Origin of the sequence: Kitasatospora sp. NPDC001539, from assembly GCF_040298565.1 — a bacterium.
GTDB lineage: Bacteria > Actinomycetota > Actinomycetes > Streptomycetales > Streptomycetaceae > Kitasatospora.
This window is the reverse complement of sequence record NZ_JBEPAK010000025.1, coordinates 1-41,849: the sequence shown is the minus strand read 5'-3', so window position 1 is coordinate 41,849 and position 41,849 is coordinate 1. Positions and strand designations below refer to the sequence as shown.

At 73.4% G+C, this 41,849-nt stretch carries 33 protein-coding genes and 2 tRNA genes; 26 read left to right on the top strand and 9 right to left on the bottom strand.

Annotation, left to right across the window (positions count from 1 at the left end):
• Positions 1–33: 33 nt before the first annotated feature.
• Both ABT247_RS07285 and ABT247_RS07280 read right to left on the bottom strand, forming a co-directional pair.
• Positions 34–897, bottom strand: coding sequence for a peptidase (locus tag ABT247_RS07285; RefSeq protein ID WP_350739311.1), 864 nt, complete (start codon positions 895–897; stop codon positions 34–36).
• 2 nt (positions 898–899) lie between these two features.
• Positions 900–2,231, bottom strand: a complete 1,332-nt coding sequence (locus ABT247_RS07280; protein ID WP_350739308.1) for a VWA domain-containing protein — start codon at positions 2,229–2,231, stop codon at positions 900–902.
• 175 nt (positions 2,232–2,406) lie between these two features.
• Here ABT247_RS07280 and ABT247_RS07275 point away from each other — a divergent pair, with 175 nt between their 5' ends.
• The 6 genes from ABT247_RS07275 to ABT247_RS07250 all read left to right on the top strand — a co-directional run bounded on the left by ABT247_RS07275 (position 2,407) and on the right by ABT247_RS07250 (position 10,219).
• Complete coding sequence (locus ABT247_RS07275) at positions 2,407–3,258, top strand: ABC transporter ATP-binding protein (RefSeq protein ID WP_350739306.1); 852 nt, start codon at positions 2,407–2,409, stop codon at positions 3,256–3,258.
• The gene (locus ABT247_RS07270; protein WP_350739303.1) at positions 3,255–3,938 is read left to right on the top strand and encodes an ABC transporter; all 684 of its coding nucleotides are present in this window, start codon (positions 3,255–3,257) and stop codon (positions 3,936–3,938) included. The genes ABT247_RS07275 and ABT247_RS07270 overlap by 4 nt, the downstream gene beginning before the upstream one ends.
• A 169-nt stretch (positions 3,939–4,107) precedes the next feature.
• Positions 4,108–5,433: an FtsW/RodA/SpoVE family cell cycle protein gene (locus ABT247_RS07265; RefSeq protein WP_350739300.1), complete on the top strand. Its 1,326-nt coding sequence runs from the start codon at positions 4,108–4,110 to the stop codon at positions 5,431–5,433.
• Entirely contained in the window at positions 5,433–6,941 is a 1,509-nt protein-coding gene (locus ABT247_RS07260; RefSeq protein ID WP_350739296.1) for a penicillin-binding transpeptidase domain-containing protein, read from the top strand. The genes ABT247_RS07265 and ABT247_RS07260 overlap by 1 nt, the downstream gene beginning before the upstream one ends.
• A 183-nt stretch (positions 6,942–7,124) precedes the next feature.
• The gene (locus ABT247_RS07255; RefSeq protein ID WP_502892399.1) at positions 7,125–8,684 is read left to right on the top strand and encodes an amino acid permease; all 1,560 of its coding nucleotides are present in this window, start codon (positions 7,125–7,127) and stop codon (positions 8,682–8,684) included.
• Positions 8,685–8,812: 128 nt separating this feature from the next.
• On the top strand, positions 8,813–10,219 hold the full coding sequence (locus ABT247_RS07250; protein WP_350739290.1) for a glycosyltransferase 87 family protein: 1,407 nt from the start codon (positions 8,813–8,815) through the stop codon (positions 10,217–10,219).
• A gap of 103 nt (positions 10,220–10,322) precedes the next feature.
• On the opposite strand, the gene ABT247_RS07245 is transcribed toward ABT247_RS07250, so the two are convergent.
• Both ABT247_RS07245 and ABT247_RS07240 read right to left on the bottom strand, forming a co-directional pair.
• The gene (locus tag ABT247_RS07245; protein ID WP_350739287.1) at positions 10,323–12,086 is read right to left on the bottom strand and encodes a penicillin-binding transpeptidase domain-containing protein; all 1,764 of its coding nucleotides are present in this window, start codon (positions 12,084–12,086) and stop codon (positions 10,323–10,325) included.
• Between the two features lie 231 nt (positions 12,087–12,317).
• Positions 12,318–14,129 (bottom strand): dolichyl-phosphate-mannose--protein mannosyltransferase, encoded by a 1,812-nt coding sequence (locus tag ABT247_RS07240; RefSeq protein WP_350739284.1) that lies wholly within the window; start codon positions 14,127–14,129, stop codon positions 12,318–12,320.
• Between the two features lie 105 nt (positions 14,130–14,234).
• Here ABT247_RS07240 and rsmI point away from each other — a divergent pair, with 105 nt between their 5' ends.
• The 7 genes from rsmI to ABT247_RS07205 all read left to right on the top strand — a co-directional run bounded on the left by rsmI (position 14,235) and on the right by ABT247_RS07205 (position 22,409).
• The gene (rsmI, locus tag ABT247_RS07235) at positions 14,235–15,104 is read left to right on the top strand and encodes a 16S rRNA (cytidine(1402)-2'-O)-methyltransferase (protein WP_350739281.1); all 870 of its coding nucleotides are present in this window, start codon (positions 14,235–14,237) and stop codon (positions 15,102–15,104) included.
• 234 nt (positions 15,105–15,338) lie between these two features.
• Entirely contained in the window at positions 15,339–15,770 is a 432-nt protein-coding gene (locus ABT247_RS07230; RefSeq protein WP_350739278.1) for a hypothetical protein, read from the top strand.
• A 156-nt stretch (positions 15,771–15,926) separates the two neighbouring features.
• Positions 15,927–17,546: a methionine--tRNA ligase gene (metG, locus tag ABT247_RS07225; protein WP_350739275.1), complete on the top strand. Its 1,620-nt coding sequence runs from the start codon at positions 15,927–15,929 to the stop codon at positions 17,544–17,546.
• On the top strand, positions 17,546–18,424 hold the full coding sequence (locus ABT247_RS07220) for a TatD family hydrolase (protein ID WP_350739272.1): 879 nt from the start codon (positions 17,546–17,548) through the stop codon (positions 18,422–18,424). The genes metG and ABT247_RS07220 overlap by 1 nt, the downstream gene beginning before the upstream one ends.
• A 139-nt stretch (positions 18,425–18,563) precedes the next feature.
• Positions 18,564–19,469: a 16S rRNA (adenine(1518)-N(6)/adenine(1519)-N(6))-dimethyltransferase RsmA gene (gene rsmA / locus ABT247_RS07215; RefSeq protein WP_350739268.1), complete on the top strand. Its 906-nt coding sequence runs from the start codon at positions 18,564–18,566 to the stop codon at positions 19,467–19,469.
• Complete coding sequence (locus tag ABT247_RS07210; RefSeq protein WP_350739265.1) at positions 19,466–20,383, top strand: 4-(cytidine 5'-diphospho)-2-C-methyl-D-erythritol kinase; 918 nt, start codon at positions 19,466–19,468, stop codon at positions 20,381–20,383. The genes rsmA and ABT247_RS07210 overlap by 4 nt, the downstream gene beginning before the upstream one ends.
• 202 nt (positions 20,384–20,585) lie before the next feature.
• On the top strand, positions 20,586–22,409 hold the full coding sequence (locus ABT247_RS07205) for an ABC-F family ATP-binding cassette domain-containing protein (RefSeq protein WP_350739262.1): 1,824 nt from the start codon (positions 20,586–20,588) through the stop codon (positions 22,407–22,409).
• A 32-nt stretch (positions 22,410–22,441) separates the two neighbouring features.
• Here the strand turns inward: ABT247_RS07205 and ABT247_RS07200 are convergent, their stop codons facing one another.
• Complete coding sequence (locus tag ABT247_RS07200) at positions 22,442–24,316, bottom strand: FUSC family protein (RefSeq protein WP_350739260.1); 1,875 nt, start codon at positions 24,314–24,316, stop codon at positions 22,442–22,444.
• A gap of 316 nt (positions 24,317–24,632) precedes the next feature.
• Here ABT247_RS07200 and ABT247_RS07195 point away from each other — a divergent pair, with 316 nt between their 5' ends.
• The 4 genes from ABT247_RS07195 to ABT247_RS07180 all read left to right on the top strand — a co-directional run bounded on the left by ABT247_RS07195 (position 24,633) and on the right by ABT247_RS07180 (position 29,876).
• The gene (locus ABT247_RS07195; RefSeq protein ID WP_350739257.1) at positions 24,633–25,202 is read left to right on the top strand and encodes a DUF2563 family protein; all 570 of its coding nucleotides are present in this window, start codon (positions 24,633–24,635) and stop codon (positions 25,200–25,202) included.
• Between the two features lie 43 nt (positions 25,203–25,245).
• A complete protein-coding gene (locus ABT247_RS07190; RefSeq protein ID WP_350739254.1) occupies positions 25,246–26,880 on the top strand; it encodes a WXG100 family type VII secretion target in 1,635 nt (544 codons plus the stop codon).
• A gap of 250 nt (positions 26,881–27,130) precedes the next feature.
• A complete protein-coding gene (locus tag ABT247_RS07185) occupies positions 27,131–28,357 on the top strand; it encodes a S8 family serine peptidase (protein WP_350739251.1) in 1,227 nt (408 codons plus the stop codon).
• 184 nt (positions 28,358–28,541) lie between these two features.
• Positions 28,542–29,876, top strand: coding sequence for an MFS transporter (locus ABT247_RS07180; RefSeq protein ID WP_350739249.1), 1,335 nt, complete (start codon positions 28,542–28,544; stop codon positions 29,874–29,876).
• 106 nt (positions 29,877–29,982) lie between these two features.
• On the opposite strand, the gene ABT247_RS07175 is transcribed toward ABT247_RS07180, so the two are convergent.
• Positions 29,983–30,579, bottom strand: coding sequence for a flavodoxin family protein (locus tag ABT247_RS07175; RefSeq protein ID WP_350739246.1), 597 nt, complete (start codon positions 30,577–30,579; stop codon positions 29,983–29,985).
• Between the two features lie 167 nt (positions 30,580–30,746).
• Here ABT247_RS07175 and ABT247_RS07170 point away from each other — a divergent pair, with 167 nt between their 5' ends.
• The 5 genes from ABT247_RS07170 to ABT247_RS07150 all read left to right on the top strand — a co-directional run bounded on the left by ABT247_RS07170 (position 30,747) and on the right by ABT247_RS07150 (position 35,092).
• Complete coding sequence (locus ABT247_RS07170; protein ID WP_350739243.1) at positions 30,747–31,283, top strand: winged helix-turn-helix transcriptional regulator; 537 nt, start codon at positions 30,747–30,749, stop codon at positions 31,281–31,283.
• Positions 31,284–31,455: 172 nt separating this feature from the next.
• Positions 31,456–31,531: transfer RNA gene (locus ABT247_RS07165), tRNA-Thr, on the top strand.
• Positions 31,532–31,757: 226 nt separating this feature from the next.
• On the top strand, positions 31,758–32,426 hold the full coding sequence (locus ABT247_RS07160) for a response regulator transcription factor (protein WP_350739241.1): 669 nt from the start codon (positions 31,758–31,760) through the stop codon (positions 32,424–32,426).
• A gap of 320 nt (positions 32,427–32,746) precedes the next feature.
• The gene (galE, locus tag ABT247_RS07155; RefSeq protein WP_350739238.1) at positions 32,747–33,709 is read left to right on the top strand and encodes a UDP-glucose 4-epimerase GalE; all 963 of its coding nucleotides are present in this window, start codon (positions 32,747–32,749) and stop codon (positions 33,707–33,709) included.
• A gap of 333 nt (positions 33,710–34,042) precedes the next feature.
• Positions 34,043–35,092 (top strand): LuxR C-terminal-related transcriptional regulator, encoded by a 1,050-nt coding sequence (locus tag ABT247_RS07150; RefSeq protein WP_350739235.1) that lies wholly within the window; start codon positions 34,043–34,045, stop codon positions 35,090–35,092.
• 65 nt (positions 35,093–35,157) lie between these two features.
• Here ABT247_RS07150 and ABT247_RS07145 read toward each other — a convergent pair whose 3' ends face one another.
• On the bottom strand, positions 35,158–35,655 hold the full coding sequence (locus ABT247_RS07145; protein WP_350739233.1) for a MarR family winged helix-turn-helix transcriptional regulator: 498 nt from the start codon (positions 35,653–35,655) through the stop codon (positions 35,158–35,160).
• Positions 35,656–35,766: 111 nt separating this feature from the next.
• Here ABT247_RS07145 and ABT247_RS07140 point away from each other — a divergent pair, with 111 nt between their 5' ends.
• Positions 35,767–36,615, top strand: coding sequence for a methyltransferase domain-containing protein (locus ABT247_RS07140; protein WP_350739231.1), 849 nt, complete (start codon positions 35,767–35,769; stop codon positions 36,613–36,615).
• Between the two features lie 80 nt (positions 36,616–36,695).
• On the opposite strand, the gene ABT247_RS07135 is transcribed toward ABT247_RS07140, so the two are convergent.
• Positions 36,696–37,298, bottom strand: coding sequence for a TetR/AcrR family transcriptional regulator (locus tag ABT247_RS07135; protein ID WP_350739313.1), 603 nt, complete (start codon positions 37,296–37,298; stop codon positions 36,696–36,698).
• Between the two features lie 191 nt (positions 37,299–37,489).
• Complete coding sequence (locus ABT247_RS07130) at positions 37,490–38,590, bottom strand: fatty acid desaturase (protein ID WP_350739228.1); 1,101 nt, start codon at positions 38,588–38,590, stop codon at positions 37,490–37,492.
• A gap of 248 nt (positions 38,591–38,838) precedes the next feature.
• Here ABT247_RS07130 and ABT247_RS07125 point away from each other — a divergent pair.
• The 3 genes from ABT247_RS07125 (at position 38,839) to ABT247_RS07115 (ending at position 41,683) form a co-directional block, all read left to right on the top strand.
• Positions 38,839–38,909: transfer RNA gene (locus tag ABT247_RS07125), tRNA-Gln, on the top strand.
• A gap of 141 nt (positions 38,910–39,050) precedes the next feature.
• Positions 39,051–40,505: a bifunctional UDP-N-acetylglucosamine diphosphorylase/glucosamine-1-phosphate N-acetyltransferase GlmU gene (gene glmU / locus ABT247_RS07120; protein ID WP_350739224.1), complete on the top strand. Its 1,455-nt coding sequence runs from the start codon at positions 39,051–39,053 to the stop codon at positions 40,503–40,505.
• Positions 40,506–40,705: 200 nt separating this feature from the next.
• The gene (locus tag ABT247_RS07115; protein ID WP_350739221.1) at positions 40,706–41,683 is read left to right on the top strand and encodes a ribose-phosphate diphosphokinase; all 978 of its coding nucleotides are present in this window, start codon (positions 40,706–40,708) and stop codon (positions 41,681–41,683) included.
• The last annotated feature ends 166 nt before the right edge of the window (positions 41,684–41,849 follow it).

Genomic DNA, 41,849 nt, shown 5'->3' with positions numbered 1-41,849 from the left:
GGCCGGGCGTCCGGCCGGCCCTGCCGCGGGCGGTTACGGGCGGTCGGCGTAGGAGCCGTGCTGGTGCGAGCCCTGGGGCGGGACGCCGCCGTAGCGGCCGGGGCGCTGCCCGTGCGGGTGCCGGGTCAGGTTGTAGCCGAGGACGCCGGCCAGCGCGGCCAGGAAGCCGCCGCCGATGGTCCAGTACCAGCGGCTGTTCCAGCCGGAGAACCAGCCGGTGTACCAGTGCTCCTCCTCGGCCACCGGGGCGGCCGGCTTGGCGGTGCCGGCGCCGCCGCCGACCGGCGGGACCAGCGGGGCCTTCAGTTCGCCGCCCTCGGGCTGGGCGTTGTCGGCGCCGCCCTTGGAGCTGACGTGCAGGCGGGCGCCGGCGGCCAGGCCGAGGTCGGGCTGCGGGGCGTCGCTGACCGAGAGCCGGACGTAGTAGGTGCCGGGCAGCGGGTCGCCGGACCACGGCTCGGCCCAGGTGCGGACCTCGCGCAGGGTGCAGTCCAGCGCCACGGTGGCGGTGCTCTGGTCGGCGGTGGCGTTCTGGGTGCCGGCGGTGCAGGCCTGGCGGCGGCGCAGCCCGTCGAAGACCTCGACGGTCCAGGTCTGCGGGCCGTGGCGGTCGGCCGAGGGGGCCAGGGTGACGTTCAGGCGGACCGTCGGCGTCTGGCCCTCGGAGGCTCCGAACGCCCAGTACAGGTAGTCGCCGGTGGAGATGGAGACGTCGGCGTCCTGGCCGGGGGAGAGGTTGACCGCGGTCAGGAAGGAGGTGCCGGCCTTGGTGGCCGGGGCCGGGGTGCCGCTCGCGCTCGCCGAGGGCGACGGCGCGGCGGAGGCGGCGGGGGCGCCCAGCGCGAGGGCGGGGAGCAGGGCGAGGGCGGCGAGGGCGCCGCGGATCGTCGTACGCATGGTCAGTTCTCCCGCCAGACGGCGATGCGCCAGCGTGCGATCCAGCCGAAGAGCAGGCCGAAGGCCAGGCCGGCCAGGGTGAGGGTGAGCAGCAGGATCCAGCCGCGGCCGAGGCCCATCGCGGCGCCCTCGGGGGCGGGCGAGGAGGAGGCCAGGTCGACGGTCAGTTCCAGCGGCATGCCGGGGTCGGTCTGGACGCCGGGCTGCGGGGCCAGCGAGTTGCTGACGACCAGGCAGACGGTGGTGTCGGGCTTGTCCTTGGCCGAGGAGGACGCGGAGGACGGGCTCGCCGTGACGTAGCCCTTGGAGTCGGCGGTGGACCAGCGCAGGCCGGTGGAGATCACGTCGGCGCGGGTGCTGCCGGCGTCGGTGCCGCGGACGAGCTCCTGGCCGGTGGCGCTGGTCGCCTGGAGCAGGACGCCGTAGTCGCGGTTGACCGCGCGGTCGAGCGAGACGCTGACGGAGGCGCGCAGCTCCTGGCCGGACTTGACCGGGACCTTGTAGACGCGGTGCTCGGAGAACTTCTCGCGGTCGCTGTAGACGCCGGGGGCAAGCACGGGTGCGCTCTCGCACTTGTCGGTGCCGGCGGTCTTGGTCGGGGCCACCGCGTAGGTGTCGTTGGTGCGGTCGACCAGCTGCTTGACCTTGTCGGTGAGCTGCTGGGGGGTGCGGACGTCGGTGTAGGTGCCGCCGGTGGCGTTGGCGATGCAGAGCAGCTGCTGGCGGGTCTTGTCGTCGTGCGCCAGGCCGAGGGTGTCGACCACCAGGTGGATGCCCTGGGCGGCGAGTTCGCGGGCGACGTCGCAGGGGTCGGGCGGGGTGCAGGTGTCCTCGCCGTCGGTGATGAGCACCACCCGGCGGGTGGTCTCGCCCTTGCCGAGGTCCTGCGCGGCGCCGCGCAGGGCCAGGCCGATCGGGGTCCAGCCGGTGGGCCGCAGGGTGGCGACCGCGGTCTTGGCCTCGACCTTGTCGGTCTTGCCGACCGGGAAGAGCTGCTTGGTGTCCTGGCAGCCGAGGTTCCTGTCGTTGCCGGGGTAGGTCGCGCCGAGGGTGCGGATGCCGAAGTCGGTTTCCGGCGGGAGGGCGTCGATCACCTCGTTCAGCGACTGCTGGGCCACCGAGATGCGGCTCTTGCCCTGGATGTCGGTGGCGGTCATGGAACCGCTGACGTCCAGGATCAGGTCGACCTTGGGGTTCTCCTTGGGCGCTGCTGAGGCGCCGGCTGTTGGTTCGCTGGCATGGGCGGGCAGGCCGAGGAGCAGCGAGGCGCCCGTTATCGCCAGGGCGGTCAGCAGGCTGCCGAGCCTGGTCGTCGGTCGTCGTCCGGTAGTCACGCGCCAGATCCTAGGGATCATCAGTTCGCCAAGGCCAAACGGGACCGGACGGTGCAGCCGCCCGCCGGTCCGTGAACTCCGCGAAGCGGGCGGGACCTTGTGGCTCCCGGGCATCACGCCGCTCCTACCCGCGCCCGGATAGCCTTCGACGGGACGTGGACACGGGGGCGGGGCGATGGAGCTGACTGCGGTCGGCAAGCGGTACGGGCGGCGCGGACGGTGGATCCTGCGGGACGTCGACCTGGCCGCCGGGCCGGGGGAACTGGTGCGGATCACCGGGGCGAACGGGAGCGGCAAGTCGACGCTGCTGCGACTGGCGGCCGGGATCGAGCGGCCGAGCACCGGCCGGGTGGTGCGGCCCGGTGCCACCGCGTACGTGCCGGAGCGGTTTCCGCCGGCCCTTCCGTTCGACGCCGTCTCCTACCTGGCGCGGGTGGGCCGGGTGCACGGGCTGCCGGCGGTGACGGCGCGGCGGCGGGCCGGGGAGTGGCTGGAGCGGTTCGGGATCGCGGACCGTGCGGGCACCCCGCTGAGCCGGCTGTCCAAGGGCACCTGCCAGAAGGTGGCGGTGACGCAGGCGCTGATCGCCGAGGCGCCGGTGCTGCTGCTGGACGAGGCCTGGACCGGGCTGGACCCGCAGGGCCGGGCGGTGCTGGACGAGGCGGCCGCCGAACGGGCGGCGGCGGGCGGCACGGTGCTGTTCGTCGACCACGACCCGGCCCGGCTGGCCGGGCGGACCAGCGCGGCCTACCGGATCGGTGCGGACGGCGCCCTGCGGCCGGCCGAGCAGCCGCCGGCGGGCGCCGGGCCGGCGGACGCGGCGGTGATGGAGATCGAGGTGGACCTCCCCCCGGGCGCCGTACTGCCGCGGTACCTGCCCGGCGCGCCGGAGCCGACCGCGCTGGACGGGACGGCGGTGCGCCTGGCGGTGGCGGCCGCGCAGTCGGACGCACTGCTGCGCAGCCTGCTGCTCGGCGTCCCGGCCGTACGGGTGCTGGCGGTGCGTCGACGGGAGGAGCAGCGGTGAGGCAGGTCGGGGCGCTGACCCGGTACCACCTGGAGCTGCTGGTGCGCTCGCACGCCTGGCTGCCGCCGTTCCTGGCGTTCGCGCTGCTGCTGGTGATCGGCGTGTCGGCGGGCGATCCGCTGCTGGGCGGCCTCGGCTACGGGGCGGGAGCGCTGCTGCCGGTGAGCGCCTGGTTCGTGCGCGCCGTGCTGACCGCCGAACCGCCGGCCGCGCGGGCCTGCCTGGTCGCGGCGGCGGGCCCGGCACGGGTGCACCTGGCGGCGCTGCTGGCCGCGCTGACGGCGGCCCTGCTGCTGGCGGTGGGTCAGGTCGCAGCGGTGTGGTGGGTCAGCGGAGCGGTGGCCGACCCCGGGGCCCGGTGGGATCCGGGCGTCGGGCGGGCGCTGCTGGCCGGGCTGTCGACCTCGGTGGTGTGCGCGCTGTCCGGGGTGGTGGCGGGGGCGTTGGGCAACCGCCCGGTGGTGGTCCGCTCGCCGTACGGGATCCTGGCGGCGCTGGGGCTGGCCGCGGCGGCGCTGGTGGCGCCGTTCTCGCCGGCCAACGCGGCGGTGCGCGCCCTGGTGGCGGCCGCGCGGACCGGGCGGGTGGCCCTGCCCTGGGGCGAACTGGTGCTCGCCACGGCTCTGCTGGCCGTCGTCGGTGCCGGCGCGGCCGTTCTGGCGGGGCGGCGGGCGCCGTGAGGTGCGGGGGATGATGCCGGCAATGGCGGACACACCGGGGCGAAGAGCCGATGCGCGTGGTCCGTGCTCGTTAGATTGACGGATCTGGGCGCGGGCGCCGCCGCACCGGCGCCCCGATCCGGCTCCTCCGCCTCCCCCAGGACGGTTCGTGGCGACACCCTCCGCCGTGATGAGATCCGCCCGGCCGGCCCGGTCGGTGCCGACCGGGCGCACCACCGAGCTGCTGCTGGTGCTGACCGCCGTCCTGGCCGCCGCGTTCGGCTACATCGAGGTGGGCGCCAACCTGGACGGCGCGGTGCCGGCCGACGCGGCGGCCTACGCCGCCGTGCTGGGCGTGCCGGCCCTGGCGGCGCACGCCGTCGTCCGGTGGCGGGCCCGGTACGCGGATCCGCTGCTGCTGCCGATCGCCGTGCTGCTCAACGGGATCGGGCTGGTGGTGATCCACCGGCTGGACCGGGCCACTCCGGGGCGGGCGGCCGCCTCGGCCCAGCTGCTCTGGTCGGGTCTGGGAGTGGCGCTGTTCATCGCCGTCGTGCTGCTGGTGCGCGACCACCGGCGGCTGCGCCGCTACGCCTACCTGGGGGCGCTGCTGGCCCTGGTGCTGATGGTGCTGCCGATCTTCTTCCCGCCGGTGTACGGCTCGCGGATCTGGATCGTGGTCGGGCCGCTCTCCTTCCAGCCGGGGGAGTTCGCCAAGGTGCTGCTGGCCGTCTTCTTCGCCGCCTACCTGGCGGTGCACCGGGACGCCCTGGCGCTCACCGGCCGCCGGGTCTGGCGCTGGCAGCTGCCGCGTGGGCGGGTGCTCGGGCCGGTGCTGCTGATCTGGGCGGCCTCCGTCGGCGTGCTGGTGCTGGAGACCGACCTCGGCACCTCGCTGCTCTTCTTCGGCCTCTTCGTGGTGATGCTGTACGTGGCCACCGCGCGCACCGGCTGGATCGCGATCGGCCTGGGCCTGGCGGCGGTCGGCGCGGTGACGGTCGGCCTGCTCTCACCGCACGTCCACAGCCGGGTGGCGGACTGGCTGGACCCGCTGGGCTCGATCGCGGCGGGCCGGGGCGCCAACCAGCTCGCCCAGTCGCTGTTCGCCTTCGCCTGGGGCGGTGAGCTGGGCACCGGGCTGGGCAACGGCCACTCGGTGCTGATCGGCTTCGCCGCCAAGTCGGACTTCATCCTCGCGACCATCGGCGAGGAGCTCGGCCTGACCGGGCTGATCGCGGTGTTCCTGCTCTACGCGGTGCTGGTCTCGCGGGGGTTCCGGACCGGCATCGCGCTGCGCGACCCCTTCGGGCGGCTGCTGGCGATCGGCCTGGCGGCCATCGTCGGCCTGCAGGTGTTCGTGGTGGCCGGCGGGGTGCTCGCGCTGATCCCGCTGACCGGGATGACCATGCCGTTCATCGCCCAGGGCGGCTCCTCGGTGGTGACCAACTGGATCATCGTCGCGCTGCTCGTGCGCATGAGCCACGACGCCCGGCAGCCCGCCCCCGAGGGGCCGTGATGGCGCGGATCCGGCTGCGGGGGAACGGCCCGCAGGGGCTGCCCGGGATCTCGGTCACCGGGCGCCGGGCGGCCACCTTCTGCCTGCTGCTGGTCGCGGCGCTGTGCGTGCAGGCCACCCGGGTGCAGGTCTTCGAGGCGGCGGACCTCGACCGCAACACCGCCAACCAGCGGCTCACCGTCGAGCGCTACGCCCAGCCGCGCGGGAACCTCCTGGTCGGTGGCGAGCCCGTCACCGGCTCCCGGGCCACCGGCGGCCGGTACGCGTACAAGCGCACCTACACCGACGGCCCGGCCTACGCCGCCGTCACCGGCTTCGCCTCCCAGGCGTACGGCACCACCCAGCTGGAGGCGACCGAGGACGGCCTGCTGACCGGCACCGACGGACGGCTGACCGGCTGGGCGCTCTGGGACGCGATCACCCGCAGGCAGAGCCCCGGCGGGGACGTGCACACCACGATCGACCGGGCCGCCCAGCAGGCCGCGATGAGCGGGCTCGGCCGCCAGAAGGGCGCGGTGGCGGCGATCGAACCGGCCACCGGGCGGATCCTGGCGCTGGCCAGCACGCCCTCCTACGACCCGGGGAGCTTCGCCGGAGCCGGCGGCGCCGACCAGACGGCCTGGAACCGGCTGCAGACCGACCCCGACCAGCCGATGCTCAACCGGGCGCTGCGCCAGACCTACCCGCCGGGTTCGGCCTTCAAGGTGGTCACCGCCGCGGCCGCGCTGGCGAGCGGGGTGGTCACCGATCCGAGTGCGCCGACCGCGGCGCCGTTCCCGTACGTGCTGCCGGGGACGACCACGGCGCTGGTCAACGACAGCGCCGTCTGCGACCGGCCCGGGCAGTCGCTGGACGCGGCGATGACCGCCAGTTGCAACAGCGTGCTCGGCTACCTCGGGGTGCGGACCGGGCTGGAGCGGATGGTGGCGACGGCCGAGGGCTTCGGCTTCAACGACCCGGAGCTGGACGTTCCGGTGCGAGCGGCCCGGTCGAACTTCGACACGCGGATGGAGCCGTCGCAGCTGGCGCTGTCCTCGATCGGGCAGTTCGACACCGCGGCCACCCCGCTGGTGATGGCGATGGTCGCGGCCGGGATCGCCAACGACGGGACGGTGATGCGGCCACAGCTGGTGGACAGGCTGACACGGAGCGACGGGACGGCGGTGGAGGTGATGAAGCCGGCCGTGTACCGGCGCCCGCTGACGCCGGCGGTGGCCGGGCAGGTGCGGACACTGATGACCGACGTGGTGGAGAACGGCACCGGTGGCAACGCCCGGATCGCCGGGGCGGTGGTCGGCGGCAAGACCGGCACCGCCCAGCACGGGGTGGACAACAGCGGAACGCCGTACGCCTGGTTCATCTCCTGGGCCAAACCGGCCGGCTCGGACGCCGTGCCGCCGGTCGCGGTGGCCGTGGTGGTCGCGGACAGCGGTGCCTCGGACGTCACCGGGGGCGCGCTGGCGGCGCCGATCGCGCGGGAGGTGATGCGGGCGGTGCTCGACCGCTGAGACCGGCCGGTAGCCGCGCTGAACTGGCCTTTTACCCCGCCTTGAGAGGGGTCTGCCGTGTGCGAAGTGTCCGGTTCGTTACCTTCGGTACTACGGTTCGTACAATGCGGAGCCCGGGACTGTTCGTTTGCGACACTGGTGCATTCGGGGGGTACTGTCCCATCTTTGTTCGGTTGGTCCCCGATGGCACCCCCTCGTGCCCCGGGTGACCGGACACTAGGACACCCTCCCCCGCCTAGAAGGATCGCGGTCTTGGCCAGCAACACCCTTGGTGCGCGTCTACTGCGACGCAAGCCCGTATCGTCCCTGATCGCGGAGAGCGACGGCCACAGCGGCCTCCCGGCCGGTGCGCCCGAGGAGGGCGGACGCTCCGGCATCCACCTCCGCCGCTCCATCGGGCTCTGGCAGCTGTCCGCGATCGGCATCGGCGCCACCATCGGCACCGGCATCTTCTTCGTGCTGAGCACCGCCGTCCCCGCGGCCGGCCCGGCCGTCATCCTGTCCTTCGTGATCGCCGCGATCACCGCCGGACTCACCGCGCTCTGCTACGCCGAGATGGCCTCCGCGATCCCGGTCTCCGGCTCCTCGTACTCCTACGCCTACGCCACCCTCGGCGAGGGCGTCGCCTTCGGCGTCGGCATCTGCCTGCTGATGGAGTACGGCGTCTCCGCCTCCGCGATCGCGGTCAGCTGGGCCGAGTACCTGAACAAGTTCCTCGACCTGGCGTTCGGGTTCAAGATCCCCGAGCAGCTCTCCGCGGCACCGGACAGCACCCACTGGTTCAACCTGCCGGCGCTGCTGCTGGTCGCGATGGTCTGCTTCCTGCTGATCCGCGGGGTCAGCGAGTCGGTGAAGGTCAACGCGGTCATGGTCGGGATCAAGATCCTGATCCTGCTGCTGTTCGTCGGCGTGGCGCTCACCGGCTTCCACTCCGGCAACCTCACCCCGTTCATGCCGCTCGGCATCGGCGGTGTGCAGGTCGCCGCGTCCAGCATCTTCTTCTCCTTCATCGGCCTGGACGCCGTGTCCACCGCCGGTGAGGAGGTCAAGAACCCGCGCCGCACCCTGCCGATGGCGATCATCATCTCGCTGGTCGTGGTGACCCTGCTCTACATCCTGGTCGCCCTGGCCGGCATCGGCGCCCAGCCGTGGAACAAGTTCGACGGCCAGGAGGCCGGGCTCGCCCAGATCCTCCAGGACATCACCGGCCAGAGCTGGCCCGCGATGGTCTTCGCGATCGGCGCGATCATCTCGATCTTCAGCATCACCATCGTGGTGATCTACGGCCAGACCCGCATCCTGTACTCGATGGGCCGCGACGGGATGCTGCCCAAGCGCTTCGCCGAGCTCTCCCCGCGCACCGGCACCCCGGTCTGGAACACCATCGTGGTGGGCGTCGGCGTGGGCGCGCTGGCCGCCTTCGTGCCGCTGAACATCCTGGCCGACATCACCAGCCTCGGGACGCTGATCGCCTTCTCGGTGGTCTCGATCGGCGTGATGGTCCTGCGCCGCACCCAGCCCGACCTGCCGCGCGGCTTCAAGGTGCCCGGCTACCCGGTCGTCCCGCTGGTCAGCGTCGCCTTCTGCGTGTACCTGATCACCGGTCTGCACGCCGACACCTTCCGGGCCGGCGGGATCGCCCTCGCCGTCGCGGTGGTCGTCTACTTCGGCTACAGCATCAAGCACTCCAAGCTGGAGCAGAACGAGGAGCAGGCCGCCCCGGTCGACAGTCCGACCGTCTGACCAGGCCGTTATCCAATCGTGAAGGGCCGCCGCTCGGTACGGCACCCGGCGGCCCTACGCGCGTAGCGCCCCGATCGGCGCGGAACGCCATGGCGACAGGGCCCGCTCGGCACCCATAACCTTCCACCATGGTGAGCACCCGCACGCCCGGCTTCTCCCGCCCGCGCGGCCGCTTCACCGGCCGCGCCAGAACGCCGGCCCAGACCGTCAGCGCCGAGGTGCCGTCCAGACCCGGACGGCCGCCGAGAGGCTTCTCGACCCGGCCGTTCCCCCGACAGCGTGGTGAAAGCACGTTTCCGCCCACGCCCGATCGGTGGAATCCCGCCCGGCTCGCCTCGCTGCGCTCGGTCCAGCTGCTCGGCTGTCTGGTCGCGGCCGGCTGGGCCGCCGCCTTCCCCCTGGTCTCCGACCTGCCCAACCAGCGGCTGTGGGGCCTGGTCGCGGCCCCCGCCTACCTGCTGGCCGGGCTGTTCTGCCTGGCCCTGCCGCGCCCTTACGCCCCGCAGGCCGCCGCCGCGGTCGCCCTCGCCGGCGCCGTCTTCGCCCCCCTGGGACTGCTCGCCCTGAGCGGCCGCCACCAGTCCGAGGTCATGGTGGTCGAACGCTCGGCCCACCTGCTGCTCACCACCGGTGACGCGTACCTGCCGCACCCGGTGGTGGTCACCGACTACAACCCCTACCTGCCGGCCATGGCCCTGTTCGGGTTGCCGCGCCAGCTGCTCGGCAGCTCCACCGCCTTCACCAGGGTCGCCGGCGACGCGCGCATCTGGTTCGCCCTGACCTTCGTCGCCTGCCTGCTGTGCGCCTGGCGGCTGCTGCGGCCCAGCCGGGACCGCGCGCCGCTGCTGCCGCTGGCCGTGCTCACCGCCTCGCCGCTGATAGCGCTCGCCCTCGCCGTCGGCGGAGTCGACCTGCCGCTGATCGGGGTCTGCTGCCTGGCCATGGCGCTCGCCGAGCGGGACCGGACCGTCGGCGCCGGCCTGGTGCTCGCCCTGGCCTGCAGCCTCAAGTGGACCGCCTGGCCCGCCCTGCCGGTGGCCGTCCTGCTGCTCTGGCGGCTGTACGGGCGCCGGCCCGCCGCCCGCACCGCGCTGATCGGGGTCGGGGTGAGCGCGGCGGTGATCCTGCCGTCCGTCCTGACCCAGCCGGACCAGGTGCGCGACCAGGTGGTGCGCTTCCCGCTTGGGATGACCGCGATCCGCACCCCGGCCGGCAGCCCGCTGCCCGGCAAGGTGCTGGCCGGCTTCGGGCCCACCGGGCACTCGATCTCGCTGGCGCTGATGACGGTGGCCCTGGTCGGGGTGGCGATCTGGCTGCTGGCCCGGCCGCCGGTCTCCGCGATCGCGGCCGCCGACCTGCTGGCCGCGGGCCTGGCGATCGCCTTCACCCTCGCCCCGGCGGGGCGCTTCGGGTACCTGGCGCTGCCGGTCGTGCTGGTGATCTGGCCCCGGCTGGCGGCCCGGCGCTGGAGCAGCCGCCGACCCGTCCCGACCCGGCTGCTGAACGCGCCGCAGCCGGTGCTGCCGGGGCGCTGAGGTCCCGACCGACGGGCGGAACGGCCGAGGGCCGGAGCCTGCGGGGGACGGACCGGGGCCCGCGCGACCGTCACGGTCGAACGGGCTCCGGGAGCCCTCCCGCTCAGCGGCCGGCGGCCGCCTTGAGCAGCGAGGCGACTGCCGGGCCGGCCGCGTCGACGCCGTGGCCGCCGCCCTGGACCTCGGCGGCGACCGCGATGTTGCCGCGGAAGGCGGTGAACCAGCTGTTGGTGGTGGACGCGCCCTGCACCTCGGCGGAACCGGTCTTGGCGCCCGCGTTGTCGGTGATCCCGGCCATCACGTCCTTGGCCGTGCCGCCGACGGCGGTCGCGTTCATCATCGCGCGCAGCTTGGTGGCGACGTCCGGCGCGATCTGGCGGGCCGCCTGCTGCTGCGGCAGGCCGGCGACCAGGATCGGCTGCTTGAACGCGCCGCTCTGGACGGTCGCGGTGATCGAGGCGATGGCCAGCGGGTTCATCTGGACCTTGCCCTGGCCGATGTAGTTCATGGCCTGCTCGTCCTTGCTGCCCGGCGTCGCCGGCACCTTGCCGTCGGCGTTCGGCAGGCCGGTCTTCCACTCCAGGCCGATGCCGTACACGTCCTTGGCCGTGGCGGCGAGCGTCTCCGGCTTGAGGCTGGTCAGGCCCTGGTTGATGAAGGCCGTGTTGCAGGACACCATGAAGTCCTGCTGGAGGGTGTTGTTCGGGAAGGCGCCGGGGAAGTCGTTCGGGATCGCCACCGGGTTGCTGCTCTTCTCCGGGCAGGCCACCACGGTGTCCGGGTTGATCCCGGCCTCCAGCAGGGCCGTCGAGGTGACGATCTTCATCGTCGAACCCGGGGCGAGCAGGCCGGTGAAGGCCCGGTTCTGACCGGTGGCCGGCGCGTTGGCGAAGGCCAGCACCTGGCCGGTGCTCGGCTCGATCGCGACGATGGAGCCGGACTTGCCGCCCAGGTCCGTCATCGCCTTCTCGGCGGCGGCCTGGACGGTGTTGTCGATGGTGACCTTGAACGGCTTGCCGGGCTTCGGCTCGACGATGGTGAACAGCTTGTCGGGCGCGGTCTTGCCGGCGGGGTCGGTGATCACCACGGCGCTGCCCGCGTCCTGGTCCTTGTTCGGGTCCGGCGGCAGCAGCTTGCGGGCGTTGTCCTGGAGGCTGGCCATCAGCGCCGGGGTGAGCGAGGCGCCCTGCAGCGGCTTGCCGTTGCGGTCCACCACGGTGGACGGCGGGGCGAAGACCTGCTGGGTGGCGATCGTCTCGGCGCCGGACAGGTGCGGGTGGATCACCGACGGGGCCCAGTGCACGGCCGGGGTGTTGTCGCTCATCTTCACGACGCTCAGGAAGCCGTTGTAGTCCCAGACCCGGCTGGTGCCCTCGAACTCGGCCCGCGCCTTGAAGCCCATCAGGACGCCGGTCGGCCCGGGGGTGGCGGACGGCGAGTCGGTGGCCCCGGGGGTGCCGGTGCCGGACGGGGCCGCGGAGGCCGCGCCGGTGGGCTTGGCCGGGGTGGGCGTGCCGGTGGCGGAGGCGAAGGCCTGGGGCGTGGCGGGGCCGGCCGGAGTGAGGGTCAGCGCGCTCGGCTTCACCGAGTCCTTGAAGGCCGTCAGCGCGGTGGTGGCCGTCGCCGGGTCGTCGGTCAGCGCGGCGGCCTTGGCGATGTCGCCGGACGCCCAGGCCGCCAGGAAGTCCTTCGCACCGCTGGCGGCCTGGTCGGCGGAGGGCGGCTCGGCCACCACCGTCCGGGCCTTCTTGCCGTCGGAGGACCCGGAACCCGAGCCGCCCATCAGGCTGTAGGCGCCGTAGCCGCCGCCCGCCAGGACGACGACGGACACGCCGGTGATGATGCCGATCTTCGCGCCACTGCGCATGGTGCAGGTCCCCCAGGGTCTCGCGGCCGGGCGCAACCGGCCGGGGGCCGGAAACGCGGTACCTCCCCACCCTAGGCAGGGCGGATCGGTGCGCCGACGAAACGCCCGGGACTTGTGACGGATCTGGTACGTGTCGTGCACCGCGTACGGACGGTTCGGGGGTGCCCTGTGTGGGCGGACGGTCCGGCGGCGCCAACCGGGCCGGGGCCGGGCCGGGTGCCGCGACGCGGCTCAGATCCAGGTGTTGAACCACATCCGGCTGCGCCAGTCGTCCAGCGGGATGGTCTGCCCGGTGAACAGCGGGAAGAAGTACAGGAAGTTCCAGACGATCAGCAGCACCAGCAGCCCGGCCGCCGTCGCCCCGATGATCCGGCGGTCCCGGGGGGCGCCGGGCGGCCCGATCAGGGCGCCGAGCAGCATCGTCACGGCGAGCACCAGGAACGGGACGAACACCACCGCGTAGAAGAGGAAGATCGTCCGCTGCTGGTAGAGGAACCACGGCAGGTAGCCGGCCGCCAGGCCGCACAGCAGGGCGCCCGCCCGCCAGTCCCGCCGGAACGCCCAGCGCCACAGGCAGTACACCAGCGCCACCACGGCCGTCCACCACAGCAGCGGGGTGCCCATGCCCAGCACCTCGCGGGCGCAGTCGGCGGCCGTGCAGCCGGCCTGGCCGAACTTCGGGGACTCGTAGTAGAAGGAGACCGGGCGGCCCAGCACCAGCCAGGACCACGGGTTCGACTGGTAGGTGTGGGGGTCGCTCAGGTGGGTGTGGAACTCGTAGACCGTCGAGTGGTAGTGCCACAGGGCGCGCAGGCCCTCGGGTATCCACGGGTAGTCGGTGGAGCGGCCGACCGCCCAGTCCCGGCCCCAGCCGCCCCGGCCGGGCGCGGTGCTGCTGGCGAACCAGCCCCACCAGGAGGCGAGGTAGACGGCCACCGAGACCACGACGACCGACACGAAGGCCGGCACCACGTCCCGGGCGAGCACCGCCAGGTACGGACGCGGCGCGCCGGCCAGCCGGCGGGCGCCGACGTCCCACAGCACGGTCATCACGCCGAAGGCCGCCGCCACGTACAGCCCGCTCCACTTGGTGGCGCAGGTCAGGCCGACGCAGACGCCGGCCGCGATCCGGTACGGGCGCCAGCCCAGGTGCAGCCGCTGCGCCGCCCGCGCGTCGGCGACCCCGCCCAGCCGGGCCGCCAGCCGGGCCCGGGTGCGGTCGCGGTCCAGCAGCAGGAAGCCGAAGGCGGCGAGCATCCAGAACATCACCACCAGGTCCAGCAGCGCCGCCCGGCTGAGCACCAGGTGCAGGCCGTCCACCGACAGCAGCAGGCCGGCCACGCAGCCCAGCAGGGTCGAGCGGAACATCCGGCGGGCGATCCGGGCCAGCATCAGCACCGACAGGGTGCCGAGCAGCGCCACCGCGAAGCGCCAGCCGAAGGGGTTCATGCCGAACAGCTGCTCGCCCGCGCCGATGATCCACTTGCCGACCGGCGGGTGCACCACGTACGAGGGCGTCGCGCGGTACGGGACGGCCGCGCCCGGCGTCATGATCGTCGTGTTGGCGTCCTCCGGCCAGCTGATCTCGTAGCCGCCGTGCCAGAGCGCGTAGGCGTCCTTGGCGTAGTAGGTCTCGTCGAAGATGATCGCGTGCGGCTGCCCCAGGTTCGTGAACCGCAGCAGCCCGGCGAACACCGCCACCGCGATCGGACCCAGCCAGCCGGACCAGCGGCACAGCAGGTACCAGAGGCCCTGCGGCAGCCGGACGCCCAGCCGCAGCAGCAGCGGTGACTGCGGGACGTCCCGCGCGGTCACCCCGGAGCCGTCCGGCATCGGGGGCGCCAGGCGCTCGGTGAGCGTCGCGGTCGGGCCCGGGCGGTAGCCGTACCGGGCCAGGCGCTCCCGCCAGCCCGGTGCCGCCTCCGGGGGCGACGCGGGCCCGGCCCCCGTGGTCGGAGCCGGGCGGGGGGACGGCAGGCCGACACCGCCCTGCGCGGAGTGGTCCGTACCAGTGGGCGTCTGCGCCGCCGTGTCGCCGTTCATCCGCCACATCGTAGGGGCGCTCTTCGCACGGTTGAGCGGTCCCTCGGAAGCTGCCCGAATCATCACCAAACGCCCCGGGGTGGCGGAGCTGCGAGGATGGGGCCCGTGACAGGAGTACTCGTTCTCGCAGGCACCCCCATCGGCGACGTCTCGGACGCCCCGCCCCGACTGCTCACCGAGCTGGCCGCGGCGGACGTCATCGCGGCCGAGGACACCCGGCGGCTGCGCCGGCTCACCCAGGCGCTCGGGGTGACCCCGACCGGGCGGGTCCTCTCCTACTTCGAGGGCAACGAGGTCGCCCGCACCCCCGAGCTGGTCGAGGCGCTGCTCGGCGGTGCCCGGGTGCTGCTGGTGACCGACGCCGGGATGCCCTCCGTCTCCGACCCGGGCTACCGGCTGGTGGCGGCGGCCGTCGCGGCGGAGGTGAAGGTCACCGCCGTCCCCGGGCCGTCCGCGGTGCTCACCGCGCTCGCGCTGTCCGGCCTGCCCGTCGACCGGTTCACCTTCGAGGGCTTCCTGCCGCGCAAGACCGGGGACCGGGCCCGGCAGCTGGCCTCGATCGCGGCCGAGCCGCGCACCATGGTCTTCTTCGAGGCGCCGCACCGGATCGCCGAGGCGCTGGCCGCGATGGCCGAGGCCTTCGGGCCCGAGCGCCCGGCGGCCGTGTGCCGCGAGCTCACCAAGACCTACGAGGAGGTCAAGCGCGGGCCGATCGGCGAGCTGGCGGCCTGGGCGGCCGACGGGGTCAAGGGCGAGATCACCGTCGTGGTGGCCGGCGCCCCGCCGGCCGCGCCCCGGGAGCTGACCCCCGCCGAGCTGGCCCGGCTGGTCGCCGTCCGCGAGGAGGCCGGGGAACGCCGCAAGGAGGCCATCGCGGCCGTCGCGGCGGAGCTGTCCGTGCCCAAGCGGGAGGTCTTCGACGCCGTCGTCGCGGCCAAGAAGGACGGGCTGGACGAGGTTCTGAAAAAGGGGTGAATTCCGGGGGTTGCGGGGCTGGCGGGGAGTCGTACCTTGGAATGAGGCCCCGATAAACCCCCGCTCAGCTGAAGTTTCGGTCGCGGTTCCGGCAGTTCGGGAGGCCCTTCGTATAGGACTTCCCAATGCGCATCCAATTCTTCACAAGCAGGGCTTCGGTCGGGGCGGTCCGGGCATTTCCTGGAACGGAAAGACCCAGCCGGGCGAGCGCCCGACGGGCACTGGGAGAAGGCTATGAGCGACACGATCGGTAGCCCCCGCAGTGGCAACGCACTGGGCGCACCCGGACTGTCCGGGCGGCCGCACACTCCCGTCGAGACCGTACGGGAGGCCTACTCCTTCGCGTGCCTGCGCTGCGGGTACGGCTGGGAGCAGGCGTACGACATCGAGCACCACGTCGCCAAGGACGGCCACGTCGTGTTCGAGTACCACGCCAACGGTGTCCGGGTACCGTCTCCGCTGCTCAAGCCGACCTGCCCGGGGTGTGGCGGCCACACCGTCCGGATCATGCGCGAGGGCCGGGTGGCCTCCGCCGACCAGCCCTGGCAGCACGCCCCCGGCTACCCGGCGCACGCCGAGCCGGCCGGGGCGCCCCCGGTGCCCAGGCCCGAGAAGGACAAGCCGCGCGGACGCTGGGCCCGGTTCTGGTCGCGGCTGCTGGGCTGACCGCCGGCACGGGGAGCGCGACCGGGCCGCCCACCGCGAGCAGCGCGGCGGGCGGCCCGGCGGGTGCGGGCCGCGGGGTGCGGCCCGTTGCGCCGGGGCGATCGCGGGGGCAATGCGGTCGAGGCGGGTGTTCGGGCCCGACTAAGCTTTCCGACCATGGCGGCCACTGCAGAGCACAGCACCACCGGGGCGAGCGCCCCGGCGTACTACGTTTCCACCCCGATCTACTACGTCAACGACCGTCCGCACCTGGGCCACGCGTACACCACGGTGGCGGGCGACGTCCTCACCCGCTGGCACCGCCAGCGCGGCGAGAAGGTGTGGTACCTGACCGGCACCGACGAGCACGGCCAGAAGATCATGCGGACCGCCGAGGCCAACGGCGTCAGCCCGCAGGAGTGGTGCGACAAGCTGGTCGAGGAGGCTTGGAAGCCGCTCTGGAAGCACCTGGAGATCGCCAACGACGACTTCATCCGTACCACCGAGGAGCGGCACACCGCCCGGGTGCAGGAGTTCGTCCAGGACCTGTACGACAAGGGCGAGATCTACAAGGGCGGCTACTCCGGCCCGTACTGCGTCGGCTGCGAGGAGTTCAAGCTCCCCGCCGAACTGCTGGACGGCGCCACCGAGGACGAGAAGCTCTGCTCCGTCCACAAGCGGCCGGTCGAGTGGCTGGAGGAGGAGAACTACTTCTTCCGCCTCTCCGCCTACGGCCCCAAGCTGCTGGAGTTCTACGCCGCCAACCCGGGCTTCATCCAGCCCGCGTCGGCCCGCAACGAGGTGCTGCGCTTCGTCGAGCAGGACCTGAAGGACCTCTCGATCTCCCGCTCCACCTTCAACTGGGGCGTCCCGCTGCCCTGGGACGAGAAGCACGTCCTCTACGTGTGGGTGGACGCGCTGCAGAACTACATCACCGCGGCCGGCTACGGCAGCGACCCGGAGCGCTTCGCCGAGCTGTGGCCGGCCTCCGTCCACCTGGTCGGCAAGGACATCCTCCGCTTCCACGCCGTCATCTGGCCCGCCGTGCTGATGGCCGCCGGCCTGCCGCTGCCCAAGCGGGTCGTCGCCAACGGCTGGCTGATGGTCGGCGGCGAGAAGATGTCCAAGTCCAACCTGACCGGCATCGCGCCCACCGACCTCACCTCGCACTTCGGCGTGGACGCGTACCGCTACTACTTCCTGCGGGCGATCCCGTTCGGCACGGACGGCTCGTTCTCCTGGGAGGACTTCACCGCCCGGTACACCTCCGAACTGGCCAACGACTTCGGCAACCTGGCCTCCCGGACCGCCGCGATGGTCGGCAAGTACTTCGGCGGGGAGCTGCCGGCCCCGGCCGCGCACGGTGCGGCCGAGCAGGCCGTCGCCGACGGGCTCGCCGCGGCCGTCGCCGCCGCCGACCTGAAGATCGGCGAGGAGCTGGACTTCGCCGGCGGCCTCGCGGCGATCTTCGAGTTCGTCAAGCAGGTCAACGGCTACCTCACCGAGCAGGAGCCGTGGAAGGTCGCCAAGGACGACTCGGCGGAGGGCCGGGCGCGCCTGGCGACCATCCTCTACACCGCCGCCGAGGCGCTGCGCGGCACCGCCGTCCTGCTCAACCCGGTGATGCCGGCCACCGCCGAGAAGCTGTGGGCCTCGCTGGGCGCCGCCGAGGGCCTCGGCGCGCTCGCCGAGCAGACCGTCGCCACCGCCGGTGACTGGGGCCGGCTGCCCGCCGGCGCCACCGTCACCAAGGGCGAGATCCTGTTCCCCCGCCTGGAAGAGAAGCCGGCCTCCTGATGCCCGCCAAGGACGACGACCGGTCGACCCCGCCGCCGCTGCCGGAACCCCTGGCCGTGGCGGTGGCCGACTCGCACACCCACCTCGACATGCAGGCCGGCACCCCGGCCGAGGGACTGGCCCGGGCCGCCTCGGTCGGCGTCACCACGGTCGTCCAGGTGGGCTGCGACGTGCCCGGCTCGCGCTGGGCCGCCGAACTGGCGGCCCAGTACGAGCAGGTGCACGCGGCCGTCGCCCTGCACCCCAACGAGGCGCCGCGGATCTTCCTCGGCGACCCGGACAGCTGGTCCGGCCAGCGGCGCCCGGCGGGCGGCCGCGCGGCGCTGGACGAGGCGCTCGCCGAGATCGACGCCCTGGCCGCGCTGCCGCAGGTGCTCGCCGTGGGCGAGACCGGCCTGGACTACTTCCGCACCGGGCCGGAGGGCGTGGAGATCCAGAAGGAGTCGTTCCGCCGCCACATCGAGATGGCCAAGCGGCACGGCAAGGCCCTGGTCATCCACGACCGGGACGCCCACGAGGACGTCATCGCCGTCCTGCTGGCCGAGGGCGCCCCGGAACGGACCGTCTTCCACTGCTACTCCGGCGACGCCGAGATGGCCAAGGTCTGCGCCGAGCACGGCTGGTACCTCTCCTTCGCCGGCCCCGTCACCTTCAAGGCCAACCAGCCGCTGCGCGACGCCCTGCTCGCCACCCCGCTGGACCGGATCCTGGTCGAGACCGACGCGCCCTTCCTCACCCCGCACCCGTACCGGGGGCGGCCCAACGCCCCGTACCTCATCCCGGTCACGGTGCGGTCGATGGCCGCGACCCTGGGGCTGCACGAGGACGAGCTGTCGGCGGCGATCGCGGAGAACACGGCCCGGGCCTTCGGGTACTGAGCCGGGCGGCCTCCGGTCCGGCGGGTCCGGGTGGTGATCCGGATCGGCGGGTCCGGGCGGTGATCCGGATCGGCGGGTACGGGTGGTGATCCGGATCGGCGGGTCCGGGCGGCGCCCTCCGCGCCCGTATCCTTGGCGCGTGAGCACCACCGACCCCACCCCTGACAGCCGCCCCCAGCCCCCGGCCGGGGGGACCCCCTTGCTGGGCAGCGCCGACATCCGGGAGCTGGCGGCCGCGTTCGGCGTGAAGCCGACCAAGCAGCGCGGGCAGAACTTCGTCATCGACGGCAACACCGTGCGGCGGATCGTCCGCGCCGCCGAGGTGACGGAGCAGGACGCGGTGGTGGAGGTCGGGCCGGGGCTCGGCTCGCTCACGCTGGCGCTGCTCGAGGTCGCCCGGCACGTCACGGCGGTCGAGATCGACCCGGTGCTGGCCCGGCACCTGCCGGACACCGTCGCAGCCCGGATGCCCGGTCGTGCGGACTCCTTCGACCTGGTCCTCAGCGACGCCATGGAGGTCACCGAGCTGCCCGGGCCGGCGCCCACCGCACTCGTCGCCAACCTGCCGTACAACGTCGCCGTGCCCGTCCTGCTGCACATGCTGGCGACCTTCCCCAGCATCGAGCGGACCCTGGTCATGGTGCAGAGCGAGGTCGCCGACCGGCTCGCCGCCAAGCCCGGCAACAAGGTGTACGGCGTCCCGTCGGTCAAGGCCAACTGGTACGCGGACGTGAAGCGGGCCGGGGCGATCGGGCGCAACGTGTTCTGGCCCGCCCCCAACGTCGACTCCGGGCTGGTCTCGCTGATCCGCCGCGAGCCGCCGAGGACCACCGCCAGCCGCGAGGAGGTGTTCGCGGTCGTCGACGCCGCCTTCGCCCAGCGGCGCAAGACCCTGCGCGCCGCCCTGGCCGGCTGGGCCGGCTCCGCCGCCGGGGCGGAGCAGGCGCTCGCCGCCGCCGGGATCGACCACAAGCTGCGCGGCGAGATGCTGACGGTGGAGCAGTTCGCCGCGATCGCCGAGCACAAGCCCAAGGACATCGTGTGATCACCGTACGGGTGCCGGCCAAGGTCAACGTCCAGCTCGGGGTCGGCGGACTGCGCGCCGACGGCTTCCACGACCTGGCCAACGTCTTCTTCGCCGTCGCGCTCGGCGACGAGGTCACGGCGAGCGAGTCGTCCGACGGCATCACGCTGTCCTGCTCCGGGCCGGACGCCGAAGCCGTGCCGCTGGACGACAGCAACCTCGCCGCCCGCGCGGCCCGGCTGCTCGCCGCCCACCACGGGATCGCCGACCCCGCGGTGCACCTGCACATCGCCAAGGCCATCCCGGTCGCCGGCGGCATGGCCGGCGGAAGCGCCGACGGCGCCGCCGCGCTGGTCGCGTGCGACGCGCTGTGGAAGCTGGACACCCCCGTCGGGACGCTGCTGGAACTGGCCGCCGAACTGGGCTCCGACGTGCCGTTCGCCCTGGTCGGCGGCGTCGCGCTGGGCCGCGGCCGCGGCGAGATCCTGGAGCCGCTCGCCGTCTCCGGCACCTTCCACTGGGTCTTCGCGGTCGCCGACGGCGGCCTGTCCACCCCCGCCGTCTTCCGCGAGTGCGACCGGCTGCGCGAGGAGGCCGGCACCGGCTCCGGCGACACCGACGTCCCCACCCCCGACGCCGACCCGGCCCTGCTCGCCGCGCTCGCCCAGGGCGACGCCGTCGCCCTCGCCGCCGCGCTCGCCAACGACCTGCAGCCCGCCGCGCTGTCGCTGCGTCCCTCGCTGGCGGCCACCCTGCGGGCCGGCACCGAAGCGGGAGCGCTCGGCGCCCTGGTCTCCGGCTCGGGGCCGACCTGCGCGTTCCTGGCCAAGGACGCCGACGCGGCCGCCGCCGTCGCCGAGGCGCTGCGCGCCTCCGGCACCTGCCGCACCGCGCACGCCACGTACGGGCCGGTACCGGGGGCGTCGGTGCTGTGAGTCCGTCGTTGTACGGGCCGGTACCGGGGGCGTCGGCGCTCTGAGCCCGTCGTTGTACGGGCCGGTACCGGGGGCATCGGCGCTCTGAGTCCGTCGTTCGGGTCACCTCCAGCCCATTAGGCTGGGGTGACCGGGGTGCCCCCGAGACGGGGGCGGGCCCAGCCCCCACCCCGCAACCGCCGAACCCAGGAGCGCAGCACACGTGGCCGTCAACCTCGCCACCATCGAGTCCGTCACGAAGGTCTACGGCACCCGCGCCCTGCTGGACGCGGTCAGCCTGGGCGTGAGCGAGGGCGACCGGATCGGCGTCGTCGGCCGCAACGGCGACGGCAAGACCACCCTGATCCGGATGCTCGCCAAGCTGGAGGAGCCCGACGGCGGCCGGATCACCTGGAACGGCGGCCTCCAGCTGGCCGTCCTCACCCAGCACGACTCGCTCGACCCCACGGCCACCATCCGGCACGAGGTCATCGCCGACCGCGCCGACCACGAGTGGCTCGGCGACGCCCGCATCCGCGACATCATCGAGGGCCTCTTCGGCGGCCTCGACCTGCCCGGCTTCACCGACGGCCTCGACACCGTCATCGGCCCGCTCTCCGGCGGCGAGCGGCGCCGCATCGCCCTCGCCAAGCTGCTGCTCGGCTCGCCCGACCTGATCGTCCTGGACGAGCCCACCAACCACCTCGACGTCGAGGGCATCAACTGGCTCGCCCAGCACCTGCAGAAGCGCCGCTCGGCACTCGTCTGCGTCACCCACGACCGCTGGTTCCTCGACCAGGTCTGCACCCGGATGTGGGACGTCCAGAACGGCGAGGTGCACGAGTACGAGGGCGGCTACTCCGACTACGTCTTCGCCCGCGCCGAGCGCTCCCGGATCGAGGCCGTCGAGGAGCAGAAGCGCCAGAACCTCGCCCGCAAGGAACTCGCCTGGCTCCGCCGCGGCGCCCCCGCCCGCACCTCCAAGCCGCGCTACCGGATCGAGGCCGCCAACGCCCTGATCGCGGACGTGCCGGAGCCGCGCGACAAGAGCGAGCTGAGGAAGTTCGCCAACGCCCGCCTCGGCAAGACCGTCTTCGACCTGGAGAACGTCACCGTCAAGGCCGGCCCCAAGCTGCTGCTGGAGAACCTCACCTGGCAGCTCGGCCCCGGCGACCGGATCGGCCTGCTCGGCGTCAACGGCGCCGGCAAGACCTCGCTGCTGCGCGCCCTGCGCGACGCGTACGCCTCCGAGGGCGACGTGCAGCCGGCCTCCGGGGTGATCAAGGTCGGCAAGACCGTGCGGCTCGCCTACCTGTCCCAGGAGGTCGCCGAGCTGGACCCGGCCACCCGGGTGCTGCAGGCCGTCGAGCAGGTCCGCTCCCGGGTCGACCTCGGCAAGGGCCGGGAGATGAGCGCCGGTCAGCTCTGCGAGCAGTTCGGCTTCGGCAAGGACAAGCAGTGGACGCCGGTCGGCGACCTGTCCGGCGGCGAGCGGCGGCGGCTGCAACTGCTGCGGCTGCTCATGGACGAGCCCAACGTGCTGTTCCTCGACGAGCCCACCAACGACCTGGACATCGAGACGCTCAACCAGCTGGAGGACCTCCTCGACGGCTGGCCCGGCTCGATGATCGTCATCAGCCACGACCGGTTCTTCATCGAGCGGACCACGGACGTGGTGCACGCGCTGCTCGGCGACAGGAAGATGCGGATGCTGCCGGGCGGCGTCGACGAGTACCTGGAGCGGCGGGCCCGGATGGCGGCCGCAGCCGCCGCGACCCCCGCTGCCGCCGCCCCCGCCCCGGATGCCGAGGCCGGCGCCGCCCCCGGACTGTCCGGCGGGGACCTGCGGGCGGCGAAGAAGGAGATGCAGAAGCTGGAGCGGCAGATCGCCAAGCTCGACGAGAAGGAGTCCAAGCTGCACGCCCAACTCGCCGAGCACGCCGCCGACTTCTCCAAGGTCGCGGAGCTGGACGGGCAGCTGCGCGCCGTCCGGGAGGAGAAGGAGGAGCTGGAGATGACCTGGCTGGAGCTGGCCGAACAGGTCTGAGGCGCTCCTTGCCGGGCCGGTACGGGCCTGGGTCACTCCCTGCCCAGCAGGCTCTCCAACTCGTCCGCCGCACGGCCCAGCGCGCTGAGCGCCGGGTCGTGCGGCGCCGTCGGACGGGCCGTCGGCCCCGTCGGCGGGCGGTGCTCCCGGGCCGCGGCCGCCAGTTCGTCCAGCGCCCGGCGCACCCGGTCGGTCTCCTCCGGATCGGGCACCCGGCCGCCGTACCGCACCTGCGCGGCGAAGGCCGCCACCGCCCCGGCCAGCCGCTCCAACGCGGCGGTCGCCGGCAGCCACTGCTCGGCCAGCCGCCCGGTGGGCGGCGGTTCCGCCAGCCCCTGCCGCACCTCCTGACGGGCGTCCGCCAGCGAGCGGTAGGCGGTGCGGCGCAGCCAGACCCCTCCGGAGCCCTGTCCGGTCACCGCGTCGAGATAGGCCCGCAGGGCGCTGGTCGCGGCCACCAGGCGCGGCTCGATGCGGTGCCGCGGGCGTTCCGGCCACAGCAGGTAGCCGAACAGCAGCACCACCGCACTCGCGAGGACCGAGTCCAGCACCCGGGGCCAGAACTCCACGTCACTGCGCTGCCCGCCGAGTTGGAGCAGCAGCAGCGCCATCGGGGTCATCACCACGGTGTTCAGCCCGTAGTGAGCGGCGGTGGCGTACGGCAGCAGGGCGACGCACAGCGCGGCCACCGCGAGCAGCGCCCACGGCCCGGTGGTGAGCGACAGCAGCGCCGCCGTGACGACCACGCCCACCACCGTGCCGACCGCCCGGCTCACCGCGCGCAGGAACACCGAGCCGAGATCCGGCTTCAGCACGAAGGCGATCGTCATGGGCACCCAGTAGCCCTTGCTGAGCGGGTAGTGGGCGGTGACCGCCGCACCGACGGCGATGCACAGCGCGACCCGCAGCCCGTACCGGACCGAGGGACGCGACCACAGCCGCGCCCGCAACCGCCACGGGTCGGGCGGAGGCGGGGGAGCCGTCCCGAGGTCCGCCTCCCGCCCCGCCACGACGTCCGCGGCCGCGCGCAGCGCCACGTCCAGGGCCTGCCGCGCCGGGGTGTCCGGCCGCCACCGGGGCACCACCACCTCGCCGCCGCCCTGCCGCACCGCCGCCGCCAACCGCCCGGGCACCGCGGCCACCTCCGGCGGGACGGGGCGCCAGGCCCACAGCAGACCGGTCGCGGCCTCGGTGGCGGCCAGAGCCGCCTCGTACGCGCGGTGGAGACCGCTGCCGCCGGGCGGGTTGGGCCCGAGGTCCTGGAACTGGTTCAGCCGGGCGGTCAGCACCCGGCGCGATCCGGCACCCCGGGGAGTGCCCAGGTCCGCGAGGGTGCGGCCGAGCGCCTCGTAGACGGCGGCCAGCGCACGGCGGCGGGGATCCGCCCCCGAGCGGTGACCGGCCCCCACCGGCAGCCCGAGGACGACCACCAGCCCCGCGCCCGCCGGCATCATCGCCGCCGCCGCCCACCACGGGTGCGGCAGCGGCATCCCGCCACCCAGCGCCGCCGACACCAGCAGCAGCATCCCCGCCGCCGACCCGCGCGGACCGGTCGCGCTCACCGCCCCGGACACGAAACCGACGAGCGTCAGCGCCCCGCCCAGCACGCCCGCACCCACCTGGGCGTGCTGCAACGCCGAACCGATGAGCATGCCGAGCGCGGAAGCCGACACGGCCGTCGCGATCCGGCCGATCCGCCGCCGAACCGGCTCGACCCGGTCGTTCATCGTGGCGTGCATGGCACCGAGCCCCGCGAACACCGCCAGATCCATGCGGTGCGTCAGCAGACCGACCGCCAGCGGCACCCCCATGCCGAGCGCCGCACGGACCATCAACACCCACGGCACCGGCGGCCGGGCAGGGCGCACGGCGCGGGCCCACCAGGAGGTGGCCAGGGAGGAGCTCATGCGGTCACGTCCGTTCTGCGGCCTCGGGTCGCTGCTGTGCGACATTGCGCGGCAGATGGGGCGTACCGGACCAGTCTACCGAGGCACCCGACGGCCGCCGCCACGTGTCAGGTTCGTACCGATCGCGCCCGGGCGGGCCAAGGGCCCTGCCGGGCCGACAGGGGCGGTGGCTACGATGACGGAGGGGAAAACCGCCCCAGGACGGGCGGTCACACCGACCAGGACGGCAAGACCGAGAAGTTGACGGTGCGTAGCGGCGGGAAGCACCCGGGCATTGCCCGGAGCGCCCTGCCGTACGGGGGAGAGGTGAACTGCTGTGGCAGATGACGGCAAGCCGGTGACGACCACCAACCCGACGAATCCCGCGGGAACGGGCCCCGCACCTTCGCCCACTGACGCCAAACCGTACGTGCTGCCCACCAACCCGAAGATGTACGGCCCCACGATCAGCGAGTCGCAGACGTACGGGGACGCCAACGCGCTGGTCGCCGCCTTCGGCAAGCACGACGTCAAGGTGGAGCTGGACACGCTCACCACCTTCGCCACCAAGATCGAGGCACTTCTCGCCGCGATGGACGGATCACCGGCCGCGCCGTACAAGCTCGAGGAGCAGAAGCTGTCCCAGGGAAGCTTCGTGAGCGGGGGATCCGCGCACCAGTTCGTGGAAGCGGTCACCCTCTCCAGCACCTACGACAAGGTCCACACCCAACTCGTCAAGCTGCACAAGGACTTCCTGTCGCAGATCGAGGCGATGAAGAAGGCCGTGACGAGCACGGAGGGCAACTACCGGACCAACGAGGACCAGGCGACCGCCGATCAGAACGCGGTCGCGAAGAGCTCGGGCGTGACGGGGACGACCGGACCTGCCGGCAAGAACGACCTGTGACGGCGGTCGATGGAAAGGGTTCACGGGGAACGGGGTGTAGGTAGTGGCAACCGAATCGAACTTTGAAGGCATGGACCATGCCGTGCTCAAGGGCATGGTCGAGGACACCGATCCGGCCTCGGTGCTGAGCCGCGGCACCAAGCTGCAAGCAGCCGGCCGCGTGCTGGCGGAACTGAGCGGGGCGCTCAAGGCGCACCTCTCCCAGGTCACCTGGGAAGGACAGGCTGCGGAGAACTTCAAGACCTGGGCCAACAACCTGCAGCAGTCCGCCGAGAAGCTGGGCACCTACTCCGCGGGCGCGGGCGACGCGATGCACCAGGCCGGTGAGGCCCTCAGCACCGCCAAGGCCGCCGTGCCGCCGGTGCCGCCGGACGCCCTCAAGTGGGTGAACGGGCGGAAGTCCCAGGGAGCCCCCGATCCTGCGGTGATCACCCAGCTGCAGTCGGTCGGTTGGAATCCGAACGGGCCCTCCACGGCCGACATCGACGCGGCGATGAAGCGCAAGCGCGGTGCGGACAACTGGGTTTCGGAGACCGAGGCGATGGCCGGGACGAAGGAGCTCTACGACGCGCACCAGGAAGCCATCCACCAGATGGAGAAACTGGGGCAGGCCTACGCCGCGGCGACCACGAAGCTGAACGGGCTCGGCGACATCGCGTTGCCGGGAACGCCCGCGCCGTCGAACCAGAACGATTCCACGGCGATTCAGCGGGACGGAGGGAGCGGCGGTGGCTACGGCGGTTCCGTGCGGGCCGCTCGCTCGGATGGTGGCGGTGCAGCGGGAAGTCACGGCTCGTCCGTAGGTGACGGCGGAGGCTCGGTGACGCCCCGAGACCCGGGAACCAACTGGCACAGCCCTTCCAACCCGGGCCACACCGGGACGACTCCTCCGCACGGTGGGGGGCAACTGCCGTCGGCGCCGCAGGACCCGGGCTCATCGGTCCCGCCGTCCCATCCATCGGATCCGGTGAACCACCCGGGCACTGATCTCAACAGCCTGCCGACTCTCCCGGACCAGACTGTTCCGACCACCCCTGGCACCGGCCCCCTGCTGCCGGGCGGCGGTCCGACCTACCCGAGTGGACCCGGCGGTGGCCCTGGCGTCCTGCCGGGCGGTGGGCCGGTCACAGGCTTCCCGTTCGGGCCCGGTGGTTCCATCCCGACCAAGGGCACCGGTGGCGGTTCGATTCCCGCCCGTCCGGTCCCGTTCGGCGGCGGCAACGTGCCCGGCAAGTCCGGCACCCCGGGGCTGCCCAGCGGAACGGTCTTCGGCCGAGAGGCCGGGCCGACCGCTGGCGGTCGGCCCGGGTCGCCCATGGGCGGGGGCATGGGCATGAACCCCGGTATCGGTGGTGGTCACGGTGTCGTGGGCGCGGGCGGCAGCTCGCGTGGCCGGGGCCTGGCTTTCACGCCGGGTGGTGCGGTCGGCGGTCGCAAGGGTCCTGCCGCGGGTGGCGAGTTCACGCCGGGCGGCACGGGTCTGCGCAACCGGGCGGCCGCAGCGGAAGCCGCCGAGGGCGGCGCCCGTTCGGGACAGAACGGCATGATGGCCCCCGGAGTGTCGGGTCACGGCGGTCGGACCGAACGCAACCGTCGCAACCGCGCGGACTACCTCCACGAGGACGAGGAAACCTGGACCAACGGTACGCCGGAGAGCAACCCCGACGTGATTGAGTAGTGCGGCAACGTCTGCCCGGCCACTGGGCTCGTCCAGTGGCCGGGCAGACCTGTTCGGGCAAGGCCTTCCCGGCCAATCGATAGACCGACGAGGAGTTGTGATGGGGCGGACGGGTGCGCGAGTGCGTTGGCGTGCTGCTGCGGCGTTTCTGGCGGCGGGACTCGTAGTCGGCCCGATTGCAGCGCCGGCGGCTGCGGACGGGTCGATTCGAGAAAAGCAGTGGCATCTGGATGCCATGCACGCACCGGAGATGTGGAAGGTCACCAAGGGGCAGGGAATCACCGTCGCGGTCATTGATGGTGGCTTCAAGCTGGACCATCCCGATCTCGCCGGGCAATTCCTGCCGGGGAAGGACTTCAGTGGCAGCTCCGGTGGCGTAGGGACCTACGCCGATGGGCACGGTACCGAGATGGCGAGCCTCATTGCCGGGACCGGCAGGAGCGTCGGCGGGACAGGTGCTTACGGCCTCGCTCCTGGGGCCAAGGTTCTACCGCTGAAGATCAACAACGGGTCTGTCTCGGCAGCTCTCCCTTCGGATTTCCTGAACCAGATCGGGCAGGCGGTCGACTATGCCGTCGACCAGGGGGCCAAAGTCATCAACATCTCGCAGGGCATGGATGCGGCGCTCTTCTCATCGGCCGACGTGGAAAAGCTGAATCGGATCCTGGCCGGGGCGCGGGCGAAGGGATCTCTGGTCGTTGCGAGCGTGGGGAACGAGGCGCAATCCGGCAATCCGGTCTCTTATCCGGGTGGTCTGCCCAACGTTGTCGGCGTTGGGGCAGTTGATCGCGACGTAGTGGTGACTGCGGAATCCGAACAGGGCCCGCAAGTCGCCCTGGTGGCACCTGGAATGGACATCGTCGCGGCCTGTACTGCTGATACGGAGTACTGCCAGAGCCACGGCACATCGGACGCTGCCGCATTGGTGTCCGCGTCGGCGGCGCTGGTCTGGTCGGTGCACAAGGACTGGACGGCGAACCAGGTCTTGCGAGTCCTCATCAATACGGCGGGCAAGCCGCATGACGGCTCCATGCGCAACAACATCAGCGGTTATGGCGCGGTACGGCCACGAGTTGCACTGACGGACCCGGGCGATCCGGGTCCTGCAGACGTTTCCCCGGTTCCGGCAGCGGCGGCACCATCTGCGACGACCCCGTCCGCCTCCGCTCCCGCGTCGTCGGTGCCGAGCCCTGCCGCGACCCCGAGCGAGGTGGCTGTCGGCGCCCCGTCCGCGCAGCCGACGGCCGGTGCGTCGGCCGGGTCGGGTGGCGGCGGTGCGCTGCCGGTCGTGGCCGGGGTGGTGGCCGGGCTGGTGGTGGTCGCCGGTGCGGTGTTCGCGGTGTTGCGGCGGCGGCGGGTGTCTGCGGGGCCGTCCGGGGACGTCGTCGTTCCGCCGGTGCCTGCGCAGCAGCCGATGGCGCCGCCGCCGTCGTACCAGCCGCCGGTGCCGCCGGAGGACAACCCGTACGCGCGGTAGCGGGAAGGGCATCGGGGCCGCGAGGGCGCCGGGGTGCCCGGTGTCCTCGCGGACGTGTGTCGGCCGGGGGTGCCCGGGTCGCGGGGAGCGGGGAGTGGCGTCCCGGCGTGGGCCGCGTGGTGTGCGCCCGGGTCACTCGGGTGGCGGCTGGTGGGCGACGTCGAGGCCTGGCGAGGGTGGTGGTATGGATGCGGAGGGTGCTTGGCGGGTAGGGCAGTTGCGGCGGGCGGCGGCTGCGGCGCTGATCGGGACGGCGATCGAGTTCTACGACTTCTTCCTGTACGGGACGGCGGCCGCGCTGGTGTTCGGGCCGGTGTTCTTCCCCGGGCTCGGCACGGTGGGCGCGTTGTTGGCGGCGTTCTCGGTGTACGCGGTGGCGTTCCTGGCACGGCCGTTGGGGGCGGTGGTGTTCGGGCACTTCGGTGACCGGGTGGGGCGGAAGGCGACGCTGGTGGTGTCGTTGCTGTCGATGGGGTTGGCGACGGCGGCGGTGGGGTTGCTGCCGGGGTTCGCGGCGTGGGGGTGGTGGTCGCCGGCGCTGCTGGTGGTGTTGCGGGTGTGCCAGGGCGTCGGCCTGGGCGGGGAGTGGGGTGGGGCGGCGCTGCTGATCGCGGAGAACGCGCCGGCGGAGCGGCGGGGGCGGTACGGGGGGTTCCTGCAGCTGGGGCCGACGGGCGGGTTCGTGCTGGCGAACGGGGTGTTCCTGGCGCTCCAACTCGGCTTGGACGGGCGCGCGTTCCGGGAGTGGGGCTGGCGGGTGCCGTTCGTGGCCTCGCTGGTGCTGGTGGCGGTGGGGCTGTTCGTGCGGCTGCGGTTGGAGGAGTCGCCGTTGTTCCGGGCGGCCGGGCGCGGGGAGCGGCCGCCGGTGGTGGAGGTGGTGCGCGAGCACTGGCGGCCGGTGCTGGCGGGCGGTGGCGCGATCACCGTGGGGTACGCGTTGTTCTACCTGACCACGACGTACGCGCTGGCGTACGCGACGTCCGGTCTCGGGCTGGCGAGCACGGTGGTGCTGTCGATGCTGCTGGTCGGTGCGGCGGGGATGGCGGCCATGGTGTGGCTGAGCGCCTCGCGCAGTGACCGTTGGGGCCGGCGGCGGACGTTGCGGTGGGCGACGTGGCTGGCGGCGGGCTGGTCGCCGGTGGTGTTCCCGCTGTTGGAGACGACGCGGCGGCCGCTGGTGTTCGTCGGGCTGGCGGGGGCGATGGTGGTGCTGGGCTGCATGTTCGGGCCGCTGGCGGCGTTACTGCCGGAGCTGTTCCCGACCCGGGTGCGCTACACGGGCGCCGCGCTGACGTACAACCTGGGCGGGGTGGTCGGCGGTGCGACGACGCCGCTGGTGGCGACCAGGTTGACGGCGGCGTACGGGACGGCGCAGCCGGTGGGTTGGTACGTGGCGGGGTTGGGCGTGCTGGCCCTGGCGTGTCTGCGGCTGCTGCCCGAGACCACGGGGGCCGAGCTGGCCGCGGTGGACGGCGGACGCCGCCGGGCGCCCGTTCTGGGGGCGGATCCGGCGGCGTAGGCGCACCCGGGAGGCCGGCCGGCGAGGCCGGCGGGTCGACCGGTCAGTCGGCCAGGCCGGCGAGCCGGCCAGGGCAGCGAGCCGGCTGGGCCGGTGGGTCGACCGGTCAGCCGGCCAGGGCGGCGCGGCCGGCGAGCACGACGGCGGTGTGCTGGGCGACGCGTCCGCCGAGGTGCTCGGCGGTCGCGATGTCGGCCTTGTGGACGGCCTCGGCGCCGGCGTCGGCCGGCGTGGAGGCGGCGGCGCCGTTGAAGAAGCCGAGGCGGTTGATGTCGTTCTCGCTGGCGGTGGTGGCGTTCCAGCCGGGCTTGAGGCCGAGGTTGACCCAGTTCATGCCGTGCTGGGCGGCGAGGGTCTGGAAGAAGCCCAGGGTGCCGGCCTTGTCGCCGCTCTTGGAGGCGGAGTTGGTGAAGCCGGCCGCGACCTTGTCCTTCCAGGCGTCGGCGAACCAGCGCTTGCTGCTGGCCTCCGCGAAGACGTGGAAGGCGCCGGAGGCGGTGCCCATGTAGGTGGGGGAGCCGAAGACGATCGCGTCGGCGGCGTCCAGCTGGGCCCACTGCTCGTCGGTGATGGTGTCGACGGCGATCGAGATGACCTCGGCGCCGGCGTCGGCGGCGCCGCGGGCGACGGCCTCGGCGATCACGGCGGTGTGGCCGTAGCCGGAGTGGTAGGCGATCGCGACGGTGGGGCGGATGGCGGTCATGCGGGCGCTCCTGTACGGGACGGCGGTGAGCCGGATGGAAGTGGCGGGGACGGGCCGGGCAGGGCGGAACCTGCGGGCGTCCGGCCCGGTTGGCGGTCACCAATATAGACCAGGTCTCTGTTGGTTACCAAGGATGGATTCGAGACCGAAGGACTACCCTGGTCCGTATGACGACCGAGGACACGACCCGCACCCCCGCCGGGCGGTACCAGGAGCCGCAGCAGCAGGACCGCGGGCCGGGCCGGGGGCGGCAGGAGCACGAGCGGCAGCGGGACGGGCGCGAGCCCGCGCACGAGCGGGGGCGGGAGGAGTGCGAACAGGGCCAGGAGCAGGATCAGGAACTCAACGTCTTCGCCCAGCTCTGTCCGAGCCGCGAGATGTTCGCCGAGCTCGCCGACAAGTGGTCGCTGCTGATCCTGATGAGCCTCTCGGCCTGCGGGCCGCAGCGCTTCTCCGAACTGCAGCGCGGGATCGGCGGTGTCAGCCGCAAGATGCTCACCCAGTCGCTGCGCACCCTGGAGCGCGACGGCCTGGTGCTGCGCACCGTCTTCCCGGAGACGCCGCCGCGGGTGGTCTACGACCTGCTGCCGCTCGGCCGGGAGCTGGCCGAGCTGGTCTCCCCGATCGGTCGCTGGACGGAGCGGCGCGCCCGGCAGATGCTGGAGGCCCGTGAGGAGTTCGACGCAGTGCACGCCGAAGGCTGATCGGCCGGAGGCGGGTCAGGGGCGGTCCGTGAGTGCGGTCCGGGTGGTCCGTGGTGCGGCCGGGGGCGCGGTCGGAGGGCCGACGAGCGCCGGGCGGCAGCCGATTTCCCTTCCGGGCCGACGGCCGTGTAATGTCTTCCTTGTTCGACCGGCCCGGCGAAAAGCCCGGCAAGCCCCTATAGCTCAGTCGGTAGAGCGTCTCCATGGTAAGGAGAAGGTCTGCGGTTCGATTCCGCATGGGGGCTCCACTGAAAGACCCTCGCCTCTCGGCGAGGGTCTTTCGCTGTGTCCGGGGCCGATCCGCACGAACCCGCCCGAACCCGCCCGATCCATCCGGATCCGCCCGGGCCCGCCCGGTGCCGGCCGACACGCGGTGGCCTAGCGGGCCGGGTGTGGAATGCGCTGTGATGGGGCGTCATCGGCCGCCCGCCCGACGGGCGCGGGCGCGAGCCGGACCCCGACCGGGAGGGCGTCATGGGCGTTCGACTCGTGGTGGTCGACGACCACCGGCTGCTGGCCGAGGCGCTGGCCACCGCGCTCCAGCTGCGTGGCCACCGGGTGCTCGCGGTCGGTTCCCCGGCGGGCGTCGCCGCCGAGCTGGTGGTCGGGCGGCGGCCGGAGGTGTGCCTGCTGGGCGTGGCCGCGCCGGGGGAGCCGGGGGCCTTCGAGGGGTTGCGCCGGATCCGCCGGGAGCGCCCCGAGGTGGCCGTGATCGTGCTCGGGCCGGTCGGCGAACTGCGCGGGGTGGCCGGGGCGTTCGCGGCCGGGGCGGCCGGGTACGTGCCCAGCGACGAGCGGATCGAAGTGGTCGAGCGGGCGATCGGACGGGTTCGTGCCGGTGAGGCGGCGGTGGCCGTGGACGTCCTGCGCGGGGCCTTCGACCAACTGCTGCGCCCGGTGGCCGAACCGGACGACGAGGCGGTCCGGCTGCTGCGGCTGCTGACCCGGCGTGAGGTGCAGGTGCTGGCCCGGATCGCGGACGGCGAGGACACCGCGGCGATCGCCGCCGGGATGCGGATCGCCGCGAGCACCGCGCGTACCCACGTCCAGCGGGTGCTGATGAAGCTGGGCGCCCGCACCCGGCTGGAGGCGGCCGCAGTGGCGGCGCGCACCGGCCTGCTGGAGCGGATGGCCGGCGGTTGAGGAGGACGGCCCGGGACGGCAGCCGGGGACGGCAGCCGAGGAGGTGACCGAGGGCGGCGGCCGAGGGGCGGTTGGCCGGGGCAGCGGACGGGGCAGCGGCCCGGGCAGCGGCCGGGGCAGCGGCCGGGGACAGCGGGCGGGGGCGGCGGCCGACGCGGCGGGGACGGGCACAGCCGCAGAGGGCCGGCTGAGGAAGCCCGGGAGCGACCGCCCCGGTGGTCGGGAGCACCTCACCGAGCAGGGACAATTGAGCGCAGTCGTACGCATCCACCGATGGGCCGCCGACCGGGCGGGCCATCGCCCGCTGGAGGGGTCCCATCATGAGTAAGTACCTGGTCACGGGTGGCGCCGGTTACGTCGGCAGTGTGGTGGCCGCCCACCTGCTGGAGGCGGGGCACCAGGTGACCGTCCTGGACGACCTCTCGACCGGCTTCCGCGAGGGCGTGCCGACCGGTGCCGAGTTCGTCGAGGGCCGGATCCAGGAGGCCGGGAAGGTGCTGGACGGCTCCTTCGACGGGGTGTTGCACTTCGCCGCCTCCTCGCAGGTCGGCGAGTCCGTCGTGGACCCGGAGAAGTACTGGCGCAACAACGTGGCCGGTTCGCTGGAGCTGATCAGCGCGATGCGCGCGGCCGGCGTGCGCAAGCTGGTGTTCTCCTCCACCGCCGCCACCTACGGCGAGCCCGAGGCGGTGCCGATCGCCGAGACCGCCCGGACCGCGCCGACCAACACCTACGGCGCCACCAAGCTCGCCGTGGACCACCTGATCACCAGCGAGGCCGTCGCCCACGGGCTGGCCGCCGTGTCGCTGCGCTACTTCAACGTGGCCGGCGCGTACGGCGCCTACGGCGAGCGCCACGACCCGGAGTCGCACCTGATCCCGCTGGTCTTCCAGGCCGCGCTGGGGCAGCGCCCGCACATCGCGGTGTACGGCGACGACTACCCCACCCCGGACGGCACCTGCATCCGGGACTACATCCACGTCGCGGACCTGGCCGAGGCGCACCTGCTGGCGCTGGACGCGGCCAAGCCGGGCGAGCACCTGATCTGCAACCTGGGCAACGGCAGCGGCTTCTCGGTGCGCGAGGTGATCGAGTCGGTCAAGCGGGTCACCGGCCGGGAGATCCCGGTGCAGGTGGCCGGTCGCCGGGCCGGCGACCCGGCCGTGCTGGTGGCCTCCGCGGAGCGCGCCCACCAGGCGCTGGGCTGGACGCCGCGGCGCCCGAACCTGGACGACATCGTGGCCGACGCCTGGAAGTTCACCCTGGAGAAGAACGCCGGCTGACGGCGGGCGGGGCGCGGCGGCCCGGGGCGCGGACGGCGCCCGGGGCCGCCCGCCCGCACGGGTCCGGCCACCGGGCCCTGCCACCGGCCCGGCCACGGGGCTTGCCACTGGGCCTGCCCCGGCCGTGCCGGCGCCTGCTGGCGGAACTTCACCAAACCACCACGACGGGGGTTTCCCGGCCCGTACGCTGAGTCCGGTACCGGTGGGGGCCGGCGCCCTTGCGGCCCGGCCGACCGACCGGTGGGCGGGCGGAGCGGCGGGTCCGGAGCACGGCCGCCGGACCGGTCCCCGTTCCCGGGCTCGGGCGCTCTGAGCAGGGCAGGGGGAGTGACGATGGGGCGGATCCGGGTCCTGGTGGTCGACGACCACCGGATCTTCGCCGAGGCGCTGGCCGCGGCCCTCGCCGCCGAGCCGGACGTGGAGGTGGGCGCGGCCGGCAGCGCGGCCGCCGCCGAACGGGCGCTGGAGCGGGCGGCCGCCGAAGGCCGGGCCTACGACGTGGTGCTGATCGACGCGGACCTGGGAGCCGAGGCCGCGGGCTCGCGGGCGCGCAGTGGCGCCGACCGGGCCGAGGAGGCCCGCCGCCACCCGGTTCCGGCCGTGGCGTCGCCCCACCGGCCCGCGGCCCAGGCGACCGCCGCCCGTCCGTCGGACCACCCGGGCCCGGAGCAGCTGCGCCCGGAGCAGCTGCGCCCCGAGCAACCGCGCGCCGAACAGCAGCGCGGGAACCACCCGCGCGGGGCCCACCTGCGGGGGGACCAGCTACGTGGCGATCAACCGCGAGCCGAGCAGCCACGTGCCGAGCAGCAGCGCGGCGACCAGCTGCGCGCCGACCACCCGCGCGGCGACCAACTCGGCGCCGTCTCCCCGCCCCCCGACGGCATCACGCTGCTCGGCCGACTGCGCCGCGCCCACCCGGGCCTGCGCGTCGTCGTGCTGGCCGCCGCCGACGACCCCCGCCGGGCGGTCCGGGCGCTGCACGCGGGCGCCACCGGCTGGGTGGCGAAGGAGAGTTCGCTGGCCCGGCTGCTGGCGGTGGTCCGGGGCGTGCTGCGGGACGAGACGCACGTGCCGCCCGCGCTGCTCACCGGGGTGATCCGCGAGCTCACCACCGCCCGGCGGGACCGCACCGAGAGTGAGCGCCTGGTCGACACCCTCACGCCGCGGGAGAAGCAGATCCTGCGCTGCATGGTCGCCGGCCTGGGCCGGCAGGCCGTCGCCGAGCGGCTGTACCTGTCGCCGCACACCGTCCGCACCCACATGCAGAACGTGCTCGGAAAGCTCGGGGTGCACTCCACGCTGGCCGCCGTCGCGGTCGCCCGCCGGGCCGGGATCAGCCCGGCCGAACCGGCCCCACCGCCGTCCGTCGCCTCCACCAGCTGACGCCCCGCAGCCGGGGGCCGACCAAGCGGCGGCGTGGCAGCGGCGTGGCAGCGGTGCGGCGGGGCTCAGCCCGGGATGTTGTCGAACGGTGCGACCAGCAGCCGCAGCAGGGCGGCGAGTTCGCCCTGTTGGTCGGAGCTGAGCTGGGCCAGGAGTTCGCGCTCGTGCGCGAGCAGTCCGGCCAGCGCCTGGTCGGCGCGGTCCCGGCCGTCGTCGGTCAGCCGGACCAGGACGCCGCGTCGGTCGTCCGGGTCGGGCAGGCGCTTGACCAGGCCCTTGCCGGTGAGACGGTCGATCCGGTTGGTCATGGTGCCGGAGGTGACCAGGGTCTGGGTGAGCAGCTGGCCGGGGGAGAGCTGGTACGGGGAGCCGGCCCTCCGCAGGGCGGTGAGGACGTCGAACTCCCAGGGCTCCAGGCCGTGCTCGGCGAAGGCGGTGCGGCGGGCGCGGTCCAGGTGCCGGGCGAGTCGGCTGACCCGGCTGAGCACTTCGAGCGGTTCCACGTCGAGGTCGGGGCGCTCCCGACGCCACGCTGCGACCAGCCTGTCGACCTCGTCCTCCATGACGATCAGTGTATCGGTGGATGTGTCGATGTGAAGTCTCTTGACATCGAGAAAAGTGGCGATGAGGCTGTCGAAAGATATCTTGACGTCGAGATACCCGTGAGGTGAACCATGACCACCCCGGCCTGGGACCCGGCGCAGTACCTGCGCTTCGCCGACGAACGCACCCGCCCGCTGCGCGAACTGATCGCCCGCGTTCCCGCACTCCCGGACAGGGCCGACACCGTCGTCCTCGACATCGGCTGCGGCCCCGGCAACTCCACCGCCGTCCTGCGCGAACGCTGGCCGCGGGCCCGGATCACCGGCATCGACAGCTCCGCCGCGATGCTCGCCACCGCCCGCGCCGAGGGCGAACCCACCGCCGAGTACCTGCTCGCCGACGCCCGCGCGTACGACCCGGCTCCCGCCCGGCCCGACCTCATCGTCTCCAACGCCACCCTGCAGTGGATCGACGGCCACCTCGACCTGATCCCGCGGTGGGCCGCCGCGGTGCGCCCGGGCGGAGCGGTGGCCTTCCAGGTCCCCGGGAACTTCGACGCCCCCAGCCACACCCTGCTCGCCGACCTGTGCCACAGCCCGCGCTGGCGCGACCTCCTCGGCACCGGCACCGGAGGCACCGCAGACAACGGCGCCGGAAACACCGACGCCGGAGGCACCGGCACCGTGCGCGCCGGCGTCCACCCGCCCGAGCGCTACCTCGACGCCCTGGCCGCCGTGGGCTGCCTCCCCGACGTCTGGGAGACCACCTACCGCACCCTGCTCCCCGGCCCGGACCCGGTCCTGGAGTGGGTCAAGGGCACCGCGCTGCGGCCCGTCCTCACCGCGCTGACCGATCCGGCCGACCGGGACGACTTCCTCGCCGAGTACGGGCGGCTGCTGCGCGAGGCCTACCCGCCCGGACCGTACGGGACGGTGTTCCCGTTCCGACGGATCTTCGCGGTCGGGGTCAAGCGGCGGTGAGACGGAGCAGCAGGGCGGAGCGGTAGGGCGGAGCTGCGGCGATGAGAGGGGACGCGGCGGCGATGGGAGGGGCGCGGGGTTCAGGCCGTGCGGTCGCCGACCAGCCGGGGGTGCCGCTCCAGCCCCTCCAGCCCGTGCCAGGCGAGGTTCACCAGGTGCGCCGCCACCGTCGCCTTGTCCGGCTTGCGGACCTCCAGCCACCACTGGCCGGTCAGCGCGACCATGCCGACCAGCATCTGCGAGTACATCGGGGCCAGCCGGGCGTCGAAGCCGCGCGACTTGAACTCCAGGCCGAGGATGTCCTCGACCTGGGTCGCGATGTCGCTGATCAGCGAGGCGAAGGTGCCGGTCGACTGGGCCACCGGCGAGTCCCGGACCAGGATCCGGAAGCCGTCCGTCGAGGTGTCGATGTAGTCCATCAGCGCGAACGCGGCCTGTTCCAGCAGCTCGCGCGAGTGGCCGCCGGTCAGCGCCCCCGTCACCATGTCCAGCAGCAGCTGCATCTCGCGGTCCACCACCACCGCGTACAGGCCCTCCTTGCCGCCGAAGTGCTCGTACACGACGGGCTTGGAGACCCCGGCGCGCTCGGCGATCTCCTCCACCGAGGTGCCGTCGTAGCCGCGCTCCGCGAAGACCGTCCGGCCGATCTCGAGCAGCTGCTCCCGGCGCTGCTTGCCGGTCATCCGGACCCGGCCGCCCCGGCGCCGGGGGGTCGCGGCGGCCGCGCCCCCGTCGGCGGGTCCGCCCACCGGTGCAGCGGCCCGCGGACGGGCGGGCGCCGTTCCGGGCGCCGCGTCCGTCCGCGTGCTCTGGTGACCGCCTGTGCTGTCTTCGCTGCTCCCGTTCACCCCTACATCATGCTGGAAGCGCCGCCTCATGCGGCGCGGCGGGCGGCGATCCGCTGAGCGTCCGGCCAGCGGACGTCCCGCACCCAGCCGGCCAGCTCGAACCAGCGGATCAGCCGGGCCGAGGAGTCGATCTGCCCGCGGAGCACGCCGTGCCGGGCCGCGGTCGGGTCCGCGTGGTGCAGGTTGTGCCAGGACTCGCCGCAGGAGAGCACCGCGAGCCACCAGACGTTGCCGGAGCGGTCGCGGGAGCGGAACGGGCGCCGGCCGACGGCGTGGCAGATGGAGTTGATGGACCACGTCACGTGGTGCAGCAGGGCCACCCGGACCAGGGATCCCCAGAAGAAGGCGGACAGCGCCCCCTCCCAGGACAGGCTCACCAGGCCGCCGACCAGGGCGGGCAGCAGCAGCGAGATCGTGGTCCAGAGCCAGAACAGCCGGGAGATCCGCCGCAGGGCCGGGTCGCGGACCAGGTCGGGGGCGTACTTGAGCTGAGGGGTCTGCTCCTCGTCGAACATCCAGCCCATGTGCGCCCACCAGAGGCCCTTGATCAGCGCCGGGACGCTCTCCCCGTAGCGCCAGGGCGAGTGGGGGTCGCCGTCCTTGTCGCTGAACCGGTGGTGCTTGCGGTGGTCGGCAACCCACCGCACCAGCGGGCCCTCGACGGCCAGGCTGCCGACGATCGCCAGCACCAGGCGCATCGGGCGGCCGGCCTTGAAGGCGCCGTGGGTGAAGTAGCGGTGGTAGCCGACGGTGATGCCGTGACAGGTGAGGAAGTACATGGCGACGGTGATCGCCACGTCCGTCCAGCCCAGCCCCCAGCCCCAGGCCACCGGGACGGCGGCGAGCAGCGCGGCGAACGGGACGAGGATGAACAGCCCGAGCGCGACGCGCTCGGCGAAGCCCTGCTTCTCCCCGCCACGGGTGGCGGACAGCCGGGTCGCGGCGTCGGCCGAGGGATCGGCCGTCGGATCGGCCGTCGGATCGGTGGACGGGCCGGCCGAGGTGCCGGCTGACGCGCCGACGGAGGGATCGGCCGTGCGGGCGAGGGAGGGGTCGACGGAGGGATCGGGAGAGGTTTCGGGAAGCGCGGCGCCATCCGCGTGCGCCTCGTCTGCCTGGGTGGTCATGGGGGGCGTCCCTTCGCGGTGTCCCGGTACGGGACAGCGGACCTACGTTTGCGTAACCTACGGCATCGTAGGTTGCGTGTCGCGTCCAGGGGAACACACCGCCACGCGGCGCTCGGGTGAATTCACCCGACTGGATGGATGAACCGGACGGCGGCGGTGTTCGACCCGCGGCGGCGGGATCCGGCCCCGCGGATCGCGTCGGTTGATACCCACGGGAGGGTCGTCTCGGGTAGGGTCTGACACGACTGTCCGCCGTGGTGTAATGGCAGCACAGGGCCCTTTGGAGGCCTTTGTCTGGGTTCGAATCCTAGCGGCGGAGCCTCTTCACGCCTCAGGTTCGGGCGTTTCCCGCCTCGCCGGTATTGTCGGTGCTGCTCGGCGGACTGTGCGAATGGCGACCGGCCTGGGTCCGGGCCGGGCTGCTCTGCCTCTCTGTGAACCTAATGAGGAGCCTCCCCGCATGGCTGCCAATTCGCTTGCCGCCGTTGTCGTGCTCGCCGCCGGTGGCGGGACCCGGATGAAGTCGAACAAGCTGCCCAAGGTGCTGCACGAGGTGTGCGGGCGCTCGCTGGTGGGTCACGCCGTGGCGGCGGCCGGGGAACTGACGCCGGAGCAGCTGGTCGTGGTGGTCGGTCACCAGCGCGAGCAGGTCGAGGAGCACCTGGCGGCGCACTATCCGGCGGCGCGGCCGGTGGTGCAGGAGGAGCAGAACGGGACCGGGCACGCCGTGCGCACGGCGCTGGAGGCGCTGGCCGCCGACGGCGTGGTGCTGGACGGCACCGTGATCGTCACCGCCGGGGACTCGCCGCTGCTGACCGGGCGGACCCTGCTCCGGCTGGCGGACGCCCACGCCGCGCAGCAGAACGGGGTCACCGTGCTGACCGCCGTCGTCCCCGAGCCCTTCGGCTACGGCCGCATCCTGCGGGACGAGGACGGCACCGTCGCCGCGATCGTCGAGGAGCGGGACGCCAGCGACACCCAGCGCGCGATCACCGAGATCAACTCGGGCGTCTTCGCCTTCGACGCCAAGCTGCTGGTCGAGGCGCTGGCCGAGCTCACCACGGACAACTCGCAGGGCGAGGAGTACCTGACCGACACCCTGGCGATCCTGCGCAAGGCCGGGCACCGGGTGGGCGCCGTGGTCGCCGAGGACCACCGGGACATCCTGGGCATCAACGACCGGGTCCAGCTGGCGCAGGCCCGCCGGCTGCTGAACGACCGCCTGCTGGAGCGGGCGATGCGGGCGGGCGTCACCGTGGTGGACCCGGCGACCACCTGGTTCGACGTGCAGGTCTCCTACGAGCCGGACGCCGTGGTGCTGCCGAACACCCAGCTGCAGGGCGCCACCCACCTGGGCGAGGGCTGCGAGGTGGGCCCGAACTCGACGCTGAAGGACACCCTGGTCGGCGCCGGCGCCCGGGTGAGCAACACCACGGCCGACCGCGCCGAGGTCGGTGAGCTGGCCACCGCCGGCCCGTACGCCTACCTGCGGCCGGGCGCGAAGCTGGCCCGCAAGGCGAAGGTCGGCACCTACGTCGAGGTGAAGAACTCCGAGCTGGGCGAGGGCGCCAAGGTGCCGCACCTCTCCTACATCGGCGACGCCGTCATCGGCGAGGGCAGCAACATCGGCGCGGCCTCGGTCACCGTGAACTACGACGGGGTGAACAAGCACCGCACGGTCATCGGCGCGCACTGCCGCACCGGCTCGGACAACATGTTCATCGCCCCGGTCACCGTCGGCGACGGCGCCTACACCGCGGCCGGCTCGGTGATCACCGGCGACGTCCCGGCGGGCGCCCTGGGCGTGAGCCGGGCGCAGCAGCGCAACATCGAGGGCTGGGTCGAGCGCAAGCGCCCCGGCACGACGTCCGCCCAGGCCGCGAAGGCCGCGAAGGACGGGGCCGCCGAGGCCTGACCGGGCGGGCCGGGCACCGGCGGGCGGTCCCGGGGCGGACGGTTTCCGCACGGGCGCGTAACCTTGGGGTCATACGTGCGCCACTGGGCTTGCCGCCCGTGTCCAGGCGTACCGACAAACTCCCTGACCCCCGCGGGTGCGGCTGCGCCTGCCCTCCGCGGGGGAGGGATTCAGCGTCCGCAACGCGAGGAGACGGTGCAGTGAGCGGGATCACGACGTCGGGTGAGAAGAAACTGAAACTCTTCTCCGGCCGTGCCCACCCGGAACTGGCGAAGGAGGTGGCCGCGGCGCTGGGGACCGAACTGGTTCCGACCAAGGCCCTGGACTTCGCCAACGGCGAGATCTACGTCCGCTTCCTGGAGTCGGCGCGTGGCGCGGACTGCTTCGTGATGCAGAGCCACACGGCTCCCATCAACCAGTGGATCATGGAGCAGCTGATCATGATCGATGCTCTGAAGCGGGCCTCCGCCAAGAGCATCACCGCGATCCTGCCGTTCTACGGGTACGCCCGGCAGGACAAGAAGCACCTCGGCCGCGAGCCGATCTCGGCCCGGCTGATCGCCGACCTGCTCCGCCAGGCCGGTGCCGACCGCCTGATGGCCGTGGACCTGCACACCGCGCAGATCCAGGGCTTCTTCGACGGCCCGGTGGACCACCTGTTCGCGCTGCCGCTGCTCGCCGACTACATCGGCGAGAAGGTGGACCGCTCCAAGCTGACCGTCGTCTCGCCGGACGCCGGCCGGGTGAAGGTCGCCGACCAGTGGTGCGACCGGCTGGACGCGCCGCTGGCGATCATCCACAAGCGCCGCGACATGACGCAGGCCAACACCATCCTGTCCGCCGAGGTCGTCGGTGACGTCAAGGGCCGCGTCTGCGTCCTGGTCGACGACATGATCGACACCGCCGGCACCATCTGCGCCGCCGCGGACGCGCTGTTCGAGAACGGCGCCGCCGACGTGCTGGTCGCCGCCACCCACGGCGTGCTCTCCGGCCCGGCCGCGGACCGGCTGAAGAACTCCCGGGTGAGCGAGTTCGTGTTCACCAACACGCTCCCCACCCCGGCGCAGCTCCAGCTGGACAAGATCACCACGCTGTCCATCGCCCCCTCGATCGCGGCCGCGATCCGCGAGGTGTTCGAGGAGGGTTCGGTCACGAGCCTCTTCGAGGGCGTGCACTGACACGCGTGCGCCGGCGGTGCACTGAAGCGTGCACCGGCGGTGCACCGGCGGTGCACCGGCGCGTGCGCGACGCGTGCACGACGCGTGCGCCGATGGTGCGCTGACGAAGGCCCCGTGGGGGGGGGCCCCGGGAGCAGCGGGGAGGGGCGGCCCCCGCCTAAAGAGA

Coding starts and splice junctions, on each gene's coding strand:
- galE (WP_350739238.1), top strand. CDS start 32,747: ATGAGTAAGTACCTGGTCACGGGTGGCGCCGGTTACGTCGGCAGTGTG.
- ABT247_RS07150 (WP_350739235.1), top strand. CDS start 34,043: ATGGGGCGGATCCGGGTCCTGGTGGTCGACGACCACCGGATCTTCGCC.
- ABT247_RS07230 (WP_350739278.1), top strand. CDS start 15,339: ATGAGCGACACGATCGGTAGCCCCCGCAGTGGCAACGCACTGGGCGCA.
- ABT247_RS07285 (WP_350739311.1), bottom strand. CDS start 897: ATGCGTACGACGATCCGCGGCGCCCTCGCCGCCCTCGCCCTGCTCCCC.
- ABT247_RS07260 (WP_350739296.1), top strand. CDS start 5,433: ATGGCGCGGATCCGGCTGCGGGGGAACGGCCCGCAGGGGCTGCCCGGG.
- metG (WP_350739275.1), top strand. CDS start 15,927: ATGGCGGCCACTGCAGAGCACAGCACCACCGGGGCGAGCGCCCCGGCG.
- ABT247_RS07160 (WP_350739241.1), top strand. CDS start 31,758: ATGGGCGTTCGACTCGTGGTGGTCGACGACCACCGGCTGCTGGCCGAG.
- glmU (WP_350739224.1), top strand. CDS start 39,051: ATGGCTGCCAATTCGCTTGCCGCCGTTGTCGTGCTCGCCGCCGGTGGC.
- ABT247_RS07220 (WP_350739272.1), top strand. CDS start 17,546: ATGCCCGCCAAGGACGACGACCGGTCGACCCCGCCGCCGCTGCCGGAA.
- ABT247_RS07180 (WP_350739249.1), top strand. CDS start 28,542: ATGGATGCGGAGGGTGCTTGGCGGGTAGGGCAGTTGCGGCGGGCGGCG.
- ABT247_RS07135 (WP_350739313.1), bottom strand. CDS start 37,298: ATGACCGGCAAGCAGCGCCGGGAGCAGCTGCTCGAGATCGGCCGGACG.
- ABT247_RS07200 (WP_350739260.1), bottom strand. CDS start 24,316: ATGAGCTCCTCCCTGGCCACCTCCTGGTGGGCCCGCGCCGTGCGCCCT.
- ABT247_RS07185 (WP_350739251.1), top strand. CDS start 27,131: ATGTGGAAGGTCACCAAGGGGCAGGGAATCACCGTCGCGGTCATTGAT.
- ABT247_RS07250 (WP_350739290.1), top strand. CDS start 8,813: ATGGTGAGCACCCGCACGCCCGGCTTCTCCCGCCCGCGCGGCCGCTTC.
- ABT247_RS07245 (WP_350739287.1), bottom strand. CDS start 12,086: ATGCGCAGTGGCGCGAAGATCGGCATCATCACCGGCGTGTCCGTCGTC.
- ABT247_RS07130 (WP_350739228.1), bottom strand. CDS start 38,590: ATGACCACCCAGGCAGACGAGGCGCACGCGGATGGCGCCGCGCTTCCC.
- ABT247_RS07275 (WP_350739306.1), top strand. CDS start 2,407: ATGGAGCTGACTGCGGTCGGCAAGCGGTACGGGCGGCGCGGACGGTGG.
- ABT247_RS07175 (WP_350739246.1), bottom strand. CDS start 30,579: ATGACCGCCATCCGCCCCACCGTCGCGATCGCCTACCACTCCGGCTAC.
- ABT247_RS07170 (WP_350739243.1), top strand. CDS start 30,747: ATGACGACCGAGGACACGACCCGCACCCCCGCCGGGCGGTACCAGGAG.
- ABT247_RS07240 (WP_350739284.1), bottom strand. CDS start 14,129: ATGAACGGCGACACGGCGGCGCAGACGCCCACTGGTACGGACCACTCC.
- ABT247_RS07145 (WP_350739233.1), bottom strand. CDS start 35,655: ATGGAGGACGAGGTCGACAGGCTGGTCGCAGCGTGGCGTCGGGAGCGC.
- ABT247_RS07265 (WP_350739300.1), top strand. CDS start 4,108: ATGAGATCCGCCCGGCCGGCCCGGTCGGTGCCGACCGGGCGCACCACC.
- ABT247_RS07140 (WP_350739231.1), top strand. CDS start 35,767: ATGACCACCCCGGCCTGGGACCCGGCGCAGTACCTGCGCTTCGCCGAC.
- ABT247_RS07255 (WP_502892399.1), top strand. CDS start 7,125: ATGGCACCCCCTCGTGCCCCGGGTGACCGGACACTAGGACACCCTCCC.